Source organism: Polaromonas sp. (genome assembly GCF_043778355.1).
GTDB lineage: Bacteria > Pseudomonadota > Gammaproteobacteria > Burkholderiales > Burkholderiaceae_C > Polaromonas.
In genome coordinates this window covers 1-46,966 of sequence record NZ_JAYWHI010000101.1, presented here as the reverse complement: position 1 = coordinate 46,966, position 46,966 = coordinate 1, and the positions used below count along the sequence as shown (strand labels likewise).

Sequence of the window (46,966 nt, the reverse complement as noted above, 5' to 3'; positions counted from 1 at the left end):
GCAACAGGTGCCGGGTTTTGCACTGGTGGTGTTTGCGCTGGGGTTTTTCACTTCAGCGCGGATTGCCGAGCAGGTGCGTGCCGGTGTGCAGGCCCTACCGCGCGGCCAGCGTTATGCCGGCATGGCCATGGGCTTCACCACGGCGCAAACCTACCGCTACGTGATTTTGCCAATGGCGTTTCGCATCATCGTTCCGCCGCTGACCAGCGAGTCGATGAATTTGCTGAAAAACTCCTCGGTGGCCTTTGCGGTGTCGATTGCCGAGCTGACCATGTTTGCCATGCAGGCCCAGGAAGAAACCTCGCGCGGCGTCGAGGTTTACCTGGCCGTCACCGTGCTGTACGCGGTGTCTGCCTTTGCGGTCAACCGCGTCATGGCCTTTGTCGAGAAAAAGGTCCAGATTCCGGGCTTTGTCGTGGCCGGCGCCACCGGTGGGGGGCACTGACATGTTTGGTCTTGACATGAGTTTCCTGAACTGGGAGATCATCTCCAAGTTCGTCCTCAAGGGTTTTATTTTCAGCATCCAGCTGACGGTGATTGCCACCATAGGCGGCATCATCCTCGGCACCGTGCTGGCGCTGATGCGCCTGTCGGCTATCAAGCTGCTGACCGTTCCTGCGACGTTTTATGTCAATGGCATGCGTTCGGTGCCGCTGGTCATGGTGATTCTGTGGTTTTACCTGCTGATGCCAGCCGCATTTTTTGACCTGATTCCGGGCGGCGCCAACAACCGTTCGGAAATTTCCGCCATCATCACTTTCATTGCGTTTGAAGCGGCCTATTTCAGCGAGATCATGCGTGCCGGTATCCAGTCGATCTCGCGCGGCCAGGTCAACGCCGGGCGTGCGCTGGGCATGACCTATGCGCAGAACATGCGCCTGATCGTGCTGCCGCAGGCTTTTCGCAACATGGTGCCGATTCTGCTGACGCAGACCATCATCCTGTTCCAGGACACCTCGCTGGTGTATGCCATTGGCGCCTACGACCTGCTCAAGGGCCTGACCACCGCCGGCAAGATTTACGGCCGTCCTGAAGAGGCCTACCTGCTGGCCGCCGTGGTTTATTTTGTGATCTGTTTTGGCTTGTCGTACATCGTCAAGAAGCTGCAGAACAAGATCGCCATCATTCGCTAGAACAATTTATTGCACCCGCTCCCCGGAGAATCAAGATGATCGAGCTCAAAGAAGTTTCCAAATGGTACGGCGCCGTTCAGGTGCTCAACAACTGCAGCACCAAAATCGAAAAAGGCGAGGTGGTGGTGGTCTGCGGCCCGTCCGGCTCGGGCAAGTCCACCCTGATCAAGGTCATCAATGCGCTGGAGCCTTTCCAGAAGGGCGAGATTTATGTCGACGGCCAGGCCGTGCACGACCCCAAGACCGATTTGCCCAAGCTGCGCTCGCGGGTGGGCATGGTGTTCCAGAACTTCGAGCTGTTTCCGCACCTGAGCGTCACTGAAAACCTGACACTCGCCCAGGTCAAGGTGCTGGGCCGCAGCCAGGACGAGGCCAAAACGCATGGCCTGAAATACCTGGACCGCGTAGGTCTGATGGCGCACAAGGACAAGTTTCCCGGCCAGCTTTCGGGTGGCCAGCAGCAGCGTGTGGCGATTGCGCGCGCGCTCAGCATGGACCCGATTGCCATGTTGTTCGACGAGCCGACCTCGGCGCTCGACCCGGAGATGGTTGGCGAGGTGCTCGATTGCATGATGGGCCTGGCCACCGACGGCATGACCATGATGGTGGTCACGCACGAGATGGGTTTTGCGAAGAAGGTCGGCAGCCGCGTGATCTTCATGGACGTGGGCGGCAAGATTCTGGAGGATTGTTCCAAGGACGAGTTTTTCATGCATCCGGAAAACCGGCAGGCGCGGACCAAGGACTTCCTGAACAAGATCCTGGCCCACTAAGCGCTGCCGCGCGGGCGCATCGCGGCGTTGCGGGTCCCGATCAGGGCATCCTCACGTACCTGAAGTACGTTCCGGTGACCTGACACCCGCGCCTTGCGCTGCATCCCGCTCGCTACGCGCCGGGGACTGGTAAGGCACCGCCTCAAGATTTGGGACAATGGCGGTATGACTCAAATAACGATCACCCGCCCCGATGACTGGCATTTGCATGTGCGCGACGGCGACGCCCTGGCCACCGTTGTGCCGCACACCGCCGCGCAGTTTGGCCGGGCCATCATCATGCCCAACCTGCGCCCGCCAGTGACCACGGCGGCGCAGGCGGTCGCCTACCGCGAACGCATCCAGGCGGCCGTGCCGGCCGGTGTGGCGTTCGCGCCGTTGATGACGCTGTACCTCACCGACAACCTGCCGCCCGACGAAATCAGGCGCGCGAAGGACGCCGGCGTGGTCGCGCTCAAGCTTTACCCGGCAGGCGCCACCACCAACAGCGATGCCGGTGTGACCGACCTGCGCAAGACTTACAAGACACTGGATGCGATGCAGCGTGAAGGGCTGTTGTTGCTGGTACACGGCGAAGTGACTTCGCCCGACATCGACCTGTTTGACCGCGAAGCGGTGTTCATCGACAGCCAGCTGATCCCGCTGCGCCGCGACTTTCCGGAATTGAAAATTGTCTTCGAACACATCACGACGAAAGAAGCCGCGCATTATGTGCGTGACGCCGACCGTTTCACCGGCGCGACCGTCACCGCGCATCACCTGCTGTACAACCGCAACGCGATTTTTACCGGCGGCATCCGCCCGCATTACTACTGCCTGCCGGTGCTCAAACGCGAAACGCACCGCTTGGCGCTGGTCGAAGCGGCCACAGGCGGCAACCCGCGCTTCTTCCTCGGCACCGACAGCGCGCCGCACCCGGCCCACCTGAAAGAACACGCGACCGGTTGCGCCGGTTGTTACACCGCCCATGCGGCGATGGAGTTGTATGCCGAAGCTTTTGACGCGGTGGGTGCGATGGACAGGCTTGAGGCCTTTGCCAGTTTCAATGGGGCTGATTTTTACGGCCTGCCGCGCAACAGTGGCAGCATTACATTGATAAAAGAAAGCTGGACGCCGCCGGAAAGTTACCCCTTTGGCGAGGCCGAACTCAAACCGCTGCGTTCGGGCGAGGCACTGGCGTGGAAGCTGATAAAGGGGTAGCCCGCATTGGTGATGCGCGACAAGCACCAGTCGCGGACGGTCGCCAGGAGCGGATGAACGCGGGCGTACCGGCTGCTGTCCTGCCGGTTGACTGGGACCGCCCCTGGCTGGCACCCTGGCGCGAATCCGGCCAGCGCGTGGCGCAGGCCATCCATGGCGGCACCGCCTTCCACGAAGCGCTGAATGCCGAGCCCGGTGCTCCGCGGCGCTTTGTGCCGCAATCGGCCTTGCCCAACGGCCAGGCCTACGAGCAATTTATCTTCGACTCGGGCACGGTGCCGACCCGCGACAATCTGCACGACTTTTTCAACGGCCTGTGCTGGCTGCGTTTTCCGCAGACCAAGGCCAAACTCAACGAGCTGCAGGCCGCGCAGATCGCGGCGGCGGGTGTGGCGCCCTTGCGTGGTCCGGTGCGCGATGCACTCACGGTGTTCGACGAAAACGCGGCCTTGCTGTCGGCGCCCGAACCGCTCTGGGACGCCTTGCTGGCCAGACAATGGCGGCGGCTGTTTGTTGATCTGCGTCCGCTCTGGCACCAGGCGCAACTGCTGCTGTTCGGCCACGCCCTGCTGGAGAAGCTGGTCTATCCACGAAAACCAGTCACAGCCCATGTCTACCGGGCGCAAGCGGCTATGAATTCCATAGCGGATCTGGATGTCTGGCTGGCGCAGGACCTCAGCGCGGAAAAACTGGCCGCCAAGCCTTTCGCGCCGCTGCCGGTGCTTGGTGTGCCCGGCTGGTGGCCGGAAAACCAGAACTTTTCCTTTTATGATGACTCTCTCGTGTTCCGCCCGCTGCAAGAATCCAGAACGACAAAAAACAGCGGTCGCGCAGCCGGCGCAACTTGATATGGGTCTGCCAGACCTCATATTCTGCGCAAGGCGGACTTTTTACCGACCCCACGGAGAACCCATGAAACGTATTTTGCTGTTTGTAATGACCAACCTTGCTGTTGTGGTGGTGCTCGGCATCGTCGCCAGCCTGCTGGGCGTCAACCAATACCTCACGCCGCAAGGCCTGAACCTGGGCATGCTGCTCGGTTTTGCGGCGGTCATCGGTTTTGGCGGTGCCATCATCTCGCTGCTGATCAGCAAGCCCGTCGCCAAATGGAGCTCGAGCGTGCGCGTCATCAACGAGCCGGCAAACGCTGATGAAGCCTGGATTGTCGAGACCGTGCGCAAGCTGGCCACCACCGCCGGCATCGGCATGCCCGAAGTCGGCATTTTTGAGGGCGCGCCGAACGCCTTTGCCACCGGCGCCTTCAAGAACTCCTCATTGGTCGCCGTGTCCACCGGCCTGCTGCAGGGCATGACACGTGAAGAGATCGAGGCCGTGCTGGCCCACGAAATTGCCCACGTGGCCAATGGCGACATGGTGACCATGGCGCTCATCCAGGGCGTGATGAACACCTTTGTGGTGTTCCTGAGCCGCGTGATTGGTTATGCGGTCGACAGCTTCCTGCGCAAGGGCAGCGACAACAATTCCGGCCCCGGCATCGGTTATTACGTGAGCACCATCGTGCTCGACATCGTGCTCGGTTTCGCCGCCGCCATTGTGGTGGCCTGGTTCTCGCGCCACCGCGAGTTCCGCGCTGACGCCGGCGCCGCCCAATTGATGGGCAAGAAGCAGCCGATGATCAACGCGCTGGCGCGTCTGGGCGGCATGGTGCCTGGCCAGTTGCCCAAGGCGGTGGAAGCCATGGGCATCACCGGCAGCATGGGCAAGCTGTTTGCCACGCACCCGCCGATTGAAGAGCGTATTGCTGCCCTGCAGAATGCGCAGCCCGGCCAGGTCTGACCTAAGTCAAGCTTGCGCAAAAAGCCGCTGCAGCCGCAGCGGCTTTTTTTATGGTGCAACGGCGGCTTTGACGGCCTGTTCAGCGCGCACACGCGCCAGTGTCGTTGCCACGTCAACCGGGTTCATGCCGTACATGTCGGCAAACCCGGCTTCGGTTTTTCCGCTGGCCTCGAAGGCGCGCAGCAGGGCCTCGCGTTTGGCCGCCTGCACGGCCAACTCGGCCAGCGCGTCATCGACCAGTGCATTGGTCGCTTCATCCTGTACCCGCACCAGCGCCGCGTAGTCCTCGCGGCTCAGGCCCGAGGCCTCGATGGCATGGATCAGCCGAAGTTGCAGGCGTGGGCGCAGGTCCTCGCGCGAGCGCGCCTGGCGCCGGCGGAAAATTTCCATGATGGCGTGGTGCACATGTTCAGGCGCGACCGGCTCGACCGGCTTGCCGTCAAGGTCATGCCGGGGCAGGCCGGCGGCCACGCTTTCGAGGTAGGGCGTGGAGCGGGCGTGCTGGCCCATGGCGAGCTTGAGTTCGTCCTTCTTGAAGTCTTCGGGATGGCGCGCCAGCAAATCCTGGAACACGCCGAGCTTGAGCGGCAGGAATTTGGCGCCGAACAACTTGGGGTACAGCGCGAACAGGCGCTCCAGCACCGGGCTGGCCTGGCGTTGCCGTGGGGCGCGAGCCGGCGGGCGTTTGCCGCTGCGTGCCGGCTGTTCGGTGGTGGCGGGAGAGGTGTCGGTCATGGGTGTCGGTTCAGGAAAAATGAAAGGGAGGGTGTTCAGCGCGGCCGGAACATCTTGAACAGATTGTCGAGGGTAACGGTGAAGTAGTCTGCCGGACCGCCGCCGCGCATGATGGGCTGGGCCGCAGCCGTGTCGTAAATGCCGTCTTTCAGCAGGTGGCGCGCAATGTGAACACCCACCACCTCGCCGAGCACCAGCCAGGTCGGTACCGCGACGCCGTCCACGCCCTGAAGCTGCAGCACCTGGGTCAGGCGGCATTCAAAGGACACCGGGCTTTCGGCCACACGCGGCACCGCGATGCAGCGTGAGGCCACCGGTGTCAGGCCGGCCAGGTCAAACTCGTTGACCGCGGGCGGCACGGCCGCGCAGGACATGTTCATCTGTTCGGCCAGCGGGCGTGTCGCCAGGTTCCAGCCGAACTCGCGCGTTTGCTCGATGTTGCGCAGACTGTCCTTGGCGCCAATGCTGGAAAAACCGATGATGGGCGGCGTGTAGTTGAAGGCGTTGAAAAAACTGTAGGGCGCGAGATTCAGGTGGCCCTGCGCGTCTTGCGACGAAATCCAGCCGATGGGTCGCGGGCCGACGATGGCATTAAACGGGTCGTGCGGCAAACCGTGGCCCTGCGCCGGCTCGTAGAAGTGGATGTCATCGTTCATGCGCCGCCTTCGTTGTTTGTCATGCTGAGCGCCACCGCCTCGGCGACTTCGATACCGTCCACACCGGCCGACAAAATGCCACCGGCGTAACTCGCGCCTTCGCCGGCCGGGTACAGGCCCTTGACGTTGAGGCTCTGGAAATCGTCACCGCGGGTGATGCGCAGGGGCGAGGAGGTGCGGGTCTCGACGCCTGTCAACACCGCATCGTGCATATCGAAGCCCTTTATTTTCTTGCCGAACACCGGCAGCGCCTCGCGCATGGCCGTGATCGCGTAGCCGGGCAGGGCACCGGCCAGGTCGGTCATCAACACGCCGGGTTTGTAGGAAGGCTCCACGCTGCCGAGCTGGGTCGAGGCCTTGCCCGCGACAAAGTCACCAACGAGTTGGCCCGGCGCCTCGTAGGTGCCGCCGCCCAGGGTGAAGGCATTCGATTCCAGCGCGCGCTGGAAGGCGATGCCGGCCAGCGGCCCGCCTGGGTAGTCGGCGGGTGCGATGCCGACCACGATGCCGGCGTTGGCATTGCGCTCGTTACGCGAATACTGGCTCATGCCGTTGGTGACGACTCGGCCCTCCTCGGACGTCGCCGCCACCACCGTTCCGCCCGGGCACATGCAGAAGCTGTAGACCGAGCGCCCGTTGGCCGCGTGGTGCACCAGTTTGTAGTCGGCAGCGCCCAGCAACGGGTGGCCGGCATGTTGGCCCAGACGCGCGCGGTCGATCAGGCCCTGCGGGTGCTCAATGCGAAAGCCGACTGAAAAAGGCTTGGCCTCCATGTAGACGCCGCGTTCATGCAGCATGGCAAAGGTGTCGCGTGCACTGTGGCCGGGCGCCAGCACCATGTGGCTTGCAGACAGCTCGTAGCTGCTGCCATCAGCCAGATTCTGTACCGTGATGCCCCTGAGCTGGCCGTTCTCGATCAGCACGTCGGACAGGCGCTGCTCGAAGCGGATCTCGCCGCCCATCGCGATGATCTGTTCGCGCATGTTCTCCACCACCTTGACCAGCTTGAAGGTGCCGATGTGTGGCTTGCTGACCAGCAGGATTTCGTCGGGCGCACCGGCCTTGACGAATTCCGTCATGACCTTGCGGCCCAGGAAACGCGGGTCCTTGATCTGGCTCCAGAGTTTGCCGTCGGAAAACGTCCCGGCGCCGCCTTCGCCGAACTGCACATTCGACTCCGGGTTGAGGACGCTTTTACGCCACAGGCCCCAGGTGTCCTTGGTGCGCTCGCGCACTTTTTTGCCGCGCTCCAGCACGATGGGGTTCAGGCCCATCTGCGCCAGCAGCAGCGCCGCAAAAATACCGCAGGGCCCGAAACCCACCACCACCGGCCGCAGCGCTGGCGCCTGGCGAGCCGTGGTGACGAGGTGGTAACTCTGGTCGGGCGCGGCGCGGATGTGCGGGTTGCTGTCGAACGTTGCCAGCAGCTTGGCTTCGAGAGCCGCGTCGGCAACTTCCACATCGGCGATGTAGACGAGCAATAATTTTTGCTTGCGCGCGTCGTAGCTGCGTTTGTAAACCGTGTGGCTGCGTAGCTCTGCGCTCTGGATGCCGAGCGTGCGTTTGATCAGCGCGGGCAGGGCGTCTTCGGGGTGGTCAAGCGGCAGCTTGAGTTCGGTCAGGCGGATCATGGGGCTCTTTGGGATCTGTTTTTCGGATCTGTCCGTATTTTAAGCCTCAAACAGGCTTCCAGCCCATATCCCGCCTGCGCGATGCGCTACTGAATTCATAGCGCTTCAATTGCCCGGATAATGGACCCCGTGAAGCACGCCAGACTGCCGCTGGTGCAAGGGTGGAAACACCGCACTGGAGGAAGGTCCGGACTGCATAGGGCGGCGTAGCAGCTAACAGCTGTCCACCGTGAGGTGAGGATCAGAGCTACAGAGACGAGTCGACTTGGGGCAACTCAAGACGGGTGAAACGAGCAATCTCTACGCGCAGCAATACCAAGTAGGCACACGCAAAACGGAATGGCCATGCCGTTTCGTCATGACCGGGGCCCCCGGAGTGTGCGGGTAGGTAGCACCGAGCCGTCTGGCGACAGACGGCCCAGATTAATGGCAGTCACGGGGCGGCAACCGCAAGGAAGCCGTCCTGCACAAAATCCGGCCTATCGGCGGGCTTCACACTTTTTTCTGCGCGCTGCCCCTGCGGGCTCAGTACCTGCCGGACAGCAGCGCCCCGGCGCCTGGCACCTGTGTCGCCAGGCCCAGCCGTTTGAGCATGGCGTAAGTCGTGGCGACCGAGGCCGAGAGTACGGGAATGCCCAGTTTGTCCTCCACGATCTGGATCGAGGCCAGCGAGGGCATCTGCACGCAGGCCGACAGCACCACCACATCCACCCCCTGCGTGTTCAGCCGGCTCACCAGTCGGCTGGGTGCCAGCGCGTCCTGCGCGCCGACTTCGAGGTTGTCGGCAATTTCCAGCGACAGGCTGTCCATCACCTCAAAACCCTCGTGTTCGATGTAGTCCACCACCATCTTCGTGAGCGGCTTCATGTAGGGCGTGAGCACCGCTATTTTTTTTGCGCCCAGCGCCTGCAGTCCTTCGACCAGCGCGCCGGCGCTGGACACCACCGGCGCCGGTTTGCCATTGCTCACCGTGGCCTCATGCAGGCGTTTTTCGGAAGCCCGGTGGTAACCAAGGCCCTGGCTCATGATGGCCACCAGGCAGGCGTAACCGAGCACGTCCATTTTTCCGTCCGACAACTCCAGCGCGCAGCGGTCAGAGGCCGCGTCCATGGCAGTGAGTTCTTCCTTCGTCACCTTCTGCATGCGCATGCGGCTGGAGTGGAAGGTGAAGCGCTCCGGGAAATGCGGCTCGCGGGCGCGCAGCATGGCCGGAATCTCGGTCTCCATGGTGGTGTTCGAGCTGGGGACGATCTGCCCGATGCGGTAAGTACGGCTCATGCTTGTGTGTCCTGGAATATCAGTCGGCCTTGATGCCGGCCGCCTTGATGGTTTTGCTCCAGTAGGCCAGGTCAGACTTCACCAGATCGGCCAGCGCGTCCGGACCCTGGTAGCGGATTTCGATGCCGGCGGCATCGGCGCGGGTCTTGACGTCGGGCATCTCCATCGCACGCTTGACGTCGGCGGTGAGTTTGGCGATGACGGCTGGCGGGGTGCCGGCCGGCGCGAACAGGCCGACCCAGGCTTCCAGCTTGAAACCGGGCAGCCCGGCTTCGGCGGTGGTCGGGATCTGCGGCATCTGCGGGCTGCGCTTGTCGCCGGTGACGGCAAAGGCCTTGAGCTTGCCGGCCTGCACATGGCCCATGACCGAAGGCGGCGTGGTGATGAAGACCTGCACCTGGCCGCTGAGCACGTCCTGCACCGCCGGACCGGAGCCGCGGTAGGGAATGTGCGTCATGAAGGTGCCGGTCTGCTGCTTGAACACCTCCGTGCCGATGTGCGACAGCGAGCCGTTGCCCTGCGAGGCGTAATTGAGTTTGGCCGGGTTCTGCTTGAGGAAGGCAATGAATTCCTTCAGGTTGTTCGCCGGTACGGAAGGATGCACGGCCACCACGTTGGTGGCCACGGTCAGCAGGGCGACCGGTGCGAAGTCCTTGACCGGGTCCCAGGGCAAATTGGGCGCCAGCGCCGGGTTGCCCACGTGGTAGGCCGAGTAGGAGATCAGCAGCGTGTAGCCGTCGGGTTTGGCGCGCGCCACGGCCTGGTAGGCCACGTTGCCGCTGCCGCCGCCGCGGTTGTCCACCACGATGGACTGGTTGGCCACGCGGCCCAGCGGTTCGCTCAGCAATCGCGCCGAGGCGTCCACAAAGCCGCCCGGCGGATTCGGCACGATCAGGGTGATGGGCTTGGACGGGTAGGCGTCCTGCGCGACGGCCAGTGTGGACACGCATAGTGCGACCGCGAAAAAGACCGGCTTGAGCATGGAATGTCTCCTGAATGGAATTTTGGAATGTCTGGAAGCGGAAAACCCTATTTTTGAGCCGACCCAAATTCGTGTCCAATATATTGTTAGTCTTGATTTATAGCTTTAAGGTATCAATACATCCATGGAACTGCGTCACCTTCGGTATTTCGTCACGCTCGCCGAAGAACTGAGCTTTACCCGCGCTGCCGCCCGCTTGCATGTGTCCCAGCCGCCGCTGAGCCTGCAAATCGGACAGCTTGAGCAGGAAATCGGCGCGCGCCTGTTCCACCGCACCAGCCGCCGGGTGGAACTCACACTCGCCGGCCAGGCCTTTTTGATCGATGCGCAGGCCGTGCTGGCGCGTGTGGCTGAAGCGGCAGACCGGGCCCGCGCCATTGGCCAGGGCCTGGCCGGGCGCATCGACATCGGCCTGTCGGGCTCGCATTTCCTCGGGCCCTTGCCGCACATCATGGCGGTCTATGCGCAAAGCCACCCAGCGGTCGAGATCAGCCTGCATGAGCTCAAACCGGCGGTGCAGTTGCAGGCCCTGCGGGAGCGGCGTATCGACCTCAGCGTCTCGCGCACGCCGGTCAACGACGCGGTGCTCAGCAGCACCTTGCTCTGGCGCGACCCGGTGGCCGTCGCGCTGCCGGTCGGCCATGCGCTGGCGCGGCGGCGGCAATTGCGCCTGCTGGACCTGCGTGCCGAGGCTTTTGTGATGCTGCGCACCGATTCCTCGGCGCATGCGCAGTACATCCAGGATTGCTGCGTGCAGGCCGGGTTCTCACCGCGCCTGAGTCAGCGTGTGCAGGAGTTGCCGGCGGTGCTGAGCCTGGTGGCCGAAGGCATGGGCGTAGCGCTGATCCCGTCCTCGCTGCAGGGCCTGTTTCCCGGCCGGATCAAGGTGACGCCACTCGGCAAGGAAGCACCGCATGCCGACGTTTATGCGGTGCAGCGCAGTGCGGACACCTCGGTGGTGGCGCAGGAGTTTGTGCGCCTGGCAGCGGCTGGCAGCTGAGCCGGCAAGTCCTACACGTTGAACATACCCTGTGCCTGAATCCGCTCCACATGTGCGAGCAGTGAACGCTTCGCCACCGGCCAGATGCGCGGGTCCACGTCGTCGTAGGCGAGTTTGACCCAGTCGTCCATGGACCCGTCCGGTTGCGCCTGCATCACGCCGACGATTTTGGCCTCGCGTTTGAGGCGGTGCGCCTTGAGATGGGCAATCGCGGTTTTGGCTTCGCCGATGACGTAGCCGTGCGCCGGCGCGATGAAGTGGATGGCGTGGTCGTCGCAAGCGGCACTGAGGTTGTCGAGTGAGTCCAGGTAGGCATTCATGTTGCCGTCAGGTGGGTCCACCACCGTGGTGCTGCCGTTGAGGATGTGGTCCCCGCTGAACAAGATGCCGTCTTCCACCAGCACCAGGCACAGGTGGTTGGCGGCATGGCCCGGCGTGTGGATCACCTTCAGGGTATGCGTCATTTCGGGCTCCAGCCCCCGGCTGGTGAGGGAAAGCAGCTCCTGATTTGATAGCGAACGATCTGGTGTGAACTGGCTGGCGGCGCGTGCTGTGGAGGCCGAGGGCAGGCCCAGAATCGGCGGCGGCTCGCTACACAGCGCCTGCAGCGGTTTGGCGCCCGGCGAATGGTCGGCATGCGAGTGGGTGCACACAATCATGCGGATGTCGCCGCCCGCTGCGCGCCAGAGCCGCTGCAGGTGGTCCCTATCGGCCGGGCCGGGGTCAATCGCGATGTAGCCGGTGTTCGGGTCGCCGACCAGGTAGCTGTTGGTGCCGGGGCCGGTCATCACGCCGGGGTTGGGCGCGGTCAGGCGCATGACGTTTTTGAGCAGACCCACCGGCTGCGCGGTCTGCCAGTCCAGCGCATGCACCATCTGGCCGTCGGGGCTGGTCAGCGCGAGTTCGCCATACGGCGCTTCATGCTCCATGTAGCGCGCCTCGGCGCCTTCCAGAAAACCAGCGCGCGGGCACGAGGTCCACAGCGGCTGCTCGTTCGCTGCACAGGCCTGCAGCACGGCATCCACGGTTGCAAAAGGCTGGAGCCGCTGCAGCGTGCGTATGGTCGGGAAGATGATAAAAAAGCCGCCGGCCTCATGCCGCGCCAGCGCATCGGCTGGCCGCACCCAGCAGGGTTCAAACTGCTCGGATTCGTCGGCGACAGGCTCCTGGCCGTCGGGCATGCGCGCGACCAGAAAGGGCACGTCGAAGCGGCGCGGCAAGTCGCGGTCGGTGATCCAGTGCGCCAGCACAAACACCTGGTCACCGGCCAGCACCAGGCCCTTGTCGCGGCATTGCGCGGCGAACGGTGCCTTGCGATCCAGCGCGGCGATGTCGGCCGTCGAGGCGTAGCTGCCGTCGGCATGGCGGGCCAGCAACACGCCGAGCTCTTCAAAACTTTCGCGAATCGCGGCAATCGCCTGCGTCAGGTGCAAATCGCTCTGGCTGGCGCGGCGTGTGGACTGCGCGTGCGCCGCGCTGTCAGCCGCATCGATGCCGCCGCCGGGGAACACATAAGCGCCCGGCGCGAAGCTGGCGGTCATCGAGCGCCGCGTCATCAGCACCTCAATACCTTGCGGGCTGTCGCGCAGCAAGAGCACGGTGGCCGCAGGGCAGGTGGGCGCGGGTTCGCGCTGCGGATACAGAAGTTGGGAAGGTCGGACCATGGCCTGATTTTGCGCGAAAGCGGCGCGTGCCGCCGTGTGCGTCGCCTATGGTTGGCATGCTAAGTATTAACCGCAATGGTGTTTCGGGCGCACGCTGCCGATACTGACTCTCACTTCATTTGCAGGACTTTCACCATGAAACACTGGATTTCCAGAACCGCCCTGGCCGTGTCGGCCGCCGCGCTGTGCGCCACCTCCATGAGCGCCATGGCCCAGGCCTGGCCCACCAAACAGCCGATCAAGTTTGTCGCCGTGTTTCCCCCTGGCGGCTCGGTCGACCAGGTGGCCCGCATTCTGGCGGTACCGCTGTCGCAGCAACTGGGGCAGAACATCGTGGTCGAAAACAAGGGCGGCGCGTCCGGTTCCATCGGCACCGCGGCGGTCGCTGCAGCGCCGGCCGACGGCTACACCTTTGCAGTGGTGTTTGACACCCATGGTGTCAACCCGACGCTGATTCCCGGCATGCCCTTCGACACCCGCAAGGACCTGGCGCCGGTCTCGCTGATCGGCACCTCGGCCATGGTGCTCGCCACCTTCTCTGCCTCTGAATACAAAACTTTTGGCGATGTGGTGGCGGCGGCCAAAGCCAAGAAAAACGTCAACTACGGCAGCATCGGCTCCGGCAGCCTGGGCCACCTGGCGATGGCCCTGCTCAGCAAAAGCGGCAACATCGACTGGCAACACGTGCCCTACAAGGGCGGCGGCCCGCTGATGACCGACGCCGTGGCCGGCCACGTGCCGCTGTCCATTGGCTCGGTGTTTGTCACCAAGCCGCACATCGACAGCGGCCGCCTGCGCCCGCTGGCCGTGACCACCAGCAAACGCGCGCCAGAACTGCCGAATGTGCCGACCGTGGCCGAAAGTGGTTTTGCCGGCTTTGATGCTCCGGCCTGGTGGGCCATCCTGGCGCCGGCCAAAACCCCGCCCGAGGTCATCAAACGCATGAACGAGGAAATCAACAAGGCGCTGCAGAACCCCGACATTGCCAAAAAGCTCAGTGCCCAGGGCATCGACATCCTCGGCGGCACGCCGGACTCGGCACGTGTTTTCATCGACAGGCAGATTGACACCTGGGCCAAGGTGGTGAAGGACAACGGGATCAAGGCGGATTGAGCGCCGTCTGCAAATTAGAAGAAAGGGCCTGCGGGTCCTTTTTTACTTGGGGTCACGACATCTCTGGCGGCGGCTTTGGGCCAGAAGCGGCCGCTGGTGTTGCACCAGCCGACCGTCTGCCTCAGACTGGTAGCCGACATTCAATTGGAACCGATCACTGGCAGCCTTCGAGACAAAACGGAATTCCAAGGGTTTGAATCGACTGCCCTAAAGACGACATTGACTATCGCTGGTCGACGTTGCTGGTAGCCGAACGAAATGCAGCACAAACCCGACAAATCGCATTTCGGTAGCCGTCGCCCGTAGGTATACGGGGCGTGAGGTCGTAGTCGCTCTCCAATGAGCGCACCTAAAACCCCATCCTCCATGAAGGCCGGGGCGATTCAAAGAGGCGCTTTAAGCCCGTACCTTGTCAAGCTTTGAAAACTTGTATTTAATCTTCGAGGTCAGGTAGGTAACCCGACATCGGGCCTACTTTCTCAGGAGTAATGATGCGCGAATCCCTCGAGACAGACTATCTGGTGATCGGTACTGGCGCGGCCGGCATGGCCTTCACTGACACCTTGCTCAGCCACTCCGACGCAACCGTCTCTCTGGTGGACCGACGCCATGCACCTGGCGGGCACTGGATCGACGCCTACCCGTTCGTGCACCTGCATCAGCCGTCTGCGTTTTATGGCGTGTCGTCTGTGCCCCTGGGGCAGGGGACTGTGAGCCAGACCGGCATCAACGCCGGTTTTCATGAGGCCGCAGGAGCGGACGAGTTGTGCGCCTACTACGCGCAGGTGATGGACCAGCACTTCCTGCCAACCGGGCGCGTGCGCCACCATCCTTGCAGTGATCACTCCATCGGGTCGGACGGACGCCACCTCATCACCTCGCGTCTGACCGGCGACGTGCAAGAAGTGCGTGTACGGCGCAAGCTGGTCGATACTGGATATCTTGAAGGACGCATACCCGCCACCAGCCCGCCGCCCTTCGAGGTAGCCGAGGGCGTTCGCTGTGTGCCTGCGGGCGACATCGTGCGCGTGATCGAGCCGCCCGAGCGATACGTAGTCATCGGTACCGGCAAGACAGCGCTCGATACCTGTGTCTGGCTGCTATTGCAAGGGGTGTCCGCCAGCGCTATTCAATGGATCAGGCCGCGCGAAGGCTGGTGGCTGAACCGGCGCTTCAACCAGCCGGGAGAAGGTCTTCCCGAATTCTTTGCCGGCGTCGGCCTGCAGTTCAAGGCCATGGCGCAGGCCACGTCGGTCGACGACGTATTCGCCCGGCTCGAAGCCGATGGCTTTTTCCTGCGGGTCGACACCACGGTGGCGCCCACTATGAGCCACGGTGCCATGGTCAGCGAGACCGAGCTGGCTCTGCTGCGCCAGATCGGAGACGTCGTACGACGCGGACATGTACGCCGCATTGAACGTGATCGCATCGTGTTCGACGATTACTCGATCCCCACCAGCCCCGGAACACTGCATGTCCACTGCGCTGCCGTTGGACTGGCACGCCCGGCGCTAAGGCCGATTTTTGAAGCCGACCGTGTGACGCTGCAGCCAATGTTCTGGAGCTTTGCCTGCTACCCGGCTGCGCTACTTGGCGTGGTCGAGGCCACCATCGCCGATACCGACGAAAAGAACCGTCTGTGCCCGCCGATCCGTTACTGGGACGAGCCGCGCGACTACCTGTCGTCCTACCTCGCGCTGCTGGCACACGAGCGCGCACGCGCTGCACACCCTGCCATTACGGCTTGGGCCAAAGGCACGCGGCTCAATCCCATATCGGGCTTGGGCGCCCATCGCGAACACCCACTGGTTACGCAGACGTGGGGCGAGCTGAAGCATTACGGCGCCGCCGCCGCGGCCAACCTTGTCAGTCTGCTGCGATGACGCATGCGCCATACCCATATACAGAGACTGGCTTGGGGGAGCTTATCTTGGCGTGACCGATTTTCGCTCACGCTTGAAATTGTCGAATGGCTGACCAGATCTCAGTCTGGTCCATGGGACATCCCTATATCGGATGGCGGACTGGCAGGCTGATACCGCTCATGTGCAAACGTCGGCTTCTGGCCGGAAAGCAGACATGCATTGGAGTCGGACGCATCTGTAACATCGGCCATTGATGCGCGGTTCAGGCTGGCCGCTTCCCCCCCGGGTGAATAAGCGTCCGCGACACTTCAGAGCCTCCAAAACCATGCAGCCATGCTTTGGTTGACTTATACCGTCCAGCCGCAGCCGCAGCCTTATTGCAAACGCTGCAACAACTCCAAAGTCGGATACCCATCCGCCGGCAAACCCACGCTCTGCTGATAACGGCGGATCGCGCTTCGCGTGGCTGGCCCCACCATGCCGTCGGGTGTGCCGCTGTCGAAGCCGCGTGTGTTGAGGGCGGTTTGCAGCGCGAGCAACTGGCCGCGCGACAGCGCCTGCAGGTCACGCGGCCAGGACGTCTGCACCGCGGCGCCGCCGGCCAGGGCTTGCGCCAGCAGGCCGACGGCGAGGGCGTAGCTGGTCGAGTTGTTGTAACGCAGGATGGTGCGGAAGTTGGGGCCGATGAGGAAGGCCGGCCCGCGCGCACCAGCGGGCAACAGCAGGGCGCTGTCGGACAGGGCCGGTAGCGGCGTACCGTCCATGGACCGCACGCCGAGGTTTGCCCAAGCGCCTGCGGGCCGCCGCTGTTCGCCATCGGCCAGTGCCAGGTCAAAGCCCGGCGGCAGGCGAACCTCTTGCCCCCAGGGCTGGCCGGCCTGCCAGCCGGAACGGGCTAAAAAGTTGGCGGTTGAGGCCATCACGTCGGGAATGCTGCCCCAGATGTCGCGCCGGCCGTCGCCATCGGCATCGACCGCGTAGGCCAGAAAGTTCGAAGGCAAAAATTGCGTCTGGCCCATGGCGCCGGCCCAGGAGCCGAGCATCTGTTCGCGGGGGATGTCCCGGTTCTGCAAGATTTTCAGCGCAGCGAGCAACTGACCGCGCGCCCAGGCCTCACGCCGGCCTTCGAAGCCGAGTGTGGCCAGTGCGTCAATCGTCGGGATGTCGCCGGTGTTGCTGCCGTAGTTGCTCTCCATGCCCCAGATCGCCGCCAGGATTTCTGCCGGCACGCCGTAACGCGCTGCGGCAGCATCGACCGCTGGCCGCGCTTGCAGCAATCTGTCCTGGCCGCGCACCACACGTTGCGCCGAGACCGCGCTGTCGAGGTAGTCCCAGACCGTGCGCGTGAACTCGGCTTGTGCGCCGTCGAGTTCGGTCACGCGCGGGATGAAACGAACTCCCTCGAAGGCGCTCTGCAGCGTGGCCTCGTTGATGCCGGCTGCGCGCGCAGTGGTGCTGAAGTCGGCGATCCAGCGCGCGAAGCGCTGGTCGCGTTTGGCGTCATCGGGTGCGACTGCTGCGGGGCTGCTGTTTGCCGGCGGCGTTTGGGCGCTGGCCGATAGTGTTGCGCCGCCTGCCACCAGCGCGAAAATTGTCAGCAGAGCGGTTACAGAAAAACAGGAGGGTGTTTGGTACATGCCTAGTCATGCTCTTCGGGCGACACACCCAGCGCCACCAGAAAACGCGCCACCATGTTGTAGGTGGCAATCGCGCTGGTCAGCTCGACCAGCTCGGTCGTATCGAAATGTGCGCGCAGGCCTTCAAAGACCTCGTCGCTGACTTTCACGTCCAGCGTCATTTGAGCGGCGTAACGAATCACCAGTTGCTCGACCTCACCGAGCGCCGGGTGTGCTGCCGAGGCGCGTGCGTCGGCTTTAACCAGCACGTTGAGTGCATCGAGTTCAGCTTGCTGGCCACCCGCCGCCAGAAAATCCGGCGCGTGGTGGTGGTACTCGTAAGCCGCGCCCGTGAGCAGTGCGACCGTACAGATGCCCAGCTCGCGCAGCTTGCGGCTGGTCGGCAGGCCGCTGCGCACCGCGCCCAGGTAGACGTTCCAGCCGCGTGCCAGCGGCTCGCTCCAGAGCAGGGCCTTGTCGAGATTGATCAGCGTGCCGCCGCGGCGTTTGAGGACGGCGTCGACGAGGTCCTGGGGTTGGGGTTTGAGGGCGGGGGTCCAGTCGGGAATGCGCATGGGTGTCTTTCCGTTGTGTGTGTGGGGTGTGGCCTCGGCGGATAATGCGGACATGCTGATCCGATTTACCAAGATGCAGGGGGCGGGCAATGATTTTGTCATGCTCGACGAGACCCGCGGGCGGCTGAACCTCACCCCCGGCCAGTACCGCTTTCTGGCGGACCGCCACTTCGGCGTCGGTGCGGACCAGATCCTGTCGGTGCGGCCTGCCAGCGAGGCAGGTATCGACTTTGAATACGTGATCCACAACGCCGACGGCGGCGAGGTTGAGCAGTGCGGCAATGGCGCGCGTTGTTTTGTGCGTTTTGTGCGCGAGCAGGGGTTGACCACCAAGGACGCGGTGCGTGTGAAGACGCTGTCGGGCGTGATCGAGCCGCGTATGCAGGCCGACGGCCGTGTCACCGTGGACATGGGCGCGCCCATTTTTGATCTGGCGCGGGTGCCCTTCGACGCCGCCGGTTTGACGCCGGAAACCGTCAATTCATGGCAAAAATGGCCGCTGGCCCTTGCCGGACGGGCGCAAGTAGCTCCTGTTTTGATAGCGGTGTTGTCCATGGGCAACCCGCACGCGGTGCAACTGGTGGACGAGGTCGAGACTGCGCCAGTGCTGGAAGCCGGGCCGCTGATCGAGGGCCATGCGCGCTTCCCGCGCCGCGTCAACGCCGGCTTCATGCAAATCGTGTCGCGCAGCCAGATCCGTCTACGGGTGTATGAACGCGGCGCCGGTGAGACACTCGCCTGCGGCAGCGGGGCTTGCGCGGCGGTGGTCGCTGGCATACGCTTGGGCTTGCTGGACGCGCGGGTCGATGTGTGGACGCATGGCGGAACGCTCAGCATCGAATGGCAGGGCGGCGTGGATGCCAGGGAGGCGCCGGTGCTGATGACCGGGCCGGCGACCACGGTGTTTGAAGCCTCGATTGAAGTGCCTGATCACCTTTAGACGCCTGTAGACTGCCCGACATTGATTTACCGGAATGCCAAGAACATGAACCCAAGCGAACACTCGATCCAGAACCCGATCACCGAAGACGACATTGCCAACTTCCTGGCCAACACGCCGGATTTCTTCGAACGCCACGCCGAGCTGCTGGCGACCGTGCAGTTGTCCAGCGGCCACGGCGGCCGTGCCGTGAGCCTGCAAGAGCGCCAGGCCGGCATGTTGCGCGACAAGATCAAGTCTCTGGAGTCCAAGGTGGTCGAGATGATCCGTTACGGCAACGAAAACGTCGGCATTGCCGACAAGCTGCAGCAGTGCACACTGAACCTGCTGCTGACAGCCCATGCGCGCGACCTGCCCGACACCATCGTGCGCGAGATCCAGTCGCAGTTCTCGGTGCCGCAGGCGGCCGTCAAGGTCTGGCACGTCAACGGCATTTTTTCGATGGAAGATTTTTCGACCGGTGTCAGTGAAGACACACAAACCTTTGCGTCCTCGCTGACGGTACCGTATTGCGGCGTCAACTCGGGTTTCGAAGCGGTCAACTGGTTGCCCGATCCGGCGCAGGCCATGTCGGTGGCCTTGATCCCGCTCCGGCCTGGCAAGGTGCCGCAGGCCTTCGGCATGCTGGTGCTGGCCTCGCCCGACCCGGAGCGTTTCAGCGCCAGCATGGGGACCGACTTCCTCGAACGCATCGGCGAGCTGGCAGGCGCGGCGCTGTCGCGCCTGCGGCCTGTGGCCGACTAGCCATCAAGGGCACGGCCATGCCGGACGCCAGCGTTGACGAACCCGCGATTCCGGTGCCCGACAACGATCCGCTGGTTGAGCGCTACCTCGAACATGTGCGCGTCGAAAAACGCCTGGCCCAGCGCACGGTCGAGCTCTATGCGCTGGACCTCATCAAGCTGCAGGCCAACTGCCGCCAGGCCGGCGTCGCTCTGACGGCAGTGCAGAACCTCCACATGCGGCGCTGGGTCGCGCAGATGCACGGCGGCGGGCGCAGCGGCCGGGGCATCGCGCTGATTCTGTCGGGCTGGCGCGGTTTTTACAGCTGGCTGGGGCGCGAGGGCCTGGTCACCAGCAACCCGGTGCAGGACCTGCGCGCGCCCAAGGCGGCCAAACCGCTGCCCAAGGCGCTCAGCGTTGATGAGGCGGTGCAGCTGGCGGCTTTTCAGGGCGCCGACGGTGAAGATCCGGCGCTGCAGGCGCGTGACCAGTGCATCACCGAACTGCTCTATGGCTGCGGCCTGCGTATTGGCGAGCTGACTGGCCTGGACGTGGTCGCCAGCAGCCAGGCCAGCGGCTGGATAGACCTGCAGGCAGCAGAGGCGCATGTGCTGGGCAAGGGCTCGAAGCGGCGCAGCGTACCTGTCGGCAGCAAGGCGCTGGAGGCCCTGCAGGCCTGGCTAACTGCACGCCGTGTGTGGGCGAAGGACGACGCGGCGCTGTTCATCAGCCAGCGCGGCACGCGCCTCACGCCGCAGTACATCCGGGTGCGCCTGAAGCAACGCTCACTGCAGGCCGGCCTGGCGACGCCGGTGCATCCCCACATGTTGCGGCACTCGTTTGCCAGCCATGTGTTGCAGTCAAGCGGCGACCTGCGCGCGGTGCAGGAGCTGCTGGGCCACGCCAACATCACCACCACGCAGGTCTATACGCGGCTGGACTTCCAGCACCTGGCGAAGGTCTATGACGCCGCGCATCCGCGTGCCACGGTGGCGGGACTCAAACCGGCGATAAAAAACAAGGCTTGAGCGAACGCAGTTCCTGAATGCCATGCCGGGCTTGATCCGGCATCCCTGCGCGAACATGGATTGCGGGTCGCGCCCGCAATGACAACCCACCCCGAGCGAACGTGGGGCTCTATGGAGCCGGTGCCTTGTAGTCCGGGAGCATGAACACCGCGCGTTTGCTTTGCGGCGACACGCCGGCCAGTGTTTGCGCCAGGCGAGCCAGCACCACCTCGGCGGTAGGCCCCTGGCGCGGCACCAGCGCGTAAGCCACGCGCACCTGCGCCACGCATTCCACAGGCAAGCCTTTGAAGGGCATCAGGCAGCGCGCCACGATGCGGGGTCCGAGCGTGGCGGCGTCTTCGGCGGAAAACGGCCCCTCCACCAGCATGCTGAACCGGTGCTCGGACAGGCGCGCTGCGCTGTCGATGTCGCGCGCTGTGGACAGCAGGCGCTCTGCCACGCGCAGCGGCAGGTCCTGCGCCGCCTTGCGGCCGAAGTCGCGCTGGATCTGCTCGGTATTGACCAGGTCGATCATCAGCACCGCGCCCTGGTGTTTGAGCCGCTCGGAGCGGGCAATCATGCGGGCCAGTCGTTCTGCAAACACCGACTCGTTGATCAGTCCGGTCGAGGGGTCGACCCGGTCCAGCCCCTGGATGCGGCGCATGTTCTCCCGCCGGTGCTGGCTGCGCAAAACCAGCACGGCCAGCATCGCCGGCATTTGCAGCGCCATGCTCGCCAGCACGCCATGCTCGGTGGCAAAACTCAGGGGCACCCATTGCAGGTAGCGGGCGACGGCCAGCGCCAGGCTGACGGCAAACGGAGCGGCGCTGAGCAGCAGCCAGCCGCCAAAACGGTCGCCCCGCCGCCAGGCCCAGAGGTTGACCACCAGCAGCAGCAGCGGCACCAGCACCATGTAGGGCACCAGTAGCTTGAAACGTAGTGCGCTGTCGGTCACGGCCAGCAGCACCGAGAGCACGGCGCCGGCCAGCGCCATGGCCCACACCATGCCGTTCAAAAACCTGGAGCGCTGTGCCAGCGACACCACCGTGGCATTGAGCAGCAGCAGTGACACCAGCATCCAGACGGCCAGCAGCACCAGCGAGCGGTCTGCCCAGGCGGGCGATTGGGGCCACAGGTGCAGGCCAGCCACGCCGGTGACGGCAGCCTGGGTCAGGCCGACCAGTGCCGAACACGCGGCGTAGTACAGGTAGGCGCGGTCCCGGAGCCAGGCCAGACCGGCCAGGCCAATCGCCACGCCCAGCAGCGACAGACCGAAATAGACCCCAAGGAACAGCGAAACCTGCTGCTCGCCGCGTAGCACATGCCCCGAGTTGACAAAACGCAGGGGAGCGCTGAAACCCTGGGCATTTTCAATGCGCAGGATGTAATGTGTCGGTTCCTCGGCATTGAACTTCACCACCAGCAGCGGGTGACGGTGGGGTGTCTGCCAGCGGTTGATGGCGGTGAGGTCGCCGCTGCGCTGTTCCTGCCATTGACCGGCCTTGTCCAGGGTGTACAGCGATGCCCGGTCCAGCGCGGGGTAGGGAATTTCCAGCAACCAGCGTTCCGAGTCGGGGGCGGGCGGCACGGTGAAGCGTATCCACAACGCCTGTCCTGGCTTCAAAGGATAGATCCCGCGCGGCAGCGTCGCCTGCCAGGGCAGGCCGGGGTTGGAAGCGATTTGTTCGACGCCCTGTTGGCCTTGCGGGTCTATCCAGTAGTCGCCCCAGTCGGCCAGCGCCACGGGCTGCGCGTCCGCGTCCAGATCCAGCACCGTGCGGGACAACACCGGCGTGCTCAAAAACGCCAGGATCACACCCAGGCACAAAGCGGCCGCTAACTTGCCGGATCCGGAAATCCTGGCTTTGATGTTTGCAACATGCGCTGAAAAGCGGTTAACAACCATCAAGTCATTGTCGCAAATTCCCGCCAGGCTGCGAAAGAGGCGCGGCAAGCCGCGACAATAGCGCCATGAAGTCCCTACGATTGAGAGAAGGCAAGGAGCGGTCCCTGCTGCGGCGCCACCCCTGGATATTTGACGGCGCGATCGCCAAAGGGGGGGGCGACCCCGGTGAAACCGTGCGGGTCGAGGGGCACGATGGCCAGTTTCTCGGCTGGGCTGCGTTCAGCCCGAGCTCGAAAATACGCGCGCGCGTCTGGAGCTTTGACGAAAACGAACGCATCGATGCTTCGTTTTTTATAGCGCGTATCGACCAGGCGATAAGGGCCAGGAGCCGCTTTGACATCCAGAGTAATGGCTGGCGGCTGATCCACGGCGAGTCCGATGGCCTGCCCGGTGTGGTGGTGGACCGGTATGCGGACACCCTGGTCGCGCAGTTCTCCAGCTGCGGCGCGGAGCGCTGGAAAAGTGTGATCGTGGATGCCTTGCTGGCAAAGACCGGGCTGACACGCTTGTACGAGCGCTCGGATGCCAGTGTGCGTTCGCTCGAAGCTTTGCCCGAAGCCACCGGTTGGCTGCAGGGCTCTGGCGACACCGGCATCACGATCACGGAACATGACTGGAAGCTGAGCCTGGACGTGGCCGAGGGCCACAAGACTGGCTTCTACCTGGACCAGCGCGACAGCCGCCGCAAGTTTGCCGACCATGCGCGTCGTCTGCAGTTCCAGAACGTGCTCAATTGTTATTGCTACACCGGCGGCTTCACGGTGGCGGCGCTGGCCGGCGGCGCGGCGCATGTGACATCGATTGATTCGTCCGGTCCGGCGATAGAACGCGCCAAAGCCAATGTGGCGCTCAACGGCTTTGATGCGGGCCGCACCACCATGATGGATGCCGATGTCAATACGTCGCTGCGCCAGTTCCACAAGGAAGGCCGGACCTTTGACGCCATCGTGCTGGACCCGCCGAAGTTTGCGCCGACGGTGGCACATGCCGAACGCGCCGCGCGCGCCTACAAGGACGTCAACCGCATCGCGCTGTCGATTCTGGCGCCGGGCGGGGTGTTGTTCACCTACTCCTGCTCGGGTGGCATCAGCGCCGACCTGTTCCACAAAATCGTGGCCTCGGCCGGCATGGACGCCGGGGTGGATGCTTTCATCACCGAACGCCTGGGCGGCGCGCCGGATCACCCGATGACGGTCAATTTTCCGGAAGGCGAGTACCTCAAGGGCCTGGTGCTGCTCCGGAAGTGATTTTCAAGCAAAAAAGGCATCCAGCCCATACCAGACGGGCGTAAGAAGCTATCAAAACAGGAGCAATCCGGCGCGCCGGGGCGCCTGGGCTTGACATGCCCTGTAGAGTAATCATGTTCCAGCATCAGGGGGATGGCTTGACCGCTAAACTCCCTCCTCCGTCCGCGCGCCCACCGCATCTTTTCATCCCGCTTTTCCTGAGGCAGATTCCATGAGCTTGATTCCTGTGACCATCCTGACCGGCTTTCTGGGCTCCGGCAAAACCACGCTGCTCAAGCGCATCCTGACCGAAGCCCACGGCCAGAAGATTGCCGTGATCGAAAACGAGTTTGGCGAGGAAAACATCGACAACGAGATCCTGGTCAACGACACCGAGGAAAACATCATCCAGATGAACAACGGCTGTATCTGCTGCTCGATTCGCGAGGACCTGCGGGAGACGCTGCAGTTACTGGCCGCCAAAAAACGCAAGGGCTTGCTGGACTTCGAGCGTGTGGTGATCGAAACCACCGGCCTGGCCGACCCCGGCCCGGTGGCGCAAACCTTTTTCATGGACGAGGAAATCGCCGAGCAGTATTTGCTGGACTCCATCCTGACGCTGGTCGACGCCAAACACGCGGCGACCCAGCTCAATGACCGCCAGGAGGCGCGCCGTCAGGTCGGTTTTGCCGACCAGATCTTCATCAGCAAGTCCGATCTGGTGGCTGCCGACGACGTGCAGGCGCTGATGCACCGGCTCAAACACATGAACCCGCGCGCACCGCAGAAGGCCGTGCATTTTGGCGAGGTGGCGATTGCCGACGTGTTTGACCTGCGCGGCTTCAACCTGAACGCCAAGCTGGACATCGACCCGGACTTCCTCAAGGCTGATGCGCATGACCATGCCGGGCATGACCACGCCGAAGGTGAACACTGCGACCACCCCGCGCATGCGCACGACCATGGCCATGGCCACCACCATCACCACGATGACGACGTCAAGAGTTTTGTGTTTCGCTCGGAGCGCGCGTTTGATCCGGCCAAGCTGGAGGATTTTCTGGGCGCCGTCGTCAACATCTATGGTCCGCGCATGTTGCGCTACAAAGGCGTGCTCAACATGGAGGGCACCGACCGCAAGGTGATTTTCCAGGGCGTGCACCAACTCATGGGCAGCGACCTCGGGCCGGCCTGGGGCGCGGATGAGCCAAAACTCAGCAAGATGGTGTTCATCGGCATCGATTTGCCGAAAGATATTTTCCTGCAGGGCCTGGAGCAGTGTCTGGTTTGAGGTAGTCTGTCCGCTCATTGCCTTGAAAGGCGGGAGGGCCTCATGTTTGTCTCCATTCTCCAACGATTAGGTCTGCGGGCGTCCCGGCATCCCGGCGAGCCGCTACAATCGCGCGCCGACTCCACTACCCGGACGTCCCGACCAGGACAGTCAGGCGAAAAAGTCAGGGTAAGTACTGGCCTTGAAACTGCGGCGACGGCGACAGGCAAACCAGACAATCATGTAAAAGACAAGGCTGGACTGGCAAAAAACAGTTCAGCCAGGAGCCAGCATCAGGGTCATGCCGAAGCTGCTTCCCCGAGGAGACACGATGTGAAAGCGCCAGCCAAAAAGTCCAAATCACCGGTCAAAGCCGCGGCCAAGCCTGGCAAGCCTAAAGTCACGGCCAAAGCTGTGGCGAAGAAGGTAGCCAAACCTGCGCCCGCAAAAACCGCTGCTGCCAAAAAACCAGCCAAACCGGCCGCCAACCTTGTCAAGGCCAAGCCGGAAGTCGCCGCCAAGCCGGTTGCGAAAACAAAGGCCAAGCCTGTGACCAAGTCGGCACCCGCCAAGAAAACACCCGTCGCCGCCAAAAAGGCTGCAAAGCCCCTTGTCAAACCCGCGGTCAAAGCGGCCAAACCTGTCATCAAGCCGGCGCCCAAGCCGGTTGCGGCCGGGAAGGCCACCGCCAAACCTGTAGAAAAAGTCATTATCAAAACGATCACCAAAACGGCTGCGGCCCCGGCCGGCAAAGCCGCGCCCAGCCCGTCACCCATCGCCGCAGCGCCAGCGCCGCTGCAGACACCGGCGCTCAAGCCGGGACGCCGGGCTTCCCTGCGCAACTCCTCCTTTGCGCCGCCACCGGCGCCCATGGTGCCCACCCATTCTCCCGACGCCGCCAAAGCCAGCTACTCAGCCATTGCCGAACGTGTGATCGCGCCGCCCCCGCATGTGGCGGCCAAGAAAGATCCCAAGCTCGCCAACAACTGGAAGACCAAGGCTGCCGACATGTTGTCGGACGAAGAGGTCAAGGCCATGCCTGACTCCGAGTACATGAACGACAAGCAGTTGGCTTTTTTCCGCTACAAGCTGTCCCTGCTCAAGCAGGACATTCACAACAGCGCCGGCGAGACCACCGAGCATCTTCGTGAAGACACGGTGGTGGTGCCAGACCCCGCGGACCGCGCCACCATCGAGGAAGAACATGCACTGGAGCTGCGCACCCGCGACCGCGAGCGCAAGCTGCTCAAGAAAATCGAGCAATCGATTGCCCGCATTGATTCCGGTGACTACGGCTACTGCGATGAAACCGGCGAAGCCATCGGTGTCGGGCGTTTGATTGCCCGTCCCACGGCCAATCTCTCGCTGGAGGCGCAGCAGCGCCGCGAGCTCAAGCAGAAAATGTTTGGTGACTGATTCGTCCGGCACCCATCTGATCTGACCTCCACCCATGGCCAAAGAAGACCCTGCGCCCGGCTTGTTGTCAAAAGTCGTGAAATTCGTCCGCAACCCGGCGACGAATTGGTCCGATCTGGAGAACAAGGAATCAGGCCGCGAGGAAGCCATGAGCAAGCAGTTGCTCAAGGAAATGATCGAACGCAAGCGTCGCAACGACTTTGTGCGCAAGCGCGAATTCGACATGCTCAGAAAAATGCGCAAGCGCGAAGCCATGACCGGGCAGGATCCAGGGGCCCGACCATCGTTCTTCCAGAGCAGCATGCCGTCCAAACCGGACGATCGCGCCGTGACGCTGAAGAAGATCGACGAAATTGAAGCCCAGATGTCCATGCAGTGGTGGAAAACCAAACATGCCAGCCCTTCGACCATGAGTGCTGCGGCGTCGTTGTCCGCCCCCTTGGCGGGGTCTCCAGCGGCCCCGAACAACCTGAGTGTTCATGCACCGCTGCTGGACAACGCGCTTCCTGGCAGTTATGCCCGCACAGCGCCCAGCGAACTGACAGCGGCACTCGCCAAAATGAAGGCGGGTGCCGCCGTACCTCCCGCCGCTCCCATGATGTCGGACCTGCTCGGTTCTGTGCCTGCCCCGGTTGCGCCGCCGCCAGCACGGCCGGCCAGTCCACGGGCGATTTCGGCGCTGTCCCGCGATGACACGCCGTCGGGTTTTTCGGCTTCCAAGTTTTCCGTGGTCGATGGCGCGGAAGTTGCGCACGACCCTGAACTGGAAGAGGCGTCCATTCGTTTTGCCAACGGTGACGATGCCGGCGCCGAATCTGGCCTGCTCGAAACGCTGGGCCCGCAGGGCAGCCGGGCACAACACCCCGATACCTGGCTGGCCTTGTTTGACTTGTACCGCGCCACGGGGCAGCAGGATAAATTCGAGAATCAGGCGATAGAGTTTGTGGGCCGTTTTGACCGCTCCGCCCCGCAGTGGTTCTCCATGCCCGATATGGTTCAACAACTGTCGTCGCCATCCAGCCAGAGTTCGGGCAATGGACCGGCTGCCGACTGGATTTGCCCGTCAGTTTTGGGTATTCAGACCGTTGCAGCCATGACCGCTGCCTTGTCCCGCGCTCCCATGCCCTGGCGCCTGGACTGGCACAACCTCAAGAACATCGATGCGGGTGCCGTCGAGCCTTTGAGCAAGGTATTCAGCGGCTGGTCGGCGCAACCGGTGCAACTGCGCTTCATCGCTGCGTCGCAGTTGCAGCAGGTGTTGCAGAATGCCACGCCGTCGGGGGTGCGAGACACTTCCGAGGCATGGTGGCAACTGAGGATGGAGGTCTTGCGCGTCACGCATCAGCCCGACGAATTCGAACTGACCGCGCTCGATTTTTGCGTGACCTATGAGGTATCGCCGCCCGCCTGGGACAGTGCGCGCTGCGAGTACAAGCCGCTCGATCCGCATGGCACCGCAGTCAGCGGGCAGGCCATCATTGGTGATGTGTACCGCGATTCCGCGCCTTCGAGCATCAGCAGCGCCCTCGATGGTGACACGCTGATGGATGGAAATTCACAGATGTCCAATTTGTTCGCGGTCGAGCTGTCCGGCCAGATCGAAGGCGACGCCATCGACGTGCTGGACAAGCTCGAAGCCAAGCTGATGGGTGCGGACATCATGATCATTTCTTGCGCCAAGCTGATCCGCGTGGATTTTTCTGCTGCGGGAACGCTGCTCAACTGGGTATCTGCCCGCGAAGCGGAAAACCGTGCGGTTCAGTTCACCGAGGTGCATCGACTGGTGGCTGCATTTTTCAACGTGATCGGCATCACCGAACACGCCCGGGTGCTGACGCGCATCGACTGAGCGGGGCGCATCGCCGCAGGGCGTCTCCACGCGTATCTGCGCCCTGAGAACGGGCTTTCCTCCCCCTCAAGCTCTCGGCATTTTTTCTCGAACGTACCTACGCGCGGACAAGCGTTTCATCGCGTACGTTCTCGCGGCTGACTTCAAGCCTCAGGCTTGCTCCCCTTCCACCACAAACGCTTACGCCACGCCAGGCTTGAGACAACACTTTCATTAAGCCGTCTAAGTGCTTCATTTAGAACATCTTTTAAACCATTCCTGGTTTGAAATACGTTTCTAAGTGCTTGATTTCATTGAAAAAATTTGTTGCAAAGCCCTTGCACCCGAAAACTTTCCTGATAAAGTGGGAAAAAGTGCAATTAAGTGGTGAAAAGTGTTTTTTCAAAGGGTTTAGCAGTGTTTCAAGGCGCGTCTTCTGTAGCTCTCGATACCAAGGGTCGGCTTTCTGTGCCGACCCGGTATCGGGACGTGCTCAGCGCCACCGCTGCCAGCCAGCTCACCATCACCAAACATCCGCATGGTTGCCTGATGATATTCCCGCGCAACGAATGGGAGAAATTTCGCGAGCGTATTTCCGCGCTGCCGATGGAGGCCCAGTGGTGGAAGCGGATTTTTCTGGGCAACGCCATGGACGTCGAGATGGATGCCAGTGGCCGTGTGCTGGTGTCGCCCGAGCTGCGCGTCGCCGCAGGCATCAGCAAGGACACGGTGCTGCTCGGCATGGGCAGCTCCTTTGAGCTCTGGGACGCGGCGACCTACGCTGCGCGGGAGGCCGAACAGATGAAGTTGCCCATGCCCGATGTCTTCAGAGACTTTTCATTCTGAAAGATGGCGGTGCAAGACCCATGGACACATCGCACCGTCTTGTTGAACGAAGCAGTCGCAGCGCTTCACATCCAACCGGACGGCCATTACATCGACGCGACCTTTGGGCGCGGTGGTCATTCACGCCTGATCCTGTCGCAGTTGTCTGCTGCGGGCCGCTTGACCGCCTTCGACAAGGATCTCGAAGCGGTCGCCGAGGCGAAGACGCTGAGCGATGCCCGGTTTTCGATTCGCCACGAGGGTTTCAAACACCTGGGCGATTTGCCGCCTGCCTGCGCAGCCGGTGTGCTGATGGACCTGGGCATCAGCTCACCGCAGATCGACAACCCGGCACGCGGCTTTTCGTTCCGCGGCGACGGCCCGCTGGACATGCGCATGGACACCACCCGTGGACAGAGCGTGGCCGAGTGGCTGGCCGATGCAGAAACAGACACCATAGCGGAGGTCATTCGTGAATATGGCGAAGAACGGTTTGCTGGGCAGATTGCAAAGGCGATTGATCGTCGCCGACAGGAGCGGGGCCCTGTTGGAACCACCGCTGAGCTGGCCGAAGTCGTGGCTGGCGCGGTCAAAACCCGCGAGCCGGGCAAGGACCCTGCAACGCGCACATTTCAGGCTTTTCGGATTTTCATCAACGCCGAGCTTGAAGAGCTGCAACAGGCGTTAGAGGCCAGCCTCAAAGTACTGCAACCGGGAGGACGTTTGGTGGTGATCAGTTTCCATTCGCTGGAAGACCGCATCGTCAAGCAATTTATTGCGGAGCATTCGCGCGAGGTGTATGACCGTCGTGCGCCCTTTGCCGAACCGAAACCGATGCGGCTGAAGGCGCTGGAGCGTACCAAACCCGGCGACGAGGAGGTCGCCGCCAACCCGCGCTCGCGCAGTGCGGTCATGCGGGTGGCCGAACGCACTGAGGTGCCAGTCCAGGCTATCACCCAGCGCTACCCGGGGGGGGCGGCATGACGCGTTTGAATCTGGTGCTGCTGGTCGCCGTGCTGTTCAGCGCGCTTTACCTCGTTCGCACGCAGTACGAGTCGCGCCGCCTGTATGTCGAACTTGAAAAGACCGCAGCCTTGAGCCGCAAGCTCGAAACCGATCGGGAGCGTCTGCAGGTCGAAAAACGCGCCCAGGCCACGCCGCTGCGCGTGGAGCAGATTTCCAAGGATCGCCTGCAGATGCGCACGGCCACGCCGGCCATCACCGCGTATGTTCGTTACAAACAGCCGCCGGCAGGCGAGGGCGCACCGTGAGCAGGAGCGTGCTTTATTCGTCTAGTCCGTTGCTGGCGAGCAAGACACCCGTCTGGCGCAGCAAGCTGATCGTGGCCGGCATTGCGCTGGCCTTTGCCGGTCTGGCCGGCCGCGCAGCCTATGTTCAGGTCATCGGCAACGATTTCTTCCAGCGGCAGGGCCAGGTGCGATTTGCGCGCACGCTGGAGCTGCCTGCCAACCGTGGTCGCATCCTGGATCGCAATGGCTTGTTACTGGCGACCAGCGTGGTGGCACCCAGCATCTGGGCCATACCTGAAGACGTGGATGCCGACCGGACACAACTCGGCGAACTCGCGAAGCTGCTCGAGATGCCGCTGGCGGAGCTGGCCAAAAAGCTGGCCGACGAGGACAAGACCTTTGTCTGGATCAAGCGGCAGGTGGACGAACCGGTTGCCCAGAAAATCCATGCCCTCGGCCTCAAGGGTATTTACCAGCGCAAGGAATACAAGCGCCAGTACCCGGAAGGCGAAACGGCCGCCCATGTGGTCGGCTTCACCAATGTGGAAGACCGCGGCCAGGAGGGCATCGAGCTGGCCTTCAACAAGGAACTGGCCGGCAAGGCCGGGTCGCGCCGGGTGATCAAGGACAGGCTGGGCCGGGTGGTCGAAGATGTGGGCGAGCAGGTGCCGCCGCTTGAAGGCAAGGACATCCAGCTCAGCCTGGACAGCAAGGTGCAGTTTTTCGCCTACCAGAAGCTGCGTGATGCGGTCATCGCGCGCAAGGCCAAGGCCGGCAGCGTGGTGGTGCTCGACACCATCACTGGCGAGGTGCTGGCGCTGGCCAACTACCCGAGTTACGTTCCGAACAAGCGGCAGAACCTGACCGGCGAGCAACTGCGCAACCGCGCCATCACCGACACCTTCGAGCCGGGGTCCACCATGAAACCGATCACGGTCGCGATGGCAATGGAGGCCGGGCGGATCAAACCACAAACCTTGATCGACACCGGGCCCGGCCGGTTCAGTATCGGCGGCTTCACCATCAGCGACACCCACAACTACGGCACGCTGACAGTCGAAGGCGTGATCCAGAAGTCGAGCAACGTCGGCGCGCTCAAGATTGCGCAGAAGATGAGCCCGCACGAGATGTGGGACACCTACACGGCACTCGGTTATGGCCAGAAGCCGCAGATTCAGTTTCCCGGCGCGGTCACGGGCCGACTGCGTCCCTGGAAAACCTGGCGGCCGGTGGAGCAGGCGACCATGTCGTACGGCTATGGCTTGTCGGCCTCCTTGTTCCAGATGGCGCATTCGTATACACCGTTTGCCCATGACGGCCAGATCATCCCGGTCACCATGCTCAAAAGCAGCGAGCCGGCCGTCGGCATCAGGGTTTTCTCTGCCGACACTGCACGCGCGGTGCGAAAGATGCTGCAGATGGCTGCGGCCCCTGGCGGCACCGGGCCGCTGGCGCAGACCGTTGGGTACTCGGTCGGCGGCAAGTCGGGCACCGCGCACAAACAGGTCGGCAAAGGCTACGCCAGCAATAAATACCGCGCCTGGTTCACCGGCATGGCGCCGATCGAAAACCCGCGCATCATCGTGGCGGTGATGATTGACGAGCCGAGCGATGGCAAGTATTTTGGCGGCGTGGCCGCTGCGCCGGTTTTCAGCGAAGTGGTGCAGCAGACTTTGCGCATGATGGGTGTGCAGCCGGACATGAGCGTCAAGCCGCAAATTGTCTACGCTCCGGTCGAGGAGTCCTTCTGATGGACCAGTTGCAGACACCCGGACAGGCGGCGCAGTGGCTGCGGCAGCGGGTCGGCGGCAGCTTGTGGACGGACAGCCGCAAGGTGGCGGCGGGCGACGGCTTCATCGCCTGGCCGGGTGCCGCCACCGATGCGCGCAACTATGTGGCGGGTGTGCTCAACGCCGGCGCGCAGGCTTGCCTGGTTGAACGGGACGGTGTTGAAAGTTACGGCTTCTCGGACAACCGCGTGGCGGCCTATCCCGGACTCAAACTGGCCACGGCGCCTATTGCTGCAGAATTTTTCGGGCATCCCAGCCGCCAGTTGGATCTGCTTGCAGTGACCGGCACCAATGGCAAGACCTCGACCGCCTGGTGGCTGGCCCAGGCGCTGGAGCGTCTCAAACGGCCTTGCGGCGTGGTCGGCACCCTTGGGATGGGCCGGCCTGAAGCCATGGTGTTCAACGGCCTGACAACGCCTGATCCTGTGTTGTTGCAACAGCAGCTCGCGCGCTGGGTCAATGAAGGTTTCGCGGCTTGTGCCCTTGAAGCGTCGTCGATCGGCATCGCCGAACACCGCCTCGATGCGACCGCCATACGCGTGGCCATCTTCACCAACTTCACGCAGGACCATCTCGACTACCACGGCGACATGGCGTCCTACTGGGAGGCGAAAGCGCGCCTGTTCTGCTGGCCGGGTTTGAAGGCGGCGGTACTCAACATCGATGACCCGAAAGGCGAGGCCTTGGCGTTGTCCCTGCGCGACTCGGGCCTCGATGTCTGGACCGTGTCCTGCGCTGCGCCGGCCCGTCTCAGGGCGCAGGCCATCGACCAGGGCAAAGATGGCATGCGCTTCGACGTGTGTGAGGAAAATTCCTGCCACCGGCTGTCCACCGGCCTGGTCGGCCGGTACAACGTGTCCAACCTGCTGGGCGTGATCGCGGCCCTGCGCGCACTCGGTCTGCCGCTGCGCGAAGTGGTGGACGCCTGTGCCGATCTGTCACCGGTGCCGGGGCGCATGGATGTGGTGTCAGTGCCGGGCCGCCCGCTGGTCGTGATTGATTACGCGCACACCCCCGACGCGCTTGAGAAGGTATTGGGTGCGCTTCGGCCGCTTGCCGAGGGACGCTCTGGCCGGCTGTGGTGCGTCTTTGGTTGCGGCGGTGAGCGCGATGCCGGCAAACGGCCGCTGATGGCAGCCGCAGCCGAAAAAGGCGCCGACCGTGTCGTGGTCACCAGCGACAATCCGCGCAGCGAGGACCCGGCCAGCATCGTCGGGCAGATCATGAAAGGCTTCAGTCGCAGCGGGGTGGCCGAGGTTGAGCCCGACCGCGCGGCGGCCATCAGCCACTCCATCGGCCAGGCGCAAGCTCACGATGTGATTCTGATTGCCGGCAAGGGCCATGAGAGTTACCAGGACATTGCCGGCATCAAGTTGCCGTTCTCCGACAAGGCGCAGGCTGAAGCCGCTTTGCGCCAGGATGCTCTTTCGAAGGCCAGCGTGGGCGGTTTCGCATGATGACCTTGCAGCAGGCCCTGAAGTGGCTGCCCTCGGCACGGCTGGTGGGCGATGGCGCCCTGCAGTTCACGCGTGTTCACAGCGATACGCGCAGCCTGCGGCCTGGCGACCTGTTTGTGGCGCTCAAGGGTGAGCGTTTTGATGCGCATGATTTCCTGTCGCAGGCCGCCAGCCAGGGCGCCGTGGCGGCATTGGCGCAGCGAGGTTTGTCCCCCAGCCAGCCTGGCCTGCTGGTCGACGATTCCCTCAAAGCCCTGGGTCAACTGGCCGCCGGCTGGCGCTCGCAGTTCAGCCTGCCCTTGATTGCCGTGACCGGCAGCAATGGCAAGACCACTGTGACGCAGATGATCGCTTCCATCCTGCGATCGTGGAAAGGCGAGGCTGCCTTTGCAACGCAGGGTAACTTCAACAACGACATTGGCTTGCCTTTGACGCTGCTGCGTCTGCGCGCGAGCCATGAAGCCGGCGTGGTCGAACTTGGCATGAACCATCCCGGCGAGATCGCCTACCTGGCTGACCTGGCCAGGCCCACTGTGGCTCTGGTTAACAACGCGCAGCGTGAACACCTGGAGTTCATGGCCACCGTGGAGGCGGTGGCGCATGAAAACGGCAGCGTGATCGCGGCGCTGCCTCACTCGGGGGTTGCGGTGTTCCCGGCAGATGAGGCCTTCGCCCCGATCTGGCGCGCAACAGCCGGGTCCCGTACGGTCATGACCTTTGCCGAATCGGGCGCAGCCGATGTGACCGGTGCTGCGCAGTGGCGCGGCAGCGCCTGGCGGGTGCAAGCCAATACGCCGCAAGGCGCGCTGGATTTTTCGCTGCGGGTCGCCGGCCGCCACAACGTCAAAAATGCCCTCGCCGCGACCGCCTGTGCGCTGGCAGCCGGTGTTCCGCTGGCTGCCATCTCGGCCGGCCTGTCGGCTTTTTCACCGGTCAAGGGCCGCTCGCGCGCCTTGCAGGTCACGATGGCCGGCCGCGCCATCACCCTGATTGATGACAGTTACAACGCCAACCCTGATTCGGTGCGTGCCGCCATAAACGTGCTGGCCGATTTGCCGGGGCCACGCCTGCTGGTGCTCGGTGACATGGGCGAGGTGGGTGATCAGGGGCCAGCTTTTCATGCGGAAGCCGGAGCGCACGCGCGTGAACGCGGCATCGAGCAGGTATTCACCTTGGGAGCGCAGTCCGTGGGCGCGTCCGGCGCTGTTGCTGGAGGCCGGCATTTTGGCGACAACATGGCCGCCCTTCAGACCGCGGTGGTACGGGCCCTGCCCGAGATAAGCAGCGTGCTGGTCAAGGGTTCGCGTTTCATGAAGATGGAGCGTGTGGTGGAAACCATCACCGCCCATACACAACAATCGGAAGAGGAACAACAATGAGCCCCGACGTTCACATGCGTTCACTGCCCCCCGAGGAGGCGCTTGCCTCCTTTCAGGCGGCTCGGCAGGAGGCACCCCATGCTGCTTAGCCTGGCCCAGTGGCTGCAAACCATGTCGCCGGAGTTCGGCTACTTCCGGGTGTTCCAGTACCTGACGTTCCGCGCGGTCATGGCCGCGCTCACGGCCTTGCTGATCGGACTGATTGCCGGCCCGTTTGTGATCCGGCGCCTGACGCACCTGAAAATCGGTCAGCCCATCCGCGAGTACGCGATGCAGACCCATCTGAGCAAGAGCGGTACCCCCACCATGGGCGGGGTGTTGATCCTGCTGTCGATCGGCATCTCCACCCTGCTGTGGTTTGACCTGAGCAACCGATTTGTCTGGATCGTGCTGATCGTCACGCTGGGGTTTGGTGCCGTTGGCTGGGCTGACGATTGGCGCAAGGTTGTGCACAAGGATCCGGAGGGCATGCGCTCGCGGGAAAAATACCTGTGGCAGTCGGTGATCGGCCTGCTGGCGGCGCTCTACCTGGTGTTCAGCATTTCGGAGAGCTCCAACCTGAGGGTGCTCGAATTGTTCTTCAGCTGGGTCCAGTCCGGCTTTGACGTGAACCTGCCGCCCAAGGCCGGGTTGCAACTGCCCTTCTTCAAGGAGATCAGTTATCCGCTGGGCGTGTTCGGTTTTGTGCTGCTGACCTACCTGGTCATTGTGGGTTCCAGCAACGCGGTCAACCTGACGGATGGCCTCGATGGCCTGGCGATCATGCCCGTGGTCATGGTGGGCTCGGCGCTCGGCGTGTTCGCTTATGTGACCGGCAGCGCGGTGTATTCGAAGTACCTGTTCTTCCCGCACATTCCCGGTTCCGGTGAGTTGCTGATTTTCTGCTCGGCCATGGCCGGCGCGGGCCTGGCCTTTTTGTGGTTCAACACCCATCCTGCGCAGGTTTTTATGGGTGACGTGGGCGCGCTGGCGCTGGGTGCGGCGCTGGGAACGATCGCGGTCATCGTGCGCCAGGAAATCGTGCTGGCCATCATGGGCGGCATTTTTGTGGTCGAGGCGCTGTCAGTCATGTTGCAGGTGATGTATTTCAAGTACACCCGTGCGCGTCACGGCGAAGGCCGGCGGTTGTTCAAGATGGCCCCGCTGCACCATCACTTTGAAAAAAACGGCTGGAAGGAAACGCAGGTGGTCGTGCGCTTCTGGATCATCACCATGCTGCTGTGCCTGATCGGCCTGTCGACGCTGAAACTGCGATGAACGCCAACGAACCGATCAACCCTGGCGACCCGCCTGAGCAGCCTCCCATGCAGGTTGCTTCGGTGCATGTGCCGGAGCCGGCCGCGCAGGTTTCGGCGGACGAAGCGGTCGAGCCACGTCCCGCAGAGGCTGGCAAGGCTGGCGCGCGATCTTTGCCTGAAACCCTGACGGCCGCGCGCGACGCGGCTGCTTTTGTGGCGCAATTGTTTGCCGAAGTCGCTGCCCCCGAACAAGCTGCGACTGAGCTGCCGGTGTTGGCCGAGGAAAGTGTGCCTGGCCCTGGCGACGACCTTGTGCCCGAGGCCACCGAGCCCTCTGCTGCGGCGGCCGTGTCTTCCCTGCACGGCAAACATGTGCTCATCCTCGGTCTGGGCGCTTCGGGCCTGGCCATGGTGCGCTGGTGCGTACGCCTGGGTGCCCGCGTCACGGTGGCCGATACCCGCGAGACGCCTCCCCAACTGGCGCAGTTGCAAGCGGAATTACCGCAGGTGATTTTTTGCCCAGGCGCCTTCGAGGCCAGCTTGATCGAAGGCCAAGACATTCGCGCCGTCTTCAAGAGCCCTGGCCTGTCGCCGGCATCGGTCGCGCCGGTGATGGGTGCGGCCCAGGCACAGGGTCTGCCCTGCGGCAATGAGTTGAGCCTGTTCGCGCAGGCGCTCTCGGACCTTCGCCAAACACGCGCCTATGCCCCCCAGGTGCTCGCGATCACCGGGACCAACGGCAAGACCACCACCACGGCACTGACTGGGCAACTGGTCGCCCACGCAGGCAAGACCGTGGCGGTGGCTGGCAACATCGGCCCCAGCCTGCTGGACACACTCGCCGGGCACATGGATGCCGGGACCTTGCCCGAAGTCTGGGTGCTGGAGCTGTCCAGCTTCCAGCTCGACGGGGTGCAGGACTTCGAACCCAGCGCCGCCACTGTGCTGAACCTGACGCAGGACCATCTGGACTGGCACGGCAGCATGGCCGCCTATGGCGCGGCCAAGGCGCGTATTTTTGGCAGCAAGGGCCTGCTGGTGCTCAACCGCGATGATCCGGCGGTGATGGCGATGTTGCCGAGCGCCGCCGGGCCGTCCCAAGGCGCGAGAGCCCCCTCTGGGGGCAGCGCAGCACACGCAGTGGCAAGCGTGGGGGAGCCAAAACCTCCAATGCGCGTCAAGTTGCAAAAGCCGCAGTTGCGCGAGTACGTCACGTTCGGGCTTGGAGCGCCGCAACGGCCGGGCGACTACGGGATTGAGACCGTCAACGGCATGGCCTGGCTGGTGCGTGCGGCCGAAGCCGATGAAACCGTGAAGCGCCGCAAGGACGAAGAGTTGGTGCTGCACATACAGCGCCTGATGCCGGTCGAGGCCATGCGCCTGCGCGGCCGCCACAACGCCACGAATGCGCTGGCCGCGCTGGCGCTGGCCAGTTCCGTGGGTGCAACCATGGCGTCGATGTTGCACGGCCTGCGGGATTATGCGGGTGAGCCGCACCGGGTCTCACCGGTCGCGGTGGTCCATGACGTGGAGTATTTTGACGACAGCAAGGGCACCAATGTGGGCGCCACGGTGGCAGCGTTGACCGGCCTGGGCGCTGAGCGCAAGCTGGTGCTGATTGCTGGCGGGGACGGCAAGGGCCAGGACTTCTCGCCGCTGGCCGATCCGGTGCGCAAATATGCACGGGCGGTGGTATTGATCGGGCGGGATGCGCCCTTGATCCGCGCTGTGCTGGCAGGCACGGGTGTGCCGCTGTTCGATGCCGATTCCATGCAGGCCGCCGTTGAGCTGGCAGCGGGACGCGCCCAAACCGGTGATGCCGTGCTGATGTCGCCGGCCTGTGCGAGTTTTGACATGTTTGACAACTATGGGCATCGCGCCCAGGTGTTTTGCGATGCTGTGCAGTCGCTCGCAGGCGATGCGGGGGTGGTGTCATGACCATCGCCACACGCCTTGCGGGCTGGTTCTCCGGCCTGGGTGGCGCAGCCACCCAGGGCCTGCCGGTCCGGCTGGGTGGTCAGGGCGCGTCGCGCACAGCGTCGGTACCAGTTCGTTTGTCGGGCGTGGACCAGTCACTGATCTGGGTCACGGTGGCGCTGCTGGTCTGGGGCCTGGTGATGGTGTATTCCGCTTCGGTCGCGATGCCGGACAACCCGAAGTTTGCGCGTTATGCGCACACGCATTTTTTGCTGCGCCATGCCATCTCGCTGGGTGTGGCCTTTGCGATGGCACTGCTGGCTTTCCAGGTGCCGGTGGCAACCTGGGAGAAGCTGGCGCCCTGGCTGTTTGTGGCCTCGCTGGTGTTGCTGATGCTGGTGCTGGTTCCCTTCATCGGCAAGGGCGTCAACGGCGCACGGCGATGGATCTCGCTGGGCTTCATGAACTTTCAGCCCTCGGAGCTCGCCAAGTTTGCGGTCTTGCTGTACGCCGCCGACTACATGGTGCGCAAGATGGAGGTCAAGGAGCGGTTTTTCCGTGCTGTCATGCCCATGGCCATCGCCATCGCCATCGTCGGCCTGTTGCTCCTGGCGGAGCCGGACATGGGTGCCTTCATGGTGATCTCGGTGATCGCCATGGGCATTCTTTTCCTCGGCGGTGTCAATGCGCGCATGTTTTTTGTGATCGCCACCGTGGTGGTGATCGCTTTTGCGCTGATGGTGATGCTCAGCGACTGGCGCCGCGAGCGGATTTTTGCCTACCTCGATCCGTGGAGCGACAAGTACTCCATGGGCAAGGGCTACCAGCTCTCGCATTCGCTGATCGCCTTCGGGCGCGGCGAGGTGTTTGGCGTGGGCCTGGGCGGCAGCATCGAGAAGCTGCACTGGCTGCCTGAAGCACACACCGACTTTCTGCTCGCGGTCATCGGTGAGGAATTCGGCTTCCTCGGCGTGTTGTGTGTGATCGGCGCCTTCATGTGGATGACGCGCCGCATCATGCACATCGGCCGCCAGTCGATTGCGCTGGACCGCCTGTTTGCCGGCCTGGTGGCCCAGGGTGTGGGCATCTGGATCGGCTTTCAAGCCTTCATCAACATGGGTGTGAATCTCGGCGCCTTGCCGACCAAGGGCCTGACCCTGCCGCTCATGAGTTACGGCGGTTCAGCGATCTTGATGAACCTGATTTCGCTGGCGGTGGTGCTGCGGATCGACTACGAAAACAGATTGTTGATGCGGGGAGGGCGACCATGAGCTACCTGGCGAGGGGCCCCAACCTGATGGGGATCGACAGTAAGGCGAATGGGATGCGCTTGCCGAAGTATGGGAGGTCGATGACTCGTACCGGATGGGAGGCAAGGACCATGAGCTACCTGGCGAGGGGCCCCATCCTGATGGGGATCGACAGTAAGGCGAATGGGATGCGTTGCCGACGCCCGGCCGTTCGCCTGGCGCAGCAGTTGCGGAGGCAACCGGCATGAGCAAGTGCGCTCTCATCATGGCCGGCGGCACCGGTGGCCACATCTTCCCCGGTCTGGCCGTTGCCGAAGCCCTGCGCGAGCGCGGCTGGCGCGTGCACTGGCTGGGCGGCAAGGGAACTGCCGAGCGTCCCAGCATGGAGAGCCAGCTGGTCCCGCCGCGCGGTTTTGCCTTTGAAACCATTGATTTTTCCGGCGTGCGCGGCAAGGGGCCGGTCACGCTGGCGCTGCTGCCCCTGCGGCTGCTCAAGGCCTTCTGGCAGAGCATTGCCGTGGTGCGCCGCGTCCAACCCGATGTGGTGGTGGGCCTGGGCGGCTACATCGCTTTTCCAGCCGGCATGATGAGTGTGCTGCTGGGCAAACCGCTGGTGCTGCATGAGCAGAACTCGGTGGCCGGTTTGGTCAACAAGGTGTTGGCCGGCGTGGCCGACCGGGTGTTCACGGCGTTTCCTGGTGTCATAAAAAACGCGCAATGGGTGGGCAACCCGCTGCGGCCTGCATTCACGCAGCAGCCGGACCCGGAGATCCGTTTTGCCGGACGCAGCGGGCCCCTGAAAGTGCTGGTGGTCGGCGGCAGCCTGGGTGCGCAGGCGCTCAACAGCATCGTGCCGCAAGCTCTGGCCCTGATCCCGCAAGAGCAGCGCCCGCACGTGTTGCACCAAAGCGGTGTCAGCCAGATCGACGCGCTGCGCGAGAACTACCGCGCCGCCGGTGTCCATGCCGAACTCACACCCTTCATCGAGGACACCGCCGGCGCCTTTGCCGAGGCCGACCTGGTGGTGTGCCGCGCCGGCGCCAGCACCGTGACGGAAATTGCGGCGGTCGGCGCTGCCGCCGTATTTGTACCTTTCCCGGCGGCGGTGGACGACCACCAGACCCGCAATGCGGCCTTCCTGGTGGACCAGGGTGGTGGCTGGTTGGTGGCGCAGCCGGCGTTGACACCGCAATACCTGGCTAACTTGCTACAAAAAACAGAGCGCTCTACGCTCATGGAACGTGGGCTACATGCCAAAAAGATGCAAAAAATAACTGCCACCGCCGAAGTGGTGGCTGCCTGCGAGGAACTCGTCCAATCATCGGACCGACCATGAAACACGCGATCAAACACATTCACTTTATCGGCCTGGGTGGCTCCGGCATGTCCGGCATCGCCGAGGTCTTGCACAATCTCGGCTACCTGATCTCGGGGTCCGATCTGTCGGACAGTGCCACCTTGCGTCGGCTCGCCGGCCTCGGCATCAAGACCTTCGTCGGACACGCCGCAGACAATCTGGACAAGGTCGATGCCGTGGTGACCTCCACGGCGGTGCAGGCCGATAACCCCGAGGTGCTGGCCGCGCGCGAAAAACGCATTCCGGTGGTGCCCCGTGCGCTCATGCTGGCCGAGCTGATGCGCCTCAAGCAGGGCATTGCGATTGCCGGCACCCACGGCAAAACCACCACCACCAGCCTGGTCGCCAGCGTGTTGGCCGAGGGCGGGCTGGACCCCACTTTTGTGATCGGCGGGCGACTGAACAGTGCCGGCGCCAACGCCAAGCTGGGATCTGGTGACTACATCGTGGTCGAGGCCGACGAGTCCGATGCCTCCTTCCTGAACCTGCTTCCGGTCATGGCGGTGGTCACCAACATTGACGCCGACCACATGGAGACCTACGGCCACGACTTCGGCAACCTGAAAAAAGCGTTTGTTGATTTCCTGCACCGCATGCCGTTTTACGGCACCGCCATCCTGTGCACCGACGATGCAGCGGTGCGCGACATCCTGCCGCAGGTGTCCTGCCCGATCACCAGCTACGGCTTCAACGAAGACGCCCAGGTGCGCGCTGTGGACGTGAAGGCGGTGGACGGGCAGATGCACTTCACGGTACGACGGCGCAACGGCGTGACCTTGCCCGACCTGCCAGTGGTGCTGAACCTGCCCGGTGAACACAACGTGCTGAACGCACTGTCGGCGATTGCGGTGGCCGTCGAACTCAATATTCCCGATGCGGCGGTGCAGAAAGCGCTGACTGACTTCAAGGGTGTGGGCCGGCGCTTCCAGCGTTACGGCGAGGTGGCTGCACCCGCCGGTGGCAGCTTTACGGTCGTGGACGACTACGGCCATCACCCGGTCGAGATGGCGGCGACGATTGCGGCCGCGCGCGGCGCCTTTCCGGGTCGACGCCTGGTGCTGGCCTTCCAGCCGCATCGCTTCACCCGCACGCGTGACTGCTTCGAGGATTTCGTCAAGATCATCGGCCAGGCCGACAGCGTGCTGCTGTCCGAGGTGTATGCCGCGGGCGAGGCACCAATTGTTGCGGCCGATGGCCGCTCGCTGGCGCGCGCGCTGCGCGTGGCCGGCAAGGTCGAGCCGGTGTTTGTTGACGACATCGAGGCCATGCCGCAGGCGATTGCCGACAACGCGCTGGCTGGCGATGTGTTGCTGAGCATGGGTGCCGGCACGATTGGGGGTGTGCCCGCGAAGCTGCTGGAACTGCTACAAAAAACAGAGCGCTCTGCGCAGGAAGGGCAGGGGCTGTGAGCCTGAAAGCATCAGAATTTGGCAAGGTGGCGGTGCTGCTGGGTGGCCGCTCGGCCGAACGTGAAGTCTCATTGATGTCGGGCCGGGGTGTGCTGGAAGCGCTGCGTCATCGCGGTGTGGATGCGCACGCCTTTGATCCTGCTGAGCGGGACATCAGTGAGCTCAAGCGTGACGGCTTCCAGCGCTGCTTTATCGCGCTGCACGGCCGTTTCGGCGAAGACGGCACGGTGCAGGGTGCGCTGGAGTTGATGGGTATTCCCTACACCGGTTCCGGCGTGATGGCTTCCAGCATGTCGATTGACAAAGTCACCACCAAACGCATCTGGCTGGCTGACGGTCTGCCAACGCCAAAGTACATTTTGCTGCGTCGCGGCGCGTTTGACCGCAAGCAGGTGATGGCGGTACCCGACGAACTGGGCTTGCCGGTCATCGTCAAACCTGCGCGCGAAGGGTCATCCATCGGCGTGGTCAAGGTCGAGGGTTATTCCGGCATGGCCGGTGCCGTGGAGCAGGCTGCGCTGCTGGACGCCGACGTGTTGTGTGAACAGTTCATCAGTGGCGACGAGGTGACCTGCCCGGTGCTGGGAACCGGCGACAGCGCCCGCGCGCTGCCGGTGATCCGCATCGTGGCGCCCGAAGGCAACTACGACTACCAGAACAAGTATTTCACCGACACGACGCAGTACCTGGTGCCCTGCGGCCTGCCTGCGGGTGAGGAGAAAGCCATCCAGGCCCTGGTGTTGCAGGCCTACCGCGTGCTGGGCTGCCGCGGCTGGGGCCGGCTGGACGTGATGATTGATGCGAAAACGCGCAAGCCCTACCTGCTGGAGATCAACACGTCGCCCGGCATGACCAGCCACTCGCTGGTGCCGATGTCGGCACGTGCGGCCGGCATCAGTTATGAGGACCTGTGCCTTGAAGTACTGTGCGGCGCGCGCCTTGATCACCCGCTGGAGGGAGACGCTGCATGACCCCGTCGCTGCCTGCACCCATGGACGTCCGGCTGATGAACATCGTCTCCCTGCTGCTGGGGCTGGCGTTTGTCGGGATGCTGGCGGTGCTCGGCATCGGCTGGCTGGTGCAGCAGAACCTGTTTCGGCTGGCGGCCATCAAGGTGCGCGGCGACGTGAGCCACAACAATGCAGTCACCCTGCGAGCCAACGTGCTTCCCCGGCTCAATGGCAATTTTTTCACGGTAGACCTGCGCGGCGCGCAATCAGCGTTCGAGTCCGTGCCCTGGGTGCGCCGGGCGGTGGTGCAGCGTGAGTTTCCGAACCGGCTGAGCGTTGTGCTGCAGGAACACAAGGCGATTGCCTACTGGGGCCGGGAAGCCGACGCGCAGTTGGTCAATACCCATGGTGAGGTGTTTGAAGCGAATCCGGGTGATGTGGAGTCCGAGGACCTGCCCCTGCTCAGCGGCCCCGACGGCCAGGCCGCGCTGGTGCTGGACGCCTACCGCAGGTTGTCACCGGTGTTCGAGAAAATTGATGCGCAGATTGAGCTGCTTGAACTGACCAGCCGGGGCAGTTGGCGCACCCGGCTTGATGACGGGGCTACGCTGGAACTCGGTCACGGTGCCATGGAAGAAATTGAAAACCGCGTAGCGCGTTTTGTCGCCACGCTCACGCAGGTGGCTGGCAAATTTGGCAAGCCGCTGGAGTCCGCTGACCTGCGTTATGGCAACGGCTACGCGATCAAGCTGAGGGGTGTCACCACCACCGTGTTGGGTGACAAGGCAAACGCGAAAGAAAAAAGGTAAAGATATGGCCAAGGAATACAAAGATCTCGTGGTGGGGCTGGACATCGGGACCAGCAAGGTCATGGCAGTGGTGGCCGAGGTCTTGCCGGGTGGCGAGCTCAAGCTGGCGGGCCTGGGCATCGCCTACAGCAATGGACTCAAGCGCGGCGTGGTCGTCAACATTGACGCCACGGTGCAGAGCATCCAGCAGGCATTGAAAGAAGCCGAACTGATGGCCGACTGCAAGATCGCGCGGGTTTATACCGGCATCACCGGCAGCCACATACGCGGCATCAATTCCAGCGGCATGGTTGCAGTCAAGGACAAGGAAGTCACGCAGGCCGATGTGGCCCGCGTCATCGAGACCGCCAAGGCCATCAACATCTCCACCGACCAGCGCCTGCTGCTGGTCGAGCCGCAGGAATTTGTCATTGACGGACAGGACGTGCGCGAACCGATCGGCATGAGCGGTATCCGGCTGGAGGCCAAGGTGCATATCGTCACCGGCGCGCAAAGTGCGGCCGAGAACATCATCAAGTGCGTGCGGCGTTGCGGCTTGGAAGTCGACCAGCTGATGCTCAACCCGCTCGCTTCCAGCCTGTCGGTGCTCAGCCGTGACGAGCAGGAACTCGGCGTGGCGCTGGTCGATATTGGCGCCGGCACCACCGACGTGGCGATTTTCACCGGTGGTGCAATTCGCCACACCGCCGTGATCCCGATTGCCGGCGACCTGATCACCAGTGACATCGCGATGGCGCTGCGTACCCCGACCAAGGACGCCGAGGACATCAAGGTCGAAAACGGTTTCGCCAAACAGTTGTTGGCCGACCCGGACACCCAGGTCGAGGTACCCGGTCTGGGTGACCGCGGCCCGCGCATGTTGTCGCGCCAGGCGCTGGCTGGCGTGATCGAGCCGCGCATTGAAGAAATTTTCTCGCTGGTGCAGCAGGTGATTCGCGAGTCGGGTTACGAGGAAGTGTTGTCATCCGGCATCGTCATCACCGGCGGCAGCGCGGTGATGCCCGGCATGGTTGAGCTGGGTGAAGACATCTTCCTCAAGCCAGTGCGGCGCGGCATCCCGCGTTATTCCAGCGCGCTGGCCGACATGGTGGCCCAGCCCCGTGCTGCCACCGTGATGGGTTTACTCGAAGAAGCGCGGCTGGCGCGCATGCGCGGCCACCGCGTCGCGCAAAAGGCGGGCAGTGTGCACAACGCTTTCGGCAAGGTCAAGGACTGGCTGGTGGGGAACTTCTGATGAAAAAAAATCATGTTTTTGTCTGGCGGAGCCCGCGTTGCAAACATTCCGGGGGCGCCGATCCCCCTGCATGAGGCGAGATCACCTAAAGACTTTCAATAAAAATTTTTTGGCAACTGCAACACACTGACAGGAGGCTCACATGAGCATCGAAATGATTGAAATCGAAGAGTTCAACCAGGGCACGCAAATCAAGGTGATTGGCGTGGGGGGCGGCGGCGGCAACGCGGTCGAACACATGATTGAACGCAATGTGCAGGGCGTGGAGTTCATCTGCGCCAACACCGATGCCCAGGCCCTGGGCCGCGGCAGCGCGCACAAGCAGATCCAGCTGGGCGGCAGCGGCCTGGGCGCTGGCAGCAAGCCCGAGAAGGGCCGTGACGCGGCCGAGATGGCGGTGGAAGACATCCGCGAAGCGATTGCCGGCGCGCACATGTTGTTCATCACCGCCGGCATGGGCGGCGGCACCGGCACCGGCGCCGCGCCGGTGATTGCGCGTATCGCGAAAGAAATGGGCATCCTCACGGTTGGTGTGGTGACCAAACCCTTTGAGTTCGAAGGCGGGCGCCGCATGACCAACGCCGACCTCGGCCTGGCCGAGCTCGAAGCCAATGTCGATTCGCTGATCGTGGTGCTCAACGAGAAGCTGCTTGAGGTGCTGGGTGACGACGTGACGCAGGACGAGGCCTTTGCGCATGCCAACGATGTGCTGAAAAACGCCGTTGGTGGCATTGCCGAGATCATCAATGTTCCCGGCCATGTCAACGTCGACTTCGAGGACGTGCGCACCGTGATGGGTGAGCCCGGCAAGGCGATGATGGGCACGGCCCGCGCCAACGGGCCGGACCGCGCGCGCATCGCGGCTGAACAAGCGGTGGCCTGCCCGCTGCTCGAAGGCATCGACCTGTCGGGCGCCAAAGGCGTGCTGGTGCTGATCAGCGCTGCCAAGGGTTCGCTCAAGCTCAACGAGTCCAAGCTGGCCATGAACACCATCCGCGCCTATGCCTCGCCCGATGCGCATGTGATCTACGGTACGGCCTACGACGATGAGCTTGGCGAGGACATCCGCGTCACCGTGGTGGCCACCGGCCTGAGCCGCCAGGGCGCACGCCGCACGGCGCCGCCGCTGCAGGTGCTGCGTACGGGTACCGACAACATGCCGGTCCTCAACATGGCCGTCGGCGGCGGGTCTGTCAGCAGCGTCCACCCCGGTGGCAACATGGGCTCGGCCCAGCCCGACTACGGCAACATGACGGTGCCCAGCGTCTGGCGCACCAACCGCACCCAGGCGGCGGCCAAGGTCGATGCGCTGGCATCGGGCGGCATGGACGACTTCGAGATTCCGGCTTTCCTGCGCAAGCAGGCAGACTGATCGCGGGTTCAAAGTCCGAGGCTTGGCGCTGCGGCTGAGGTTCGCACTGGGCAGTAGGGGTGACTCCCCACTCCCTCCCCCCGCCCCTCCCTCGCCCCGCTGGGCGATGGCGGGGAGCTTCATTTGGCCGCGTGTGCTGTTCTTGCGTGCAAACATCACTGTCTGTTGGGATTCCCGTGCAGGAAGCGCTACGCGCTTCCTGCACTCCGGATGGGAGTTCTGCATTGGTATTTGTCTTATCTCCACTACCCGTCGGGCTGGGCCGAGGAGCACAGCCGAAAGTGGATCAGGACGAGCGATTGTTTGAGGTTCTATATTTTTCGTCAAACTGGCTTGGGCACCAATCGCGTCGGATCGAACACCTCGTTGCCTTTCCAGACTGCGAATGCCACGCGCAG

General features: G+C 63.3%; 40 protein-coding genes and 1 other RNA gene. 32 read left to right on the top strand and 9 right to left on the bottom strand.

Annotated elements, in window-relative coordinates; all coding sequences use genetic code 11:
• The 6 genes from ACH2CW_RS14985 to htpX all read left to right on the top strand — a co-directional run.
• Window positions 1-445, top strand: a 445-nt coding sequence (locus tag ACH2CW_RS14985) for an amino acid ABC transporter permease (protein WP_395059546.1), incomplete at its 5' end; no start/stop codon positions are given.
• A 1-nt stretch (window position 446) separates the two neighbouring features.
• Window positions 447-1,133, top strand: a complete 687-nt coding sequence (locus ACH2CW_RS14980) for an amino acid ABC transporter permease (RefSeq protein WP_395059544.1) — start codon at window positions 447-449, stop codon at window positions 1,131-1,133.
• A 35-nt stretch (window positions 1,134-1,168) separates the two neighbouring features.
• The gene (locus tag ACH2CW_RS14975) at window positions 1,169-1,906 is read left to right on the top strand and encodes an amino acid ABC transporter ATP-binding protein (RefSeq protein ID WP_395059542.1); all 738 of its coding nucleotides are present in this window, start codon (window positions 1,169-1,171) and stop codon (window positions 1,904-1,906) included.
• Window positions 1,907-2,071: 165 nt separating this feature from the next.
• Window positions 2,072-3,106, top strand: a complete 1,035-nt coding sequence (gene pyrC / locus ACH2CW_RS14970; RefSeq protein WP_395059540.1) for a dihydroorotase — start codon at window positions 2,072-2,074, stop codon at window positions 3,104-3,106.
• A 53-nt stretch (window positions 3,107-3,159) separates the two neighbouring features.
• The gene (locus ACH2CW_RS14965; protein WP_395059550.1) at window positions 3,160-3,954 is read left to right on the top strand and encodes a DUF3025 domain-containing protein; all 795 of its coding nucleotides are present in this window, start codon (window positions 3,160-3,162) and stop codon (window positions 3,952-3,954) included.
• A gap of 64 nt (window positions 3,955-4,018) precedes the next feature.
• Window positions 4,019-4,903, top strand: a complete 885-nt coding sequence (htpX, locus tag ACH2CW_RS14960; RefSeq protein ID WP_395059538.1) for a protease HtpX — start codon at window positions 4,019-4,021, stop codon at window positions 4,901-4,903.
• A gap of 48 nt (window positions 4,904-4,951) precedes the next feature.
• On the opposite strand, the gene ACH2CW_RS14955 is transcribed toward htpX, so the two are convergent.
• From ACH2CW_RS14955 to ACH2CW_RS14945, 3 genes are read right to left on the bottom strand one after another with little or no spacing between them, the layout of a single operon-like run.
• Window positions 4,952-5,638, bottom strand: coding sequence for a ProQ/FINO family protein (locus ACH2CW_RS14955; RefSeq protein ID WP_395059536.1), 687 nt, complete (start codon window positions 5,636-5,638; stop codon window positions 4,952-4,954).
• A 35-nt stretch (window positions 5,639-5,673) separates the two neighbouring features.
• Window positions 5,674-6,294, bottom strand: a complete 621-nt coding sequence (locus ACH2CW_RS14950; RefSeq protein WP_395059534.1) for a flavin reductase family protein — start codon at window positions 6,292-6,294, stop codon at window positions 5,674-5,676.
• Window positions 6,291-7,925 carry an NAD(P)/FAD-dependent oxidoreductase gene (locus ACH2CW_RS14945; RefSeq protein ID WP_395059532.1) on the bottom strand — a complete coding sequence of 545 codons (1,635 nt, stop codon included), beginning with the start codon at window positions 7,923-7,925 and terminating at the stop codon, window positions 6,291-6,293. The genes ACH2CW_RS14950 and ACH2CW_RS14945 overlap by 4 nt, the downstream gene beginning before the upstream one ends.
• Window positions 7,926-8,056: 131 nt before the next feature.
• Here ACH2CW_RS14945 and rnpB point away from each other — a divergent pair.
• An RNA gene (gene rnpB, locus ACH2CW_RS14940) (RNase P RNA component class A) lies at window positions 8,057-8,423 on the top strand.
• 27 nt (window positions 8,424-8,450) lie between these two features.
• Here rnpB and ACH2CW_RS14935 read toward each other — a convergent pair.
• Window positions 8,451-9,203, bottom strand: coding sequence for an Asp/Glu racemase (locus tag ACH2CW_RS14935; RefSeq protein ID WP_395059530.1), 753 nt, complete (start codon window positions 9,201-9,203; stop codon window positions 8,451-8,453).
• A 19-nt stretch (window positions 9,204-9,222) separates the two neighbouring features.
• A complete protein-coding gene (locus tag ACH2CW_RS14930; RefSeq protein ID WP_395059528.1) occupies window positions 9,223-10,185 on the bottom strand; it encodes a Bug family tripartite tricarboxylate transporter substrate binding protein in 963 nt (320 codons plus the stop codon).
• Between the two features lie 124 nt (window positions 10,186-10,309).
• Between ACH2CW_RS14930 and ACH2CW_RS14925 the strand changes: the two genes are divergently transcribed.
• Window positions 10,310-11,185, top strand: a complete 876-nt coding sequence (locus ACH2CW_RS14925; protein ID WP_395059526.1) for a LysR substrate-binding domain-containing protein — start codon at window positions 10,310-10,312, stop codon at window positions 11,183-11,185.
• Between the two features lie 11 nt (window positions 11,186-11,196).
• On the opposite strand, the gene ACH2CW_RS14920 is transcribed toward ACH2CW_RS14925, so the two are convergent.
• Complete coding sequence (locus ACH2CW_RS14920) at window positions 11,197-12,849, bottom strand: MBL fold metallo-hydrolase (protein ID WP_395059524.1); 1,653 nt, start codon at window positions 12,847-12,849, stop codon at window positions 11,197-11,199.
• A gap of 135 nt (window positions 12,850-12,984) precedes the next feature.
• On the opposite strand from ACH2CW_RS14920, the gene ACH2CW_RS14915 reads away from it, so the two are divergent.
• Complete coding sequence (locus tag ACH2CW_RS14915; RefSeq protein ID WP_395059522.1) at window positions 12,985-13,962, top strand: Bug family tripartite tricarboxylate transporter substrate binding protein; 978 nt, start codon at window positions 12,985-12,987, stop codon at window positions 13,960-13,962.
• Between the two features lie 521 nt (window positions 13,963-14,483).
• Window positions 14,484-15,845: a hypothetical protein gene (locus ACH2CW_RS14910; RefSeq protein ID WP_395059520.1), complete on the top strand. Its 1,362-nt coding sequence runs from the start codon at window positions 14,484-14,486 to the stop codon at window positions 15,843-15,845.
• Between the two features lie 356 nt (window positions 15,846-16,201).
• On the opposite strand, the gene ACH2CW_RS14905 is transcribed toward ACH2CW_RS14910, so the two are convergent.
• Together ACH2CW_RS14905 and ACH2CW_RS14900 are read right to left on the bottom strand one after the other, a co-directional pair.
• Window positions 16,202-17,464, bottom strand: a complete 1,263-nt coding sequence (locus tag ACH2CW_RS14905; RefSeq protein ID WP_395059518.1) for a lytic murein transglycosylase — start codon at window positions 17,462-17,464, stop codon at window positions 16,202-16,204.
• 2 nt (window positions 17,465-17,466) lie between these two features.
• Entirely contained in the window at window positions 17,467-18,018 is a 552-nt protein-coding gene (locus ACH2CW_RS14900) for a carboxymuconolactone decarboxylase family protein (RefSeq protein ID WP_395059516.1), read from the bottom strand.
• A 52-nt stretch (window positions 18,019-18,070) separates the two neighbouring features.
• On the opposite strand from ACH2CW_RS14900, the gene dapF reads away from it, so the two are divergent.
• From dapF to ACH2CW_RS14885, 3 genes are read left to right on the top strand one after another with little or no spacing between them, the layout of a single operon-like run.
• On the top strand, window positions 18,071-18,958 hold the full coding sequence (gene dapF / locus ACH2CW_RS14895) for a diaminopimelate epimerase (protein ID WP_395059514.1): 888 nt from the start codon (window positions 18,071-18,073) through the stop codon (window positions 18,956-18,958).
• Window positions 18,959-19,003: 45 nt separating this feature from the next.
• Entirely contained in the window at window positions 19,004-19,702 is a 699-nt protein-coding gene (locus tag ACH2CW_RS14890) for a DUF484 family protein (protein WP_395059512.1), read from the top strand.
• A 17-nt stretch (window positions 19,703-19,719) separates the two neighbouring features.
• Complete coding sequence (locus ACH2CW_RS14885) at window positions 19,720-20,709, top strand: tyrosine recombinase XerC (RefSeq protein ID WP_395059510.1); 990 nt, start codon at window positions 19,720-19,722, stop codon at window positions 20,707-20,709.
• A 109-nt stretch (window positions 20,710-20,818) separates the two neighbouring features.
• Here ACH2CW_RS14885 and ACH2CW_RS14880 read toward each other — a convergent pair whose 3' ends face one another.
• Window positions 20,819-22,594, bottom strand: coding sequence for a 7TM diverse intracellular signaling domain-containing protein (locus ACH2CW_RS14880; RefSeq protein ID WP_395059508.1), 1,776 nt, complete (start codon window positions 22,592-22,594; stop codon window positions 20,819-20,821).
• 65 nt (window positions 22,595-22,659) lie between these two features.
• Between ACH2CW_RS14880 and ACH2CW_RS14875 the strand changes: the two genes are divergently transcribed.
• From ACH2CW_RS14875 to ftsZ, 19 genes are all read left to right on the top strand, one after another.
• Entirely contained in the window at window positions 22,660-23,841 is a 1,182-nt protein-coding gene (locus ACH2CW_RS14875; protein WP_395059506.1) for a class I SAM-dependent rRNA methyltransferase, read from the top strand.
• 211 nt (window positions 23,842-24,052) lie between these two features.
• Window positions 24,053-25,108: a CobW family GTP-binding protein gene (locus ACH2CW_RS14870; protein ID WP_395059504.1), complete on the top strand. Its 1,056-nt coding sequence runs from the start codon at window positions 24,053-24,055 to the stop codon at window positions 25,106-25,108.
• 312 nt (window positions 25,109-25,420) lie between these two features.
• Window positions 25,421-26,503 (top strand): RNA polymerase-binding protein DksA, encoded by a 1,083-nt coding sequence (dksA, locus tag ACH2CW_RS14865; RefSeq protein ID WP_395059502.1) that lies wholly within the window; start codon window positions 25,421-25,423, stop codon window positions 26,501-26,503.
• A 34-nt stretch (window positions 26,504-26,537) separates the two neighbouring features.
• A complete protein-coding gene (locus ACH2CW_RS14860; RefSeq protein ID WP_395059500.1) occupies window positions 26,538-28,352 on the top strand; it encodes an STAS domain-containing protein in 1,815 nt (604 codons plus the stop codon).
• Between the two features lie 396 nt (window positions 28,353-28,748).
• Window positions 28,749-29,177, top strand: coding sequence for a division/cell wall cluster transcriptional repressor MraZ (gene mraZ / locus ACH2CW_RS14855; protein WP_395059498.1), 429 nt, complete (start codon window positions 28,749-28,751; stop codon window positions 29,175-29,177).
• A gap of 3 nt (window positions 29,178-29,180) precedes the next feature.
• Window positions 29,181-30,140, top strand: coding sequence for a 16S rRNA (cytosine(1402)-N(4))-methyltransferase RsmH (gene rsmH, locus ACH2CW_RS14850; protein WP_395059496.1), 960 nt, complete (start codon window positions 29,181-29,183; stop codon window positions 30,138-30,140).
• Window positions 30,137-30,427 (top strand): cell division protein FtsL, encoded by a 291-nt coding sequence (ftsL, locus tag ACH2CW_RS14845; protein ID WP_395059494.1) that lies wholly within the window; start codon window positions 30,137-30,139, stop codon window positions 30,425-30,427. The genes rsmH and ftsL overlap by 4 nt, the downstream gene beginning before the upstream one ends.
• On the top strand, window positions 30,424-32,157 hold the full coding sequence (locus ACH2CW_RS14840; protein WP_395059492.1) for a peptidoglycan D,D-transpeptidase FtsI family protein: 1,734 nt from the start codon (window positions 30,424-30,426) through the stop codon (window positions 32,155-32,157). The genes ftsL and ACH2CW_RS14840 overlap by 4 nt, the downstream gene beginning before the upstream one ends.
• Window positions 32,157-33,653: a UDP-N-acetylmuramoyl-L-alanyl-D-glutamate--2,6-diaminopimelate ligase gene (locus tag ACH2CW_RS14835; protein WP_395059490.1), complete on the top strand. Its 1,497-nt coding sequence runs from the start codon at window positions 32,157-32,159 to the stop codon at window positions 33,651-33,653. Before ACH2CW_RS14840 ends, ACH2CW_RS14835 begins: the two co-directional genes overlap by 1 nt.
• Window positions 33,650-35,032 (top strand): UDP-N-acetylmuramoyl-tripeptide--D-alanyl-D-alanine ligase, encoded by a 1,383-nt coding sequence (gene murF / locus ACH2CW_RS14830; protein ID WP_395059488.1) that lies wholly within the window; start codon window positions 33,650-33,652, stop codon window positions 35,030-35,032. Before ACH2CW_RS14835 ends, murF begins: the two co-directional genes overlap by 4 nt.
• A gap of 78 nt (window positions 35,033-35,110) precedes the next feature.
• Window positions 35,111-36,289: a phospho-N-acetylmuramoyl-pentapeptide-transferase gene (gene mraY / locus ACH2CW_RS14825; protein WP_395059486.1), complete on the top strand. Its 1,179-nt coding sequence runs from the start codon at window positions 35,111-35,113 to the stop codon at window positions 36,287-36,289.
• Window positions 36,286-38,208 carry a Mur ligase family protein gene (locus ACH2CW_RS14820; RefSeq protein WP_395059484.1) on the top strand — a complete coding sequence of 641 codons (1,923 nt, stop codon included), beginning with the start codon at window positions 36,286-36,288 and terminating at the stop codon, window positions 38,206-38,208. The genes mraY and ACH2CW_RS14820 overlap by 4 nt, the downstream gene beginning before the upstream one ends.
• On the top strand, window positions 38,205-39,458 hold the full coding sequence (gene ftsW, locus ACH2CW_RS14815) for a putative lipid II flippase FtsW (RefSeq protein WP_395059482.1): 1,254 nt from the start codon (window positions 38,205-38,207) through the stop codon (window positions 39,456-39,458). The genes ACH2CW_RS14820 and ftsW overlap by 4 nt, the downstream gene beginning before the upstream one ends.
• Before the next feature lie 223 nt (window positions 39,459-39,681).
• Complete coding sequence (murG, locus tag ACH2CW_RS14810; RefSeq protein WP_395059480.1) at window positions 39,682-40,773, top strand: undecaprenyldiphospho-muramoylpentapeptide beta-N-acetylglucosaminyltransferase; 1,092 nt, start codon at window positions 39,682-39,684, stop codon at window positions 40,771-40,773.
• Window positions 40,770-42,203: a UDP-N-acetylmuramate--L-alanine ligase gene (murC, locus tag ACH2CW_RS14805; RefSeq protein ID WP_395059478.1), complete on the top strand. Its 1,434-nt coding sequence runs from the start codon at window positions 40,770-40,772 to the stop codon at window positions 42,201-42,203. The genes murG and murC overlap by 4 nt, the downstream gene beginning before the upstream one ends.
• Window positions 42,204-42,205: 2 nt before the next feature.
• On the top strand, window positions 42,206-43,174 hold the full coding sequence (locus tag ACH2CW_RS14800; protein ID WP_395059548.1) for a D-alanine--D-alanine ligase: 969 nt from the start codon (window positions 42,206-42,208) through the stop codon (window positions 43,172-43,174).
• Window positions 43,171-43,962, top strand: a complete 792-nt coding sequence (locus tag ACH2CW_RS14795) for a cell division protein FtsQ/DivIB (protein ID WP_395059476.1) — start codon at window positions 43,171-43,173, stop codon at window positions 43,960-43,962. The genes ACH2CW_RS14800 and ACH2CW_RS14795 overlap by 4 nt, the downstream gene beginning before the upstream one ends.
• A 4-nt stretch (window positions 43,963-43,966) precedes the next feature.
• Window positions 43,967-45,196 carry a cell division protein FtsA gene (ftsA, locus tag ACH2CW_RS14790; RefSeq protein ID WP_296922441.1) on the top strand — a complete coding sequence of 410 codons (1,230 nt, stop codon included), beginning with the start codon at window positions 43,967-43,969 and terminating at the stop codon, window positions 45,194-45,196.
• A 142-nt stretch (window positions 45,197-45,338) separates the two neighbouring features.
• Window positions 45,339-46,568 carry a cell division protein FtsZ gene (gene ftsZ, locus ACH2CW_RS14785; protein ID WP_395059474.1) on the top strand — a complete coding sequence of 410 codons (1,230 nt, stop codon included), beginning with the start codon at window positions 45,339-45,341 and terminating at the stop codon, window positions 46,566-46,568.
• The last annotated feature ends 398 nt before the right edge of the window (window positions 46,569-46,966 follow it).

What these genes read in the sequence shown, in the direction of transcription:
- ACH2CW_RS14980 (WP_395059544.1), top strand. Translation starts at nt 447, where the DNA reads ATGTTTGGTCTTGACATGAGTTTCCTGAACTGGGAGATCATCTCCAAG.
- ACH2CW_RS14975 (WP_395059542.1), top strand. Translation starts at nt 1,169, where the DNA reads ATGATCGAGCTCAAAGAAGTTTCCAAATGGTACGGCGCCGTTCAGGTG.
- pyrC (WP_395059540.1), top strand. Translation starts at nt 2,072, where the DNA reads ATGACTCAAATAACGATCACCCGCCCCGATGACTGGCATTTGCATGTG.
- ACH2CW_RS14965 (WP_395059550.1), top strand. Translation starts at nt 3,160, where the DNA reads ATGAACGCGGGCGTACCGGCTGCTGTCCTGCCGGTTGACTGGGACCGC.
- htpX (WP_395059538.1), top strand. Translation starts at nt 4,019, where the DNA reads ATGAAACGTATTTTGCTGTTTGTAATGACCAACCTTGCTGTTGTGGTG.
- ACH2CW_RS14955 (WP_395059536.1), bottom strand. Translation starts at nt 5,638, where the DNA reads ATGACCGACACCTCTCCCGCCACCACCGAACAGCCGGCACGCAGCGGC.
- ACH2CW_RS14950 (WP_395059534.1), bottom strand. Translation starts at nt 6,294, where the DNA reads ATGAACGATGACATCCACTTCTACGAGCCGGCGCAGGGCCACGGTTTG.
- ACH2CW_RS14945 (WP_395059532.1), bottom strand. Translation starts at nt 7,925, where the DNA reads ATGATCCGCCTGACCGAACTCAAGCTGCCGCTTGACCACCCCGAAGAC.
- ACH2CW_RS14935 (WP_395059530.1), bottom strand. Translation starts at nt 9,203, where the DNA reads ATGAGCCGTACTTACCGCATCGGGCAGATCGTCCCCAGCTCGAACACC.
- ACH2CW_RS14930 (WP_395059528.1), bottom strand. Translation starts at nt 10,185, where the DNA reads ATGCTCAAGCCGGTCTTTTTCGCGGTCGCACTATGCGTGTCCACACTG.
- ACH2CW_RS14925 (WP_395059526.1), top strand. Translation starts at nt 10,310, where the DNA reads ATGGAACTGCGTCACCTTCGGTATTTCGTCACGCTCGCCGAAGAACTG.
- ACH2CW_RS14920 (WP_395059524.1), bottom strand. Translation starts at nt 12,849, where the DNA reads ATGGTCCGACCTTCCCAACTTCTGTATCCGCAGCGCGAACCCGCGCCC.
- ACH2CW_RS14915 (WP_395059522.1), top strand. Translation starts at nt 12,985, where the DNA reads ATGAAACACTGGATTTCCAGAACCGCCCTGGCCGTGTCGGCCGCCGCG.
- ACH2CW_RS14905 (WP_395059518.1), bottom strand. Translation starts at nt 17,464, where the DNA reads ATGTACCAAACACCCTCCTGTTTTTCTGTAACCGCTCTGCTGACAATT.
- ACH2CW_RS14900 (WP_395059516.1), bottom strand. Translation starts at nt 18,018, where the DNA reads ATGCGCATTCCCGACTGGACCCCCGCCCTCAAACCCCAACCCCAGGAC.
- dapF (WP_395059514.1), top strand. Translation starts at nt 18,071, where the DNA reads ATGCTGATCCGATTTACCAAGATGCAGGGGGCGGGCAATGATTTTGTC.
- ACH2CW_RS14890 (WP_395059512.1), top strand. Translation starts at nt 19,004, where the DNA reads ATGAACCCAAGCGAACACTCGATCCAGAACCCGATCACCGAAGACGAC.
- ACH2CW_RS14885 (WP_395059510.1), top strand. Translation starts at nt 19,720, where the DNA reads ATGCCGGACGCCAGCGTTGACGAACCCGCGATTCCGGTGCCCGACAAC.
- ACH2CW_RS14880 (WP_395059508.1), bottom strand. Translation starts at nt 22,594, where the DNA reads ATGGTTGTTAACCGCTTTTCAGCGCATGTTGCAAACATCAAAGCCAGG.
- ACH2CW_RS14875 (WP_395059506.1), top strand. Translation starts at nt 22,660, where the DNA reads ATGAAGTCCCTACGATTGAGAGAAGGCAAGGAGCGGTCCCTGCTGCGG.
- ACH2CW_RS14870 (WP_395059504.1), top strand. Translation starts at nt 24,053, where the DNA reads ATGAGCTTGATTCCTGTGACCATCCTGACCGGCTTTCTGGGCTCCGGC.
- ACH2CW_RS14860 (WP_395059500.1), top strand. Translation starts at nt 26,538, where the DNA reads ATGGCCAAAGAAGACCCTGCGCCCGGCTTGTTGTCAAAAGTCGTGAAA.
- rsmH (WP_395059496.1), top strand. Translation starts at nt 29,181, where the DNA reads ATGGCGGTGCAAGACCCATGGACACATCGCACCGTCTTGTTGAACGAA.
- ftsL (WP_395059494.1), top strand. Translation starts at nt 30,137, where the DNA reads ATGACGCGTTTGAATCTGGTGCTGCTGGTCGCCGTGCTGTTCAGCGCG.
- ACH2CW_RS14835 (WP_395059490.1), top strand. Translation starts at nt 32,157, where the DNA reads ATGGACCAGTTGCAGACACCCGGACAGGCGGCGCAGTGGCTGCGGCAG.
- murF (WP_395059488.1), top strand. Translation starts at nt 33,650, where the DNA reads ATGATGACCTTGCAGCAGGCCCTGAAGTGGCTGCCCTCGGCACGGCTG.
- mraY (WP_395059486.1), top strand. Translation starts at nt 35,111, where the DNA reads ATGCTGCTTAGCCTGGCCCAGTGGCTGCAAACCATGTCGCCGGAGTTC.
- ACH2CW_RS14820 (WP_395059484.1), top strand. Translation starts at nt 36,286, where the DNA reads ATGAACGCCAACGAACCGATCAACCCTGGCGACCCGCCTGAGCAGCCT.
- ftsW (WP_395059482.1), top strand. Translation starts at nt 38,205, where the DNA reads ATGACCATCGCCACACGCCTTGCGGGCTGGTTCTCCGGCCTGGGTGGC.
- murG (WP_395059480.1), top strand. Translation starts at nt 39,682, where the DNA reads ATGAGCAAGTGCGCTCTCATCATGGCCGGCGGCACCGGTGGCCACATC.
- murC (WP_395059478.1), top strand. Translation starts at nt 40,770, where the DNA reads ATGAAACACGCGATCAAACACATTCACTTTATCGGCCTGGGTGGCTCC.
- ACH2CW_RS14795 (WP_395059476.1), top strand. Translation starts at nt 43,171, where the DNA reads ATGACCCCGTCGCTGCCTGCACCCATGGACGTCCGGCTGATGAACATC.
- ftsA (WP_296922441.1), top strand. Translation starts at nt 43,967, where the DNA reads ATGGCCAAGGAATACAAAGATCTCGTGGTGGGGCTGGACATCGGGACC.
- ftsZ (WP_395059474.1), top strand. Translation starts at nt 45,339, where the DNA reads ATGAGCATCGAAATGATTGAAATCGAAGAGTTCAACCAGGGCACGCAA.